This is a genomic window from Methylovulum sp., assembly GCF_028687615.1.
Classification (GTDB): domain Bacteria; phylum Pseudomonadota; class Gammaproteobacteria; order Methylococcales; family Methylomonadaceae; genus Methylovulum.
Genome location: NZ_JAQTZU010000007.1, coordinates 1 through 57671 on the forward strand (window position 1 = coordinate 1; position 57671 = coordinate 57671).

The window sequence follows — 57671 nt, forward strand, 5'->3', positions numbered from 1 at the left end:
TGATGATGCCGCTGGCGTGAGCGAAGCGATTGCCACCATGCGGGTGCGCGGTGCGCCGGCGATTGGCATTGCGGCGGCTTATGGCGTGGTGTTGTCGGCGTACCGGCACTATCCCGCCAGCCCCGATGTTTGGCGGGATAAGGTGGCTGAAGATATGGCGATGTTGGCAAAATCGCGGCCTACCGCAGTGAATTTGTTCACCGCCTTGGCAACGATGGAAGCCGCTTTGGATAGGATTTCCGAACAACCTTTGGTGGATTTGCTGGCCTGTGCCGAGCGGCTCCACGCCGATGATGTTGCGGCAAACCATCGCATGGGCGAGTTGGGTGCGGATCTGATCGGCCAGGCGCGGGGCATTTTGACGCATTGCAACACCGGCGCGTTGGCGACGGGCGGTTATGGCACGGCTTTAGGTGTGATCCGTAGCGTCACAGGGCGACAAGCGGTGGCGGTGTATGCGGGTGAGACACGTCCGTGGTTGCAAGGTGCGCGGCTGACGGTCTGGGAATTGGCGCAAGAAGGCATTCAGGTGACCTTGATTGCCGATTCGGCGGCGGCGTGGTTGATGAAATCGGGTGCGGTTGATTGGGTGGTGGTTGGAGCCGACCGTATTGCGGCGAATGGCGACACGGCGAATAAAATCGGCACTTACGCGCTGGCGGTGTTGGCGCGGCAACATGGGGTAAAATTCATGGTGGTCGCGCCGACCACGACGATAGATTGGAGCATCCAGTCCGGGGAACAGATTGAAATTGAACAACGCGATGCGCGGGAATTATTGCCCGCTTGTTACCACACGCCGGAATCTTTGGTGAGTGCGTGGAATCCGGTGTTTGATGTGACGCCAGCGGAATTGATCACGGCGATTGTGACCGAACTGGGCGTGGTGATGAATCCAACCGAAGCGAATATGGGGAAATTAAAATGAATGTTTCTAAAAAATTGAATAATCCGTTGGTGGCTACAGGCTATTTTTTTACCGGTTTGGGCTGGTTGATGCGGCCTGAATTGCGTCCGTTTGTATTGATGCCTTTGCTGATTAATTTTTTGCTTTATGCGCTGGCTTTGGTGCTGGGTTACCACTACATCAATGCGCTGATAGCCCAATTCATTCCCGATTGGTTAAATTGGTTAAGCTGGGTGTTGTGGCCTTTGTTTTTTATCTGTTTTTTTATCGCCGGATTTTTCACGTTTACCGTGATGGCGAATCTACTTGCCGCACCTTTTTATGGCAAATTGGCGGCGAAAACGGCGGCCTTGCTGAATGGAAACGATGCCGTGACGATGGCGGAGCAGCCAATTTCCAAGGTGATGGCGGCAGAATTTAAGCGCGTTTTGTATTTGGCCACCCGTGCCGTACCTTTGTTGGTGTTGTTTGTGATTCCCGGCCTGAATGTCGCCGCACCGTTTTTGTGGGCTTTGTTTGGTGCCTGGGGCATGGCTTTGGAATATCTGGCGTTTCCGTTGGAAAATGCAGGCGTGTTGTTTCCCGAACAAAAACAACTGGCAAAAGACATGCGCTTGGGTTCGCTGAGTTTTGGTGGTGTGACCATGCTGGGTTTGACGCTACCCGTTTTGAACATTATCGTTGCACCGGCGGCGGTGATTGCGGCAACTATCTATGTCCATGCCGTCCAGGAAAATCAATCGGCGAATTGAATTGGTCGAAGATTGGGGTATATTGCAGGTAAGTGCGTGTTTTAAAAGCCTCGATGTAGTGAAAATCGGTCAAATTTAACCGGGTTGTCTGAACATAACAAAGGAAAGTTGGATGAAATCACCTTGTTTCAAGATAAATTTTATCTAAAAAAATCTTTGTTTTTACCGCCACCAGACTTTTAAAACACGCACTAAGGAATGTGCATGGAATAAATTCGCGGATCAAGACCTGTCAGGTTTTCAAAACCTGACAGGTCTGACGAGCCGGTGCGGAAATTATTTCATACACATTCCTAAGCAATAAACAGCCATGAAGATCTGGAAGATGCAAAACGGGTAAAATCTTCAGATCCATTGTGATGCCTAACGGCCTGAACCCCAATATCGGAGTTTTCCACAGATGAAATTCGGCTATGCCCTAATTCGCACTGCTTGCCGTAACCGCAGAAATTTACGCTCCAAAACTAAACCTTGGGGAGGTTTGTCCCTTATCCTCGTTGTCGGCGGGACGCTTGTTGAACCTTGCATCCCGGTTGCTTCATGAAAAAAGCCATTGAAAATACAGTCTTTTCGCTCAGCCCGTCCAAACGCTTGCAAATGTGCGCCAGAATCATGCACTTGCTGGCTTTGTACGCCTGCCTTGCCAATGCCCTGCCGTTAATGGTGCAATGTGGGGTGGCTATTGTTGTGATGGTGCATTATCGCTTGGCTTCGACGCGCTGCAAATTTGAGTGGCAAACACTGAGATATACTGAGGCTTTCGGTTGGGAAATGGCAAAATCTGGAGAGTTTGTCGCAGTACGTCTATTGCCCGATACGGTGATAACGGCTTTTGCATTGTTTTTGCATGTTGAAATTTTGGATAGCCGTACCCATATCAAGCGTTCGAGTATCTTTGGCTACAACCAAACCCAAAATAAGCCGGCTTTGCTGATATTGCCTGACAGCTTGGCTCAGGATGGTTTTCGCGCCCTTGTCGTGAAACTGAAAACCACCTATAAAATTAAAAGCAAGTCATCGAATCTATTGGTAAAATCTGGTTAAGCGGCAAAGCATGAGGTTTTGTCCGCCAGATTATGATTGTATGAGCGTCCCATCAGTTCGCACACAGTAAGCTCATCCTACTGTGTGCGAACTGATGGGACGCTCACTCATACATACAATCAATAAGTTATTAATTATTTCATAAGTAATCGCCGGAACAATTTTGAAATTTAAGGTGCGATTACTTATGAAACAGTTAATATTGACTGATTATTGCAGTTATCTTAACCAGCATTTCTATAAAAATAAGGAGAAATCGGATGTCAAAAGGCCAAAATTTGCAGGACAATTTTTTAAACACACTCAGAAAAGAACATACGCCAGTGTCCATTTTTCTTGTCAATGGCATCAAGCTGCAAGGTAAGGTCGATTCTTTTGATCAGTATGTCATTATGCTGAAAAATACCGTCAGCCAGATGGTATATAAACACGCCATTTCCACGATAGTGCCCAGCAAAGCGGTCAAAATGATGCGCGAAGGTGATGAAAGCGTTGAAGAATAACGCCTTGCTTGCTACCCAAAACGGTCATAACATCTTTTCTTTTGATTTAATTAATGAGGCACTAATTGTTTGACCGTCCCGATTCAGGTGAACGGGCCGTACTGGTTCATCTGACCTTTCACGCCGGACAGGAAGATCTTGCAGAACTGAAAGAACTGGCTAAATCCGCCGGAACAGACCCTGTCCATGTTGTCACCGGTAGCCGAAAACGTCCCGACGCCAAATATTTTATGGGCATCGGCAAGCTCGAAGAGCTGAAAACGGCGGTGCAAACCTATTCCGCCGATGTCGTCTTAGTCAATCATCCACTTTCACCCAGCCAAGAGCGCAATCTGGAAAAATATCTGGAGGTGCGTGTCGTTGACAGGAATGGACTAATCCTTGATATTTTTGCCCAACGTGCCCAATCCTTTGAAGGTAAGTTGCAAGTCGAGTTGGCACAGCTCAAGCATTTGTCCACCCGTTTGGTGCGGGGATGGACACATTTGGAGCGGCAAAAAGGCGGTATCGGTTTGCGCGGCCCGGGCGAGACCCAGCTCGAAACTGACCGTCGGTTACTGGCCGTGCGTATCAAGCAAATCCAGCAACGTCTCGATAAAGTCGAAAAACAACGCCATCAGGGACGCAGCCAACGTAAAAAAGCCGAAATCCCCACCGTGTCCTTAGTCGGTTATACCAACGCCGGCAAATCGACCTTGTTCAACCAGTTGACCGGAGCGGACATTTACGCCGCCGACCAATTGTTTGCGACTTTAGACCCCACCTTGCGCAGCGTGCGGCTTGCCAACCATAGCGAAATCGTCCTTGCCGATACGGTCGGTTTTATCCGCCATTTACCGCATGAGCTGGTCGCCGCATTCAAATCGACGTTACAGGAAGCCAGCGAAGCGGATTTGCTGCTGCATGTCATCGACGCGAACAGTGATGACCGCGATACGATAATCAGCCAAGTCAACCAGGTTTTAACTGACATCCAGGCCGATAAGGTTAAACAAATCGAAGTGTTCAATAAAATTGACCTGCTTGAAGGTATAGTTCCGCATATTGACCGGGACGATGCAGGCAACCCGATACGGATATGGTTGTCGGCGGAAACTGGCGCCGGTCTTGACTTGTTAGTGCAGGTTTTAGTTGAGTTGTTTGCCAGTAGCAAAGTGACCCGTCGTTGCTTCCTGACTCCGCAACAAGGCGATGTCAGGGCCAAATTATTTACTTGCGCAAAAATAATTGAAGAGCATATTGATGGCCTGGGTGCCAGCGAGTTGCTTGTCGAAATAGATGTAAAGCACTTGGGTTTGTTGAAAGAAGTTAAAACTGAAGATTGTAATCCTTAAAAGCATGGTGGCAATAAGGCAAAACCGGTTGCCGCCATGCTTTTCGTGTTTTCAAGTATTTACGTTAGAATACCCTGACAAGCGCTAGGCAAGAAGCAAGCAATTTATAGCAAAATGTCTTACGGGATAATAGCCAGATATGCTGGATCATTAGTTTCTGGGTTGGACAAAATCATTAGGTTGATTGAAGCCTGTTAAAAGTTGCCAATATCCTGCTGGATGGCACAAAGTATTAATACATCCAATCAATAAGTTATGTGTGTTTCATAAGTCATCGCAAGACCAATTTTGAAATTTATGGTGCGATTACTTATGAAACAATTAATACAATAATCAATACGGAGCATAAAGATGTCGTGGAACGAACCTGGTGGCGATAAAAAAGACCCGTGGAGCGGGCGGGGAGACCAGAATGGCCCTCCCGACCTTGACGAAGCCATACGCGCACTACAAGAAAAATTAGGTAAGATTTTTGGTGGCGGTGGCGGCGATGGCGGCGACCGTTCCTCGGCAGATTCTGGCAGGCCAATGAAAAACCTAGGGTTTATTGTCGCGGGTGCGGCAGTTTTTTTATGGGGTGTTAGTGGTTTTTACGTTGTTGATGAAGGTAACCACGGTGTTGAAACCCGTTTCGGCAAATATATCGGCATCACCCAGTCCGGTTTGCATTGGCATATCCCCGCCCCCATCGAACAAGTCAATATTGTCAACGTCAAAGAACAGCGTTTTATCGAAGTCGGTTACCGCAGTATGGGCGGCGAACAAATGGCAGGATCGATTCCCAAGGTAGAGGAGGCATTGATGCTGACCAAAGACGAAAACTACGTCGATGTGCGCCTCGCGGTGCAGTACCAAGTCAAAGATGCCAAAGATTTTATTTTCAATATCGTCAATCCCGCTGCAACCTTGAAGCAAGTCACCGAAAGTGCCCAACGTGGCGTCATCGGCGGTAGCACAATGGATTTTGTCCTGACCGAAGGCCGTAGCGAAATCGTCACCCAGATCAAAAAAGAAATTCAGGATGTCATGGACAGCTATAAATCGGGTGTCCAAATCACTAGCGTCAACCTGCAAGACGCCCAGCCGCCCGAACAAGTGCAAAATGCCTTTGCCGATGCGATTAAAGCCCGCGAAGACGAACAGCGATTGATCAATGAAGCAGAAGCCTATTCCAATGATGTGGTGCCAAAAGCGCGTGGCGCGGCAGCGAGAAAAATGCAGGAAGCCGAAGGTTACAAAGAGCAGGTCATCGCCCAGGCGGAAGGTGAAACCAGCCGTTTTTCCAAATTATATGCAGAATACAGCAAAGCCCCTGATATTACCCGCAAACGTCTTTACATCGAGTCCATGGAAGCCGTTTTCTCTGAAACCAATACGGTTATGATTGATGTTAAAGGTGGCAATAACATGGTTTATCTGCCCTTGGATAAAATGATGCAACATAAGGCGCCAAACCAAGCCACACAAAATAATCCGGTGCAAACCAGCAATGAACCCACCGCCATGCCCTCACAATCGCCTGCAATGGCTATCGATGAACATGGTGTTGACCGGGCAGCCAGTCGTGGTCGTGATGCAAGAGGTCGTCAATGATGCAAAATAAAATAGCCGCCGGTGTTGCGGGTTTGTTGTTGATCGCTGGCATGATGAGCATGTTCACGGTCAAAGAAACCGAAAAAGCCATTAAATTCCGTTTCGGTGAGATCATCGAAAGCAACTATGAACCGGGCTTGCATTTTCGGATGCCGATCATCAACACCGTCAAGCTTTTCGATGCCCGCATCCAGACGATGGATTCCAGGCCGGAACGCTTCCTGACCGCCGAAAAGAAAAATGTCATTGTCGATTCTTTCGTGAAATGGCGCATCGGTGATGTCACCAAGTTTTACACCGTGGTCGCCGGCGACATAGACCAAGCCAATTTGCGTTTGGATCAAATCATCAAAGACGCGTTTCGTGGCGAATTCAGCAAACGCAACATCAGGCAATTGGTTTCCACGGACCGTAGCGCGATACGCGAGATTCTAATCAATAATTCCAAACTGATTGCCGCCAATCTGGGCATGGAAATTATTGATGTGCAGGTCATGCGTATCGACTTGCCCGAAGAAGTCAGCGCATCCGTTTTCAGCCGGATGGAAGCCGAACGTGAGCGGGTCGCGCGGGAGTTCCGTTCGCAAGGTGCGGAAGCGGCGGAACGCATACGCGCAGATGCTGACCGGCAACGTGTCGTGACGCTGGCGAACGCCTACCGTGAAGCCGAAAAATTGCGCGGTGAAGGCGATGCCAGATCAGCAGAAATTTACGCGCAGGCTTACGGTCAGGATGCGGAGTTCTTCACTTTCTACCGCAGCTTGAATGCGTATAAAAAAACCTTCTCAAATTCCAGCATGATGGTGCTGGATCCCGACTCTGATTTCTTCCAATATTTTAAGAAACAGACAAAATGAAGTAAGCTATCCACTCTAGCGAATTGTCAAAACACCAAGACGCTCCGCCTATGCGGGGCGTTTTGTTTGAGTGGGACTTAAAAAAACATGCAACAAAAAGATTCGTGGCTATTGCCCGAAGGCATAGAAGAAACCTTGCCGACTGAAGCAAAACATCTGGAAGCCTTGCGAAACAAGCTGTTAGGGATGTTTTCCTGTTGGGGTTATGAACTCGTCATACCGCCTTTTATCGACTTCCTCGATTCCCTGTTGACCGGTTCCGGTCATGACTTGGATTTGCAAACCTTTAAGCTGACCGACCAAATCAGTGGTGAAATGCTAGGCATACGCGCCGATATGACGCCGCAAGTCGCCAGGATCGATGCCCATAATCTTAAACACGCTTGGCCGACCCGCCTATGTTATGCAGGTACGGTGCTGCACACGCGTGGCGATCCTCTGGAAAAAACCCGCAGCCCCATGCAAATCGGCGCGGAATTATACGGACATGCGGGCAAGGAAAGCGACCTTGAAGTGATTTGTTTGATGCTGGAAATGTTGGCTATAACCGGGCTGCAAAACGTGCATCTGGATTTGGGCCATGTCGGCATTTACCGGGCTTTGGCAGAACAGGCGGGTTTGTCGGACGTGCAGGAAAGCGAATTGTTCGACATTTTGCAACGCAAAGCCCGGCCGGAATTAGCTGAACTGATGGATGGCTACGCCATTGATGGTGCGCTTAAGCAACTATTTTTGAAACTGCCTGAATTAAATGGCGACCAAGCCATCCTCGAAAAAGCCAACGCGGTACTGGCAAATGCGCATGATCCTGTCAAACAGGCTTTGGCTGAATTAATCGCTATCGCCCAGCAACTGGCCCAACGTTTTCCAAGCCTGGCCATCAGTTTCGATTTAGCCGAATTGCGTGGCTACCATTATCATACCGGCATAGTCTTCGCGGCGTTTGTACCTTCGGTGGGCAAAGAAATCGCCCGTGGCGGACGTTACGACAATATTGGCGCGGTGTTTGGCAGGGCGCGTCCGGCGACGGGTTTCAGTGCCGATTTAAAAGTATTGTCAGCCCTGGGCAAACACAGTTTCCAAGCACCGAAGAGGGAGTTGATTTTCGCACCGTCCCTCGATGACGCCGCCCTTACTGAAGCCATCAGGGACTTGCGCGCCCGGCAACGGGCGGTCATCCAACAATTGCCCGGACAAACAGGCGGGGCCGCCGAATACGGTTGTACGGCGATTTTAGAACAAGAACAGCAACATTGGGTTGTCAAACCTCTTAACTAATCTGAAACATCATCGGAAATATCATGGGAAAAAATGTCATTGTCATCGGCACTCAATGGGGTGACGAAGGAAAAGGGAAACTGGTCGATTTATTGACCGAACAAGCCCAGGCTGTCGTGCGTTTTCAAGGTGGGCATAACGCCGGGCACACCTTGGTCATCAAAGGCGAGAAAACGGTGTTGCATCTAATCCCCTCCGGCATATTGCGCGAAAATGTGCAATGTATGATTGGTAATGGGGTGGTTTTGTCCCCTAATGCGTTGATGGAAGAAATTGAGTTTTTGGAAAAGGCCGGTATTTCGGTCAGAAACCGTTTGTTAATCAGCGAAGCCTGCACCTTGATTTTGCCTGTGCATATCGCCATTGACCAAGCCCGTGAAAAAGCCCGTGGCAGCAAAGCCATCGGCACGACGGGCCGCGGTATCGGCCCCGCTTACGAAGACAAGGCTGGACGCCGGGGCTTACGCGCTGGCGATTTCAAAAATCCTCAAAGTTTCGCCGAAAAATTTAAAGAGCTGGTGGAATATCACAATTTCATGCTCACAAATTATTATCATGTGGATGCTATCGATTACCAGCAAACCTTGGATGAAGCCTTGGCATTAGGTGGGCAAATCAAGCCGATGCTGTGTGATGTCAGTGAAAAACTTTACCGTCATCAAGAGGCGGGCAGCAATCTGTTGTTTGAAGGGGCGCAAGGCGCGTTGCTTGATGTGGATCACGGCACTTTCCCGTATGTGACCTCATCGAGCACCACGGCAGGCGGCGCGGCAACCGGTAGTGGAGTCGGCTTGTTGGATTTTGATTATGTGCTGGGCATCACCAAAGCCTATTCAACACGCGTGGGCAATGGCCCGTTCCCTAGCGAGCTGCATGATGCCAATGGCGAGCATCTGAGCGTCAAGGGGTTTGAAGTCGGCGCCACCACCGGACGTAAACGCCGCACTGGCTGGTTTGATGCGGTGGCGATGCGTAAATCGGCGAAACTGAACAGTTTAAGCGGTATCTGTTTGACCAAACTGGATGTGCTGGACGGTTTGGAAAAAGTTGGCATTTGTACGGCTTACCGTCTGGATGGTTCGGTCACCGACACCGCGCCTTTGGGTGCGGAAGCCTATCAGGAATGCCATGCCATTATCGAAGAAATGCCTGGTTGGAGCGGCACGACTGCAGGCGTGACCGATTTTGACGCCTTGCCCGACAATGCCAAAGCGTATGTCAGGCGTATTGAAGAACTCGTAGGCATTAAGGTTACGATTCTGTCAACAGGGCCTGATCGTGATGAAACGATTATCCTGGAACATCCATTTGCTTAAATCTTAGCTTATCCATCCTATCTAGGCGTCAAAGGTAATTATGGCAGACCTTAGGGTAAAATACTCGAAGGTCTGCATTGGCTACTTTACTTGGCACTTTCCCCCAAACTACCTATAGCCGGCCTTTTTTCTTGAACATGGGTGCATTGGGCGTCGGCTATTTTAACGACAGATTCCCCGTGGCGGCTCTTATGTTCTTTATAAACTTCCAATAAAAAACCAGCTATTTTTCACCTTAATTCAAATTGTCCGAAATGTCATTTACAAGCCATAGCCAAGATTTGCTGTCTCGTTGGGGGAATTGGAGCGTAAAAAATCCTTTGCTGGTGTTGCTCATCGTTAGTGTGGGCGTCATCTTGGCGTATTTCTATACCGCCAAGCATCTGAGCATCAACACGGATACCACTGAGCTGGTCGCCCCGGATGCCCCGTTTCAGCAAAACAGCCGTAAATTTGAAAAAGCCTTCCCCCAGGACATGCGCACCTTGTTGCTGGTGGTGGAGTCCGCCACCCCGGAACTGGCGAAGTCGGCAACCCAGCGTTTGGGTCGTTTGTTGGAGGCTGACAAAGCCCACTTCGAATCGGTTTATACGCCTAACGACAATGGGTTTTTTCGGAAAAACGGCTTGCTTTTCCTTGATATCGCGGACTTGCAAGACTTGTCTTCGACCATGTCCGAAGCGCAGCCGTTCATCGGCAGGATTTCGCAGGAAACGCATTTGTCAGGTTTTTTCTCGATACTTGATGACGCGTTTGTTTCTTCTGATGAAAATGGCAAATTACCGGTGGATTTACCGGCCTTAATCAGCAAAGTGTCCCTGGTTTTGCATCAAACGATGAATGGCGGCACGGCCTTGTTGTCTTGGGAAGAATTGATCACCAGCAGCAAAAAAATCACCACCAAGAATGGCTTTATCGTGGTCCGGCCTAAATTTGATTATGCCCAGATCCGTCCGGCGGAAGAGGCCATCAATGCCGTGCATAAAGCCGTTGCAGGGATCCAGGAAGCCGATTTACCTGAAGTCAAGGTCTGGTTAAGCGGCGAAGTGGGGCTGGAAGATGATGAATTGGCGGGCATGAGCACCGGCACGTTCAATGCCAGCTTGTTTTCGGTGGTGGTGGTCTTAGGTATTTTGCTGGTGGCCTACCGCTCCGTATTTTTAACGATAGCAACTTTAGTCACCTTGGCTTTAGGCATGGTGTTCTGCGGAGCCTTCGCGGCGGCGGCGGTCGGGGAGCTGAATTTGATTTCGGTGGCTTTTGCGGTCTCGAACATCGGTTTAGGGGTGGAATATGCGATACATTTTTGTCTGCGTTACCGTGACAACCTTGCCCGTCATATCGGCAAAGACCGGGCTATTATCGGCACCTTAACATCGACCAGCCCGTCGCTGTTGCTGTGTGCCGGAACGACGGCGATAGGTCTGTATGCGTTTATCCCCACCGATTATCAAGGGGTTTCTGAGTTAGGATTGCTGGCCGGCACCAGTTTGTTTATTTGTTTGTTGGTGACGTTGACCGTATTGCCGGTGATGGTCAAGCTAATGCCATTAAAAACGGCTGATAAGCCCGATGCAAGGCAAGTTTTACAAATTGAGCATTTGCCTGAGAAATTGGCCTTACTGACCCTACATCATGCCAAGCCCATTGCCTTGATGGTCGCGCTTCTGGCGGTAGTTTCGCTATTTTTGATGCCGCAGGTAGAAACCGATTTTAACCCCATCAATCTGCGCGACCCTAACACCGAATCGGTGATTGCTTTTAAGGCCCTGACCCAGGATAAAGAAACGACTCCGATGACCTTGACGGTGTTAGTCAAAGATGCTGAAAAAGCCAAAGCCTTGCAGCAAAGGCTAGGCAAATTGGCAAGTGTTGACAAAACCATTAGTCTGTTTGATTTTCAACCTGGCGATCAGGAAGAAAAATTGGCATTGATTGAAGAAATGGATTTGACTATGGGTATGCAGACGCGTGAATTTCCAGCCTTGAACATGGACAACAACCCCATTCCGGCAATCCAGCATTTGCTGAAAACATTGGACATTATTTTGCCGAAGACCAGCAACCCTCATGAGTTGGACGTTTTTTCGGCGTTTAAAAGTGAATTGCAGGGCTTGTTGAGGGAGCATGAAGCACGGTTGCAGCCTTATCGCCACTCGTTTTTGGCTAAGGTGCAAACGGCCTTGTTAGGGACTTTGCCGCAAGCGATGAATGGTATGTTGGCCAGTTTTGACGCGGCTGAAATCACCCTTGATGACATCCCGCCTGATATTAAAGAGCGTTGGTTGAGCAAAGAAGGATGGTATCGTATCCAGATATTTCCCCGCCAAGATTTGAACGATTTGGATAACCTTGAACACTTCATCACCGATGTGCAAACCCTGGAACCCGACGCCACCGACTTGCCGATACTGTATTGGGAATCCATGAAAGCGGTGGTCGGGGCTTTTGAAGAAGCGATCACTATTGCCTTGGTCACCATCGCACTGGTATTGTTCAGCATCCGCCGTAATTTGACCGATACCTTGCTGATTATGACGCCGTTGGTGTTGGCGGGATTGTTTACGATGGCGAGCACGGTGCTGACCCATACGCCCATCAATTTTGCCAATATTATCGCGCTGCCGCTGTTATTGGGCTTTGGTGTTGACAACGGCATACACATGGTCGAAAAATTGCGGCATTCGGTTGCCGAAGAACAGAATATGTATCAATCCAGTACCGCCAGGGCGATGTTTTATGGGGCGTTGACCACCAGCTCCAGCTTTGCCGGCTTGGCGTTTTCTTCGCATCAGGGCATTGCCAGCATGGGTTTGGTGATTACGATAGGTATTTTCTGGATTATGGTCAGCACCTTCATCATTTTGCCGGCATTCAGCAAATTGGTTTTAAAAAACAACAAGGTCAATGTATAAAAATGGGGCAGGCCCGGGCATCGGTTTTATGTGTTGTGCGTTAGCCGCAAATCCACAATCTGTGTAGTTGGGCAGGTCGGGTGGCTCCATCCATTCCGTTAGTTTGCTATAGGTTAATCTAAAAATATGAAATATAAGATACCTTTATGCTTATCAGTATTTGGCTTGGCAAATTTCTGCTATTTGATTCTGGCAAACTTTGTGCTGGAGGATTATTGGGTTCACCAAGACCAACTGGCGGATGGTTTGTTGGCCTTAAATGGTTTGTTCCTTACCTATTTGCTGTTTGAAAATATTCGGCAACAGCAACGCTACTACCTTAGTTTCGATGACGAACCGGCGGATAAACCGCTAGTCGAAATGCCGGTCATTTCCCCGCAAAATCAGGATTATTTAAGGATTATCGAATACATACCCGATTTCCTTTGCCTCAAAGACCATCATGGGCACTGGTTGTGTGCCAGTAGTGCTTATTTGTTCAGCTTTAATTTGCAGGATGTAGATTATATCGGCAAGACCGATGAAGAACTGATCAGCAATTCCAACTGTAATGCCCGTGCTTTGCGGCTTAGTATCATCCAGGATAAAAGTGCCTGGCATCTTCGGCACAAGGTCAAGGAAACCCGGATTATTTCGCGTCTGGACAATAAGAACGAAATTCTTGAAATTAGCAGGACACCGATTTTTGATGTCCAACAAAACCGTTCGCATTTGATCATTACCGGACACTTCGTTGACCAGACTGAAAAAACCCAACTGGAGCAGGTGGAGAAAGCCTTTCAAGTCTGTCATTTATGTTTTATTTTTTTAGACAACCAGTTCAGGATTAGCCGCGTCAATCCTGCCTTTACCGAATTGACTGGTTACCTGTTTGATGAAATCGAACATCGGCAATTATCAGTGATTATCGACGACCAGCTTGAGTTGATCCGCGCGGATTTTTTTAATAACGAGCGGGAAGTGTTATGGTCTGGCGAAATGCATTGCCGCCACAAAAACGGCACACTTTTTCCGGTCAAGCTTGACATCATCGCTATCGCCAGGGAAGGCATGGATGTCAGTTATTTTGCCACGCTGTTTGACATAACTTTACAGAAGAAATCCGAACAACGGGTTATGCAGATTGCCCATTACGATGATTTGACCGGGCTGGTGAACAGGGTCGTGTTTTTTGACCGGTTGAACGAGTTTTTAACATCGGCCAAATTTCAACATTATTATGCGGTGGTTTTCTTTGTTGACCTGGATCGCTTTAAAACGGTAAACGATTCGCTGGGGCATGACGCCGGCAATATGTTGTTGAAAGAAACCGGGGCCAGATTGTTGTCGATTATGCAGCATGACGATGTGGTGGCCCGTTTGAGCGGGGATGAGTTTGCCCTGTTAAGGCTCAACCAAACCGCCCATGAGCAAGCAATCTACACGGCTTCCATGATTGCCGGTGAAATCATCCATAAAATGTCAGAAGTGTTTTATATCCAAACCCGCGAAGTCTTCATCGGTGCCAGTGTCGGCATTTCCATTTATCCTGAAGACGGCTTGACCACTGAAGTGTTGCTCAAACATGCCGATATAGCCATGTATGAGGCTAAAAGGCAGGGGCGTAACAATTACCAGTTTTACAAAAAGGATTATACAACGGCCACCCAAGATCGCCTGCTCATGGAGTTGAATTTACGCAAGGCCATTGAAAAAAATGAATTGCAGTTGTATTACCAGCCCCAGTATTACGCCGCCACCCGCAAGATTTTTGGTGCCGAAGTGCTGATCCGCTGGTTTCAGGGAACCGCCGGCCAGACCAAAATCATACCACCGGACAAATTTATCACGATTGCCGAGGAAACCGGTCTGATTGTCGAGATTGGCGAATGGATCATGCAAACCGCCTGTCTGCAAATGAAACAATGGCTGTTGGCGGATTATCCCTTGCAGCAGGTTTCCGTGAATGTGTCGGCACGGCAATTTACCGATAATAACTTCCTCAAATCAGTAGAAGATGCGCTGGCAAAAGCAGAATTGGATGCCAAGCATTTGGAATTGGAAATCACCGAATCCATGCTGGTCGGTGATGTAAAACAAATTGAATTACAATTAAACCGGCTGAAAAAAATGGGCATCAAAATCGCGTTGGATGATTTTGGTACGGGCTATTCTTCACTCTCGTATCTGAAAAGTTTCCCCATTGATGTGCTAAAAATCGACCAATCGTTTATTCGGGAAATGACGATTGAATCCAAAGATGCCCGTTTGGCTTCGGCGATTATTGAGATGGGGCATTCTTTGGGGCAAAAAATCATTGCCGAAGGTGTGGAAACGGAACATCAACTCGAATATCTGACCCATCGCGGCTGCGATATTATCCAGGGCTATTTTTTCAGCAAACCCTTGCCGGTGCAGGACATGAGCATTTTGCTGGCTAAAGAGGCGCAATTGCTGGTCAATAGCAGCCAAAGAAGGGCCTTGCCAACGGCGCCGTTCGACAAAGATATTTTTGATAAAGAACTTTTCTGATTTGGCCAATTTTCTATCTGAATAGCCAAAATGATTAAAACGGGTGCATTGCCAAGCTCCATTTGTATATACTATGCAGCACTAGCAGCATAATTTTCTTAACAGGCTTTGTCGCCTAAGACCGGTCTCACCAGCCCATTTCCAGTAATGACATTCATTGAGCAATTTGCAAGCGTCCCCCGCCTGTCCAGTCCAGATATAAAAAATCAAAACCAGAGGGTCAGCAAGGCCAGGCATTGCCAGATGGCATTGGTGTTTTTTACCCAAATCAAATAAGTCACCGTCCGTTATTAACCACGGTTAAGTCATACGCTTCGCTATATGATCAACCCATAGGATCAAACCCAACAGGATTACCCCATGAAGAATAGCCTAATTTCAGAAATTACCGGACAAAACGATATTGATCCGGCAGAAACCCGGGAATGGATTGAGGCTTTGCAGGCCGTACTGGAGCAAGATGGCAGTGAACGGGCGCATTTTTTGATTGAACAACTGGTGGCAGTCACCCGCCATTCAGGATTTGACATCCCGTTTAGTGCCAATACCGCGTATCTCAATACCATACCGGTTGAACGGCAAGCACAGTTTCCTGGTGACGCGACCATAGAACAACGGATCCGTTCTTATGTGCGCTGGAACGCGATGATGATGGTGTTGCGGGCGAACAAACACACCAATGTCGGCGGACATATCGCCAGTTTTGCCTCGGCGGCGACGCTTTATGATGTGGGTTACAACCATTTTTGGCACGCCGCTTCCGAACAGCATGGCGGCGATTTGATTTACACCCAGGGCCATTTGACACCAGGTGATTATGCCCGCGCGTTTTTGTTGGGCCGCTTCACCCAAGCGCAAATGGATAACTTCCGTCAAGAAGTGCATGGCGATGGCTTGTCGTCATATCCCCATCCTTGGCTGATGCAGGATTTTTGGCAATTCCCGACCGTATCTATGGGCTTGGGTCCGATTATGGCGATTTACCAAGCACGCTTCATGCGTTATTTGCAAGACCGTGGTTTCGCCGATACCGCAAACCGTAAAGTCTGGAGTTTCCTAGGCGATGGTGAGACGGACGAACCGGAATCGCTGGGCGCGATAGGCATGGCCGGTCGTGAAAAACTGGACAACCTGATTTTCGTCGTCAACTGTAACCTGCAACGGTTGGATGGCCCGGTACGCGGCAATGGCAAAATCATCCAGGAGCTGGAAAGCGAATTCCGTGGTGCGGGTTGGAATGTCATTAAAGTGGTTTGGGGGCAGCGTTGGGATATTCTCTTGGCGCGTGACAAACAGGGCTTGTTGATCAAACGTATGATGGAGTGCGTGGACGGTGATTTCCAAACCTTCAAGGCCAAAGATGGCGCGTATGTCCGTGAGCATTTCTTTAACAGCCCGGAACTGAAAGCGATGGTCGCCGACTGGTCTGACCGCGATATTTGGGAGCTGAACCGTGGCGGACATGATCCTGCCAAAGTTTATGCGGCATTCCACGCCGCCGTGAACCACCAAGGCCAGCCCACCGTGATTTTGGCGAAAACCATCAAAGGTTACGGCATGGGCGAATCAGGCCAAGCACAAAACATCACCCACCAACAGAAAAAAATGAGCCCCAGCTCGCTGACGCATTTCCGTGACCGTTACGAATTGCCGGTGACCGACGATGAATTGCATGAACTGCCTTACCTGACCTTCCTCGAAGGTTCCAAAGAACTGGAATACATGCGTAAACGCCGCACCGAATTAGGTGGCAATCTGCCGTCACGCCGCAGCAAATCTTACGCGCTGGACGTGCCGGTATTGAGCGATTTCAAACCCCTGTTGGAAGCCAGTGGCGAAGGCCGCGAAATTTCGACGACGATGGCGTTCGTGCGCTTGATCAACATTTTGACCAAAGACAAAAACATCGGCAAACGTATCGTGCCTATCGTGCCGGATGAATCCCGCACTTTCGGCATGGAAGGCATGTTCCGGCAATTGGGGATATGGTCGCAAGTGGGCCAGCTTTATACGCCACAAGATGCCAAAGAATTGATGTTCTACAAAGAAGACAAGCACGGGCAGATTTTGCAGGAAGGGATTAACGAAGCGGGCGGTTTGTGTGATTGGATTGCCGCTGGTACGTCTTACTCCACGCACAACGTGCCGATGATCCCGTTCTTTATTTATTACTCGATGTTTGGTTTCCAACGCGTCGGCGATTTGATCTGGGCGGCGGCAGACCAACGTACCCGTGGCTTCCTGATGGGCGGCACGGCGGGACGTACCACGCTGAACGGCGAAGGCTTGCAGCATGAAGACGGGCATAGCCATATCATGGCGGCGACCGTGCCCAATTGCGTCTCTTACGATCCGACCTACTCCTACGAATTGGCGGTGATTGTCCAAGACGGCTTGCGGCGCATGTATGTCGAGCAAGAAGATGTGTTTTATTACATCACCGTGATGAACGAAAACTACGAACATCCGGCCCTGCCCAAAGGGGAAGAACAAAACATCCTTAAAGGGATGTACAGTTTCCGTAAAGGGGCGGATAACAAAACCCCGCGTGTGCAATTGTTAGGCTCTGGCACGATTTTCCGCGAAGTTGAATTCGCCGCCGATTTGTTGCGTGATGATTGGGGCGTTGAAGCGGATTTGTGGAGTTGCCCAAGTTTCACCGAATTGGCCCGCGATGGGCAACTTTGCCAGCGTTGGAACCGCCTGCACCCGACCGAACCGCCTAAACAAGCCCATGTTGCGCATTGTTTGACAAACGCTGTCGGTCCTATCGTTGCCGCGACTGATTACACCCGTGCCTTTGCCGAGCAAATCCGCTTTTTGATTGCAGCCCCTTATACGGTGTTGGGGACTGATGGTTTTGGGCGTTCCGACACCCGCGAAAACTTGCGCCGATTCTTTGAAGTGGACCGTTACCATGTGACCGTCGCTGCATTGAAGGCCTTGGCGGACTTAGGCCAATTTGAGCCTGCCAAAGTTGAGGTGGCGATTGCCAAATACGGCTTGGCGGCAGATGTTAAAGCACCGTGGCTAATCTAATCCAAGGATAAGAATATGACCGATAATAATAAAATAACTGGTTTGTGCGAAATTAAGGTTCCTGATGTCGGCAACGTCCCGTCCATTGACGTTGTTGAAGTGCTGATTAAAGTCGGTGATGTCATAGCTTTGGAACAAACAGTTGCCACTTTGGAGACCGACAAAGCCACGATGGAATTGCCATCCAGCGCGTCTGGCACGGTCAAGGAAGTGTTCATCAAAGCGGGTGATAAAGTCACGGAAGGAACCCTGATTGCCACCGTGTTGACGGAAGATGCAGGGCTGGGCTGCGCCGGTTCCCTACCGGCTGGCGGCATTGCCACCGTCCCTGGCGGTCATAGTGCGGCGAAACCGGCAGAAGTGCCCGCTCTTGAAGTTGCCGCGCCGCCAGTGCTTGCAGCAAGCCCGGTGCCAGTTGCCGGACCAGCCACCGCACCGATACCCAAAACCGTTGCGGTAGCCGCAGAACCATCTGCGCATATCACGGGCGTAAAGGCCCATGCCTCGCCATCAGTGCGTCTGTTCGCGCGGGAATTGGGTGTGGACATCGGTAAAGTCACGGTCGGTAGTGGACGCAAAGGCCGTATCCTGAAAGAAGATGTGAAGCTGTTTGTCAAAAAAGTCATGGCGGCAGGTTTGCCAAGCACAGGCGGTGCGGGCATTCCCGCCATCCCTGCTGTCGATTTTACCCAGTTCGGCGGGATTGAAATGCTGAAACTCAGCAAAATCAAACGCCTGACCGGACAGAATATGACCCGCGTCTGGCTGAATTTGCCGATGGTGACTTACCACGACGAAGCCGACATCACCGATCTGGAAGCTTTCCGCACCGTGTTGAACGGCGAAAAAGGCAAGGACGACATTAAAATTACCCCGTTGTTGTTCGTCATCAAGGCTTTGGTTGCCGGAATGCAGCAATTCCCCCATTTCAACGCCTCGCTGTCCAGTGACGGTGAAAGCCTGATCCTGAAAAAATATTGCCACATTGGCATTGCCGTCGATACCCCGAATGGTTTGGTCGTCCCCGTCCTGCGAGATGTCGATAAAAAATCCATCAACCAATTGGCGGTCGAACTGGCGGAAAAGAGTGCGAAAGCACGGCAGGGTAAATTGATGCCTGCCGATATGCAAGGCGGTTGCATGACCATTTCCAGTTTGGGCGGCATCGGCGGCACGGCGTTTACACCTATTGTCAACGCGCCGGAAGTGGCGATTTTGGGCATTACCCGCCACAAAATGCAGCCGGTTTGGAACGGTAAAGAATTCGTCCCACGTCTGATGTTGCCATTGGATTTGACCTACGATCACCGCGTCATCGACGGTGCCGAAGGGGCGCGTTTTATGAACGTGATCAAACAAAACCTGAGCGACATCCGCCGCTTGTTGCTTTAACTGGTAGCTTGGGGTGAGGGTACGAACCCCAACGGCGTACCATGAATTGATTGTTGGGGAGTCTTTCGTCTCCCCAACCTACGTTATAAATTCAAGGAAATTATCATGACAGAAACAGTTTTGAATGCAGAAGTCGTCGTCTTGGGCGGCGGCCCAGGCGGTTACAGTGCCGCGTTCCGTGCGGCGGATTTGGGCAAGCAAGTGGTCTTGGTCGAGCGCGAACCCGTGCTGGGCGGAGTTTGTTTGAATGTCGGTTGCATTCCGTCAAAAGCCTTGTTGCACACCGCCTTGATTATCCACGAGACGCAAGAAATGGCGGAACACGGCATTAGCTTCACTAAGCCGGAACTGGATTTGGACAAAATCCGCTCTTGGAAAGAAAGCGTCACCAAAACCTTGAACGGTGGCCTGTCCGGCCTTGCCAAACAACGCCAAGTCACCGTGCTGCATGGCGTTGGGCAATTTACTTCTGCCAATAGCTTGTCGGTGCAAGGGGAAACGGAAACCACCGTGGTCAACTTCCAAAACGCGATCATCGCCGCCGGTTCCCAACCCACCAAGATTCCGACTTTTCCGAACGACGACCCGCGCTTGTGGGATTCCACCGACGCGCTGGCCTTAAGCCAAATCCCGAAAAAATTGCTCATTGTCGGTGGCGGTATTATCGGCTTGGAAATGGCGACGGTTTACCATGCCTTCGGTTCAGAAATCAGCGTCGTGGAATTGATGGACCAAATCATTCCCGGTTGTGACAAGGATTTGATCACTCCGCTGTTCCGCCGTATCAAAAAACAGTACAAAGATATATGGCTGGAAACCCGCGTCACCGCGATTGAAGCGCAAGAGGATGGCTTGAAGGTTTCCTTTGACCGCGCCGATTCCCTATCGGCTGGCGGCATTCCCACCGTCCCTGGTGGTCAAGGTAAAGGCGCGCCGGAATCGGAATTATTTGATGCCGTGCTAGTTGCCGTAGGCCGCCGACCCAACGGCAAGCTGATTGCCGCCGACCTGGCGGGTGTCAACGTCAACGAACAGGGCTTTATCCCCGTTGACAAGCAACAACGGACTAATGTGCCGCATATCTTCGCCATTGGCGATATTGTTGGCAACCCGATGCTGGCGCATAAAGCAGTTCATGAAGGTAAAGTCGCCGCCGAAGTCATCGCCGGGCATAAAGCCGGATTTGATGCGTTGACCATCCCGTCGGTCGCTTACACCGACCCTGAAATTGCTTGGATGGGCTTGACTGAAACCTGCGCCAAACAGCAAGGCATAGCCTATGACAAAGCCGCGTTCCCGTGGGCGGCTAGTGGCCGTTCCTTAAGCATGGGCCGTAAAGAAGGCATCACCAAGATCCTGTGTGAGAAAGAAACCGGCAGGATTCTGGGGGCGGGCATGGTCGGCCCGAATGCGGGCGAGTTGATTGCTGAAGCGGTGTTGGCCTTGGAAATGGGCGCGGACGCGGAAGACATCAGCTTGACTATCCATCCGCATCCGACTTTATCTGAAACTTTTGCGTTCGCGGCGGAGATGATTACCGGCACGATTACTGATCTTTACATCAAGAAATAACCGTTACGGAACATTTTTTTAAACAATGAAGCGCAAACTTATCGCCTTTGATTGGGCCATCAAACGTCTGTTACGCAGCAAAGCTAATTTTGGCATTCTCGAAGGCTTTTTAAGTGAATTGCTAAAAGAAGACATTTTTATTTTGGAGGTGTTGGAAAGCGAAAGCAATCAAGATTATCAACGCGACAAGTTCAGCCGCGTTGATCTCAAAGTTCGCAACAGCAACGGCGAAACCATCATTATCGAAATCCAGTACGATAGGGAGTTTGACTATCTGCAACGCATTTTCTACGCGGCTTCCAAAGCCGCGCTGGAATCGATGCAGGCGGGTAGCGAGTATGCCGACATCACCAAAGTCATTTCCGTCAACATCCTCTATTTTGATTTGGGGATAGGCAAAGATTATCTCTATAAAGGCAGCCCCCGCTTCATTGGTGTGCATGGGCATGACTTGCTCCAATTGAACGACAAACAAAAAAAGTTGTTCCAAAAAAACACCGTCGAGGCTCTGTATCCCGAATATTATTTGATTAAAATAAATAGTTTCAATGATATTGCCAAAGACACCTTGGATGAATGGATTTATTTCCTGAAAAATGAAGAAATAAAGCCGGATTTCACCGCCAAGGGCTTAAAAGAGGCGGAAGAAAAACTTAGCCTCATGAAATTGCCGCCAGAAGAACAGGCCGCGTATGAGCGTTATCAGGACGATTTGCATTATCAGGCCAGCATGTTCCAATCCACGTTTGTTGACGGCTATCTCGAAGCCACCCAAGATATAGCTTTGAACTTGTTGAAAAAAGGTACGTCCATTGGGGTTGTGTCAGAAGTGACGGGCTGGTCTGCAACCGAACTGAATGCTCTCGCCCTTAAGCCTGCCGACCAGTGATAAATACCTCAATCTAAATGTTATCCACATCAAAATTTGCTGGCATGGCCGATATTGCCCAAGCTTTTCAATGCACCCGCATTATTGTTTTTATGGCGTTCAGCGATGTCAAGGCCCGCTATAAGCGCAGTGTTTTAGGTCCGTTATGGCTAACATTAGGTACGGCGGGCGGTTCGGCGGGTTTGGGATTTATTTGGAGCGAACTGTTCCATGTGGATGCCACTACGTTTGTCCCTACACTGACTGCCGGACTGATTTTGTGGCAATTCATTTCCGGCATCATCACTGAATCCACCGTGCTGTTCAGCCGCCAAGCTTCGATTATCCGCAACCTTAATTTGCCGCTGGCAATCCATCCGGCGCAGTTGTTACTAAGGCACTTGATTAATCTGGCACATAATGCGCCGGTTTTTTTTATAGTGGCCTTGGGTCTGGGGCATCCCATAACTTTAACTGCTTGGCTGGCCTTGCCCGGCCTTATCCTGCTTGCCTTAAACCTGCTTTGGCTGGCTTTGTTCATTGGCTTGGTCGGCGCGCGGTTTCGGGATATTGAATATCTCACGACGATGGTCATGCCGTTACTTATGCTGGTTAGCCCCGTATTTTACCGCCCCAACTATCTGCCATTCAGTGAGCATATTATATGGTTCAACCCGTTTTCGCATTTTATCGAAATTGTCCGCTATCCTTTATTAGGCTCGCCGCCGCCGATTTTTGTGGTTGAAACCCATTTGGTCATGCTGGTTGTTGGCTGGGGCGTAACGCTGTGGCTATTTAACCGCCAGCATCATCGCGTCGCATTTTGGGTGTAAGCATGGCTATTCTTAAATTCGATAAAGTGACGGTGCAATACCCCATTTACAACAGCCGCAGCATGTCCTTGCGTAACCAATTGGTGCGTATCAGCACGGGCGGGCGTATTGAAAGTGAAGCCGGGCATATCCAAGTCGTCACTGCCCTCAATGAGGTCAGTTTCGGGTTGAAAGATGGCGATTCGGTGGGGTTGATAGGGCATAACGGGGCGGGTAAAAGCACGTTATTGCGCACAATGGCAGGTGTTTACCATCCGATCAGCGGCAGTGTTGTCCGGCAAGGGCGGGTCGCCACGGTGTTGGAACTGGGCGCGGGCATGGACCCTGAATTATCCGGTTACGAAAACATTATCCGCATGGGTATTTTAATGGGCTTGTCCATGGCGGAAATTCTCAGCAAAACGAAAGAAATCGAAGACTTTACCCAGTTGGGCGATTTTTTGCAGTTGCCAGTACGTACTTATTCGTCCGGTATGGCAACTCGGCTGATGTTCGCCGTCGCCACTTCCACAGCGCCGGATATTCTGCTGGTCGATGAAGTGTTTGGCACGGGCGACGCGGAATTTCAGGTTAAGGCTAAAGAACGTATGGAGGCGTTAATCAAATCAGTGGGGATTTTTGTGTTTGCTTCGCATAACCATGAGTTAGTCCGCCAGTATTGCAATCGGGTGTTTAGGTTAGAGCATGGGTGTTTGCTAGAAGTTGATATAAATGCTATTTGATAATCGATAAACTTGATAAAACTTGAATTAACTTATTGTTTTAATTAAAAAATATGAAAATTGCTATTGATGGGTTTAATCTTGGTTTTGCGCAAGGGACGGGAATTGCTACATACGCCCGCGAATTGTCAAAAATATTGGCTGCAAATAATCACGAAATTTATACCTGTTATGGTTTAAACGGAGTGGGTCAAAATCCTGAATTGGTTTGGTCGCACTTTATTCAAAGTTTGACCATCTATGGGGAAGCCAGCCGTCATGATGTTTCCAGATGGGCTGTATATAGTGGTCGCTACTTATTAAAGCATTTATTAAGGCAGCCAATACAGGCTAAGACTATTCCTGTAAATGCCCTGATTGATATATCTGCACTTAGGGAACGATTACCTCCTGCTGAGATATTGAATATCCCCTCTGTATTTAGGGTATCGCAATTCTATTCATTTATCCTAAATCGACCACTTGAAATAAGTTTTCCCAAAGACCAAAAAGTGGATATATTCCATGCGACGTGTCCTTTGCCAATTTCAATGAAAAATGTGGCAAATGTTGTTACTTTCCACGATATCATTCCTTTGGTTTTGCCTCAAAGCACAGAGGTTAATCTACGGCATTATCAACGTATCCTTAAACTTTCGATTAAGAACGCTGACATGATTTTTACGGTATCTGAACATAGCCGCCGCGACCTTATATCGTATTTTGATATTCCAGAAGACAAAGTTTATGTCACTTATCAAGCCGTTGATATTCCGAACCGTTATCGGGAGTTAGATGATGAGTCAGTGTCATTGTTTTTAGAACGTAATTTTGGTTTGAAACGAAACAAATATTTTCTTTTTTTTGGCGCAGTCGAACCTAAAAAAAATATTGCCCGTATTATAGAAGCTATGACTATCGCCAAGACAGATTATCCAATCATTATTGTCGGTAAAGATGGTTGGCTCTATGATGATGTGAAACGCTTGATAGCCCAGCTTCATATACGATCTGCTGGAAAAAGGCGGTTTCGGCGTATTGAGTATTTACCATTCCGGCAGCTCATGTATCTTTTGAAAGGGGCATGCGGACTTGTCTTCCCATCACTTTATGAGGGTTTTGGTTTGCCGGTTTTGGAAGCAATGACAATGAAATGCCCCGTTATCACTTCAAATGTCAGCTCTTTACCTGAAGTGGGCGGTGATGCCGTGATGTATGTTAATCCTCTTGATGTTGGAGAAATTGCTGCTGCTATAGATCGTCTGGCGAGTGACAATGCGTTGCGTACTGAACTGATAGCACGGGGCTTAAAACAAGCTGAAAAATTTTCCCCTGCCAATCATTTGCAGCGGCTTGAGATGGGTTATCAGCTCGCCATGAGATAACTATGAAAGTTCTGCATGTCTACAGAACCTACTTCCCAGACCCCCCGGGTGGTTTGCAAGAAGCCATACGGCAGATTGCCCTTGCGTCAAAAGCATTAGGTATTGAATCGAGGGTATTTACCTTATCACCCACCCCCGTTCCCAGTGAAATTGATTTGCCCGAAGCTAAAGTGATCCGTTGCCGCTCACTTGCTGCACCGGCTTCTTGTAATGTGGGGGGGATAGATGCGGCCATTAAATTTCGGGAGCTAGAGAATTGGGCCGATATTGTCCATTATCATTTTCCTTGGCCTTTTGCCGACATTTTGCGTTTATTCGGTCCGCACAGTAAGCCCGCAGTGATGACCTACCATTCTGATATTATAAGGCAGCGTTATTTGGGGTATCTCTATGCGCCATTAATGCGCACAACTTTACAGTCGATGGCAAGGGTCATAGCAACATCGCCTACTTATGCAGCAACCAGTCGTGTTTTGCAGAATGTAGTATCCAGCGAGAAACTGCAAGTGATCCCTTTGGGGATTGCGGATTATCGGGATGAAGCTTTAGGCGACGATAGCGACTATTTGAAAACATTGTTGGTAGATAATGACCAGCCTTTTATACTGGCTTTGGGGGTTTTGCGTTATTACAAAGGTCTGCATGTATTGCTTGAGGCGGCGGCGGATATCAAAGCGAAGATCGTTATTGCCGGTTCTGGTCCAGAAGAAGGTTATTTGAGGGCGTTACTGGCCCGAAAAAAAATAACCAATGTTGTTTTTGCTGGTCAAGTTTCCAATGGGCAAAAACAAATCTTATTAGCAAGATGTTACGCTTTTGTTTTAACATCCCATCTTCGCTCCGAAGCTTTTGGAATGGTGTTGGTCGAAGCGTCTATGTTTGCTAAGCCAATGGTGTCCTGTGAATTAGGTACAGGGACATCGTTTGTGAATATTAATGGTGAAACGGGCTGGGTTGTGCCGCCGGAATCTCCCAAGCAATTAGCCCAGGCATTAAATAGTTTAATTGACGATGTGTCGTTAGCGTTGCGTATGGGAATTGCTGCACGGTGGCGCTATGAACGGTTATTTTCCAGCGAGGCATTAGGTGAAGCTTACGCAGAACTTTACAAGTCAGTAAATTGAGGCAATTTTGACGTTTAAGCAAGGTTCTGAACAAATATATCATGGTAGTAGGATAATGATGAAGGTTAATTTGATTAAATAGGAGGGTTTATGTTTTTTAAAAAGTTTAAAAATTTGTATAAATATCTGGTTTCGTGCAAACAGGTATCGGTTGATATTGAACGAATAAACGAGCTTGCTTTTTATATTAATATGATTAAAAACGGTATGTCTGTTTATTTAGGAGATAATTTGGCAATAACTCGGTTATTTACCGGACAAAAAATGTATGTCGATACCCGCGACGTATCGCTTGCCCCGCATATTTTATTAGAAGGTGAATGGGAACCACAGATAACATCAATATTTAGAAAATATGTTGAAGAGGTATCTACGGTTTTTGATATTGGTGCCAACTTTGGATTTTTTTCCTTAATGGCTGGGACTTCAAACCATAAAGGTTCTATTCATATTTTTGAAGCCAACCCAGACCTTATTCACATAATTATTAAAAACGTTTCTGTTAATGGCTTGACTAACAGATCAAAGGTCAATCATTTTGCCGTCACTAACAAAAGCAATGAAAAAGTGACAATTAATATCTTTAAAGATTTATGGGGAAGTGCAACTCTCCATGATGTTAATGATAAGAGCTTGATTGATAATTCTTACGAGGTTGAGTCCATAACAATTGACGATTACTGTAAAAAACAATTAATACAAAATATCGATATTATCAAGCTAGATATTGAAGGTTTTGAAGATAAAGCGTACGAAGGTATGCGAGAGATTATTGCTGCAAGTGATAACTTAAAGATGTTTATCGAATTCACTTTTTATGCATATGCTGAACCTGAAAAATTTTTGGAAAAAATATTTGAAGATTTTGATTTTGTTTATGCAATCAATGAAAATACCGGAGAAAAATCTAGGCTTGAAACCGTTAAACAAATGTTGCTGATGGGTTTAAACGATTGGATTATGTTGCTTTGCGCTAAAGTCCAATTAGATTAAGCTTCGATCAACGGGAAGCCTATATGTATAGCTCCTTCTGTATTGTATCAATGAATAGCGAAGTAACGGTTACGGATTTTGCCAAAATATCCAGTTCATCCTTATTTAACAGCCTGGGCAGATTTTCTTGATGGTGATTCATAAATTTTACCTATGGGCTATCTGAATCCAGTATAGTGGACTCCAAAAAAAACAGACAGTAGTTTAACACGACCGAATATAATTATTTGTCTGACGAAAGGACTATTGATAGCTGGCCAACGGTGTTGTTTCTACGCGAGCATTTTAAAGGGCTATGTTACCGTTAATTATGGAAATAAAAATCACTTATAAATTAGTGTGTTTTATGTAATTTCTAGCATGTCTATGTCTGATAAATTAAAAGCTTCAACAATGAAATGTATTTTTCCTATTGATAAGCCTAGAAATAACATAATGCCATGATATTTATAAATTTATATTTCAACAATTAACGGTAACATAGCCTTTTAAAGAGCTGGCACAATATCTTGCAAGTAAAGGACACCAAATGCTTGGGCCTGATTTTGATGTTGGCAAAGGTGTCTTAGATAAGTTTATAGATGTTCCTCCGTACGCTTTGGGTGAAGGTTGGCTTTCACAAGATCAATGGTCTGATAACAATCAGGCTGCACATTTAAAATTAGCTATTGATGGTTTTGCTTGTACATGTTAGGGAATAATTGTTAGGAAAGCATCCTAACAACATTAGGATTTCTTACACTCTTGTTGTAGCGTATAACGTTTACTGCATAAAGGGTTTCATATAGTTATCAATGGCATTGAGACAATTTTATCGTTTCGCCAGCTTTTGGATATAAGCCGCCACATCATCAATGATTTTTAACAGCAACCCGCTGTAATCCAACAGGGGTTTAAAAATGCTGGTTATATCGTCCAGGCAGTATTCATGGGCAATATCGTTCCTGAGTTTTCTGATCGCATATAAATCATCCGCGTTTTCCACTAGCCCCATTTTTTCAGACAAATTGCAGCGGTCGATAAAAAACTTGGCATCTTCTTGAAGCAGGATAAACAGTGTTTTTAATACTTTTTGTGTCAAAATGTCGCTGCTTCTGGCAAAGCGTCCGCTTAAGGATTCAAACTCGCTCAACTCTGGCATAGTGTAAGTGTTTTTTAAACCGATATGCTGGCATTGGGTAAATGAATAGCGAAGTACGGTCACGGATTTTGCCAGTAACTCCAGTTCCTTATTTAACAGCTTGAACAGATTTTCTTGATGGTTATTCATAATTCTATGGCTTCGTTGAGGGCGATGTCTTTAAACACATCATTTGAGGAAAATTCAAAGCTGACCAAATCCAGTTTCTGTTCGCCAAATGCCCTGAAAAATTCGCGTTCAATCGTTGCTTTTTCTAAAAAATCCAGTGTCCTCTCCCCTAAAATCAACAGGTCAATGTCGCCACCTTTTTTCGTGTCATCCACTCGGCTGCCGAACAGATATATTTTGGCAGTGGGCATAATCGCTTTGATTGCTGTTTTTAGGTGGTCAATTTTATTGCTGGCAAGTCTCATGGCCTGTTCTCGTTGGGGTGCTGGATGTCTTGTTTACCATATTGCTTTCATTGGGTTGCCGGTTCGTATTATAACGCATAACAATAACCGCATGTTTGCTACAGATTGGGTGGCTTAGGTTATGGATAATGTGCTGGTGACGGGGGCGGCGGGTTTCGTTGGCAAAGCCTTATGTGTTGAACTAATCGCCAAAAACTTTAATGTCACGGAGGTTACCCGTTTATCCGGGGTGCTTGATTGCCAGGTGGGCAGGATCGGTATTGAGGGCATTGACGGTCACACCGATTGGCATACGGCACTAAAAAATATTGAGGTGGTTGTCCATCTTGCGGCGCGTGTCCATGTTTTGCATGAAACGGCGGTTGATGCGCTGGCGGAGTTCCGCAAGGTCAATGTTGAGGGAACGTTAAACCTTGCCAGGCAAGCCGCCGACGCAGGTGTCAAACGCTTTGTTTTTATCAGCACAATCAAGGTCAATGGTGAGAATACCCTGCCCGGACACGCTTTTACGGCAGATGATGAACCTAACCCCGTTGATTTCTATGCAATTTCCAAGCGGGAGGCTGAAGATGGTTTACGCCAACTGGCTTTAGTTTCGGATATGGAAGTGGTGGTTATCCGTCCGCCTTTGGTGTACGGGGCGGGAGTCAAAGCTAATTTTCAGGCCATGATGCAGTATTTGGACAAAGGTTTGCCATTGCCGTTGGGCTTGCTTGCAAATAAGCGCAGCTTGGTCGCGTTGGATAATCTGGTCGATGTTATTATGCTTTGCATGACGCATCCGGCGGCGGCTAACCAGACGTTTTTGGTCAGTGACGGTGAAGATTTGTCCACTACCGAATTATTGCACCGTCTCGCTTATGCTATGGGTAAAAAAGCACGGTTGTTGCCGGTTCCGGTAAATTTATTGAAGGGTGCTTTGTTTTTATGGGGTAAAGGGGCAATGGTCCAGCGTTTATGCGGCAATTTGCAAGTTGATGATGCTAAAACCCGTCAGCTTTTGGCGTGGGCTCCACGGGTGGATGTTGACCTGGCCTTGTCCCAAACCGTACAGCATTATTTGGCGTCACATTGATGATTATGCTGATGTTGTTGTTGTCCGCTTTTTTTATAGCGGTGGTTTTGACGGGTATTTTGCGCCGTTACGCCCTTGCCAGCTCCCTGCTTGATATTCCCAATGACCGTAGTTCGCATCATATCCCTACGCCGCGTGGTGGTGGCTTGGCGATTGTCGGCGTTTTTCTTGCCAGTGCGCCGGTATTTTTTGGCCTGGATATATTGACCTTAAATGAGCTGTGGGCTTTTTTAGGGGCTGGTGCATTGGTTGCCTTGGTGGGTTTTATCGATGACCGCCAACATGTCCCTGTCCATCTGCGTTTATTGGCGCATCTGTTTGCTTCCGCTTGGGCTTTGTTTTGGTTAGGTGTGCCTCCTATCCCTTTATTTGATTCGCCGCTGAGCTCAGGAATCGCCAGCTTGCTGGGTATTTTTTATCTGGTTTGGCTGTTGAATCTTTATAATTTTATGGACGGAATTGATGGTTTTGCGGGTATTGAAGCTATCTGTGTTTGTTTCGGTGGCGGTTTATTGTACGGGTTGGTGCTTGACGGTAACGGGCATTATTGGCCGCTGTTTTTGCTGGCAATGGCGGTGGCGGGTTTTTTGTGCTGGAATTTTCCTCCTGCCAAAATATTTCTGGGTGATGGCGGCAGTGGTTTTTTAGGGATAGTATTAGGCATTTTTTCTCTTCAAGCCGCGTGGTGTTCCCCGCAATTTTTCTGGAGTTGGTTGATTTTGTTAGGTGTATTTATTGTGGATGCGACATGGACTTTGTTGCACCGTCTATATCAAGGGGAAAAAGTTTATCAAGCACATCGCAGCCATGCTTACCAGAAGGCTGCCCGCCGCTACGGGGCGCATAAACCGGTAAGTTTGGCGGTGGCGATGATCAATGTATTTTGGTTGTTACCGATGGCTTTATGGGTAGGAATGGGTGGGATTAATGGCCTGTTTGGAATGCTGTTGTCTTATGTTCCGCTGTTTATTTTGGCTGTAATTTTTAAAGCCGGTGCTAAGGAAGTGGCAGAGTGAAAACGCGGTTGGCGCATTGGTTTACGGAACTTTCCAGACCTAAAAAAATAGGTATCCTCATCGCTACCGATGTGCTGTTTTCTGTGTTGGCTTTGTGGCTGGCATTTTCATTGCGCTGGGGGGTTTGGTATGCGCCCCGTGGTGAAGAATGGTATTTGTTTGTTGCCGCACCTTTTATCGCCGTGCCTATTTTTATTCGATTGGGCTTGTATCGCGCCATCGTCCGTTACATCGAGATGCGTGCCTTATGGACAATTTTTCAGGCGACAACGCTATATGCGCTCGTTTTTGCATTTGTCATTTACCAATCCAGCATCCCGGTCATTCCACGGACAGTAGCACCGTTAAATGGTTTGTTAATGATGTTACTGGTCGGTAGCAGTCGTTTTTTTGCAAGATGGTGGTTATCCGATAATTATTCCAGCTTGTCTGGAACGCGTAATACCGCTTTGTGCAGTAAAAAGAATGTCATTATTTATGGTGCGGGAAGTGCCGGGATACAGTTGGCGGCGGCTTTAACGCATGGTCGGGAATACAATCCCGTCGCTTTCATTGATGACAACCATCTGTTGCATAAACAAAAAATTAATGGCGTTAAGATTTATTCGCTCAGCTTGCTTGCTTACGTCATAAAGCGTTATCAAATTTCCGATATTCTTCTGGCGATGCCTTCAGTAAGCCGGTCGCGGCGAAGTGAAATTATCCGTTTGCTTGAACCCTATGCCGTCCACGTCAGATCGATGCCGGGATTGGCTGATATAGCCCAGGGCAAGGTGACTTTTGATACCTTGCAAGAAGTGGATATTGCCGATCTTTTGGGGCGGTATTGCATTGATCCTGATCCTTCGCTGATCCAGTCTACGATTAACGGTAAAGTGGTCATGGTGACTGGTGCCGGCGGTTCAATAGGCTCCGAACTCTGCCGACAAATTATCCGTCTACAACCCACGTCATTGATATTGTTTGAAATATGTGAGTTTGCTCTGTACACCATAGAAAAAGAATTGCAACACTTGCTTTCTAAAATGGCCGGGTCAACAACGTTTGAACTGGTTGCTGTGCTAGGTTCAGTCCTTGACTTTGAGCGGGTGGAAAAAATTTGCCAGACTTTTAAAGTACAGACGTTTTACCATACCGCAAGCTATAAACATGTGCCTATCGTGGAAAGGAATCCGGGTGAAGCGGTTTGGAACAATATTTTCGGAACCTTGCATACCGCCCAGGCCGCCATTGCCGCCCAAGTAGAAAAATTCGTGTTGATTTCCACCGACAAAGCGGTCAGGCCGACCAACACGATGGGGGCGACCAAACGTTTTGCCGAATTGATTTTGCAGGCGCTCAGCGTCAATCAGGAAGATACCCAGCAAACGTGTTTTACTATGGTGCGTTTTGGCAATGTCTTGGACTCGTCAGGTTCCGTAGTCCCCTTGTTCAGGGAGCAAATTGCCCGTGGCGGGCCGGTTACGGTGACCGATCCCCGTGTCATCCGTTATTTTATGACCATACCCGAAGCGGCGCAGTTAGTGATACAGGCGGCGGCGATGGGGCAGGGCGGCGATGTGTTTGTATTGGATATGGGCGAGCCTATCCGTATCCTTGATTTGGCCAAGCGGATGATCCATTTAAGTGGCTTGGAAGTAAAAAATGAAGACCATCCCGATGGCGAGATTGAAATCAGTTTTATAGGTTTGAGACCGGGCGAGAAGCTTTTTGAGGAATTATTGATTGGCGACCATGTTTCGGAAACCAGCCATCCTAGAATAATGCGGGCAAAAGAGCCGGTTATTTCTTGGGCAGAGTTGCAAATCATGCTCAAGCATTTGAAGGCGGCCACTGAGAATGACGATTATGTCCAGATTAGGAGTATTTTGACGAGTGCGGTGGCCGGCTTTGTGCCACAGTGTGGAATTAGTGATGTGTTGTGGGAAAAAAATCTGCGGAAAGATTAGCCGGAAGTTTTAGGCAAAAAAAAACCTCCCAAGGTTTTGCACGATGGAAGGCCGAAGTCCAAGCAGAGTATTATGAGGAGTAACTGCTTGAGGTATAACACCAGGAGGGTTGTTAAATGGTTTGAACTCAACTTTTCAGTTGGGTTCTCATCACAATGTTGCTATAAATAGCCGCAGTTGCAAATAATACGGTTGAGAAAATAAATTGACCGGAAATAAAACTCCAAATACCGGCAATAAACAGTAAACCAATCAATATGTCTTTCTTAAAGTCGTTCATTGTCTTATTCCTGTAAAGTAATTAAAAATCTTCAAACAGCGTTGGCAGTTGATAAATTTTGCTTTTTCACTAACTTGATGCTTACTATACAGAGATAAATTTTGGATACAATACGCCAAATAATAAATTGATTGACTGCATTTAAGAAACAATTAAAATGTCAACATTTTATTGATAGAATGGTTACAGATTATGTAGCTAATTGAACAGATTTCATGAAAATGACCAAGAAAAGTTGTAAAAGGGTTTATTGGACGTTTTTGAGGTTGTTTTCAGGATATTGAGGAAATGAAGTGGACAAGTTAACCAGTATGAATGTTTTCGTTCGTGTCGCCAGGGCGGGAAGCTTTGCGGGCGGTGCGCGTGAACTCGGAATTTCGAGGGCTATGGCAACCAAGCACATTATGCAGCTTGAAGGGAGCTTGGGAACTCGGCTATTTAACCGGACCACCCGCAGTTTAAGCCTTACCGATGTCGGTGCGTCCTATCTTGAGCGTTGCCAACAGGTATTGCTCGATGTTGAAGAAATGGAATCAGCGGTCACCCATTTGCAAACCGAACCGCGCGGTGTGCTAAAAATCAGTGCCCCGCCAGTCATTGGCGCAAGCCATATCACCCGTGCAATTTCGCAATTTTTGAAAATACACCAAGACTTGACTGTGGATTTGATTTTGCAAAGCAGTCCTGGTGATTTGATTGATGAAGGCATAGACGTTGCGATTTACTTGGGTGCGCTGGACGACACCAGCATGGTGGCAAGAAAATTGGCAAGTTCCTCTATGATTGTTTGTGGATCGCCCGATTATCTGGCCCGTTACGGTATACCACAAACGCCTGAGGATTTAATTGGACATAGCTGTTTGGTCAACTGGGCCAGTTCTCCAAGAAATAAATGGCAGTTTAAAAGCGAGTCCGGCCACACAGTGGTTACCGTTTCTGGACGTATGCAGGCCAATGTTGCCGATGCGAATCGGGTTGCCGCGATAGATGGTTTAGGCTTGGTGATGCTGGCTTCTTATGTGGTCGCCAGGGATATTGAAAAAGGTAAGTTAAAAGCCGTATTGGAAAATTACACGCTGCCGCCTTTAGATATCCATGCCGTGTACCCACACCGGAAATATTTATCCGCCAAGGTAAGGCGTTTTTTGGATTTTTTACAGGAATGGTTGGGCCCACAAGTTACCATGCCAGGCTCCGAATAATCAGCAACAATGTTTTTTTAACGACCCAAAACCATCTTTACTGTCGGTTTTATCAGTAGATTTCTTGACCATGACTGTTTGGATGCGATAATAGGCGGACTTTGTCACCGACAATTCAGCGCATTGGCCATTCAGTATTGGCTGAAAGCCTTCCTATCTTGATAAATTGTAAGAATAAATCCAATTGAGCGGTCAATGATAATAAACCTATCCCCACTTCAGGCTTGGGAATTAATGCAGCAACAGCCTGATGCCGTATTGATTGATGTCAGGACAAAATTTGAGCATAGCTTTATTGGGCACCCTGTGGGGGCGGTCCATGTCGCGTGGAAAGAACTTCCCGACTGGTTGTTAAATCCAGATTTTGTCCCCTTCGTCATCGAGTCCGTGCCAGGCCGCGACACGCCAATTTTGTTATTGTGCCGTAGTGGACAGCGTTCGTTGGAAGCCGCCAACGCTTTGCAGCAGGTTGGCTATACCCAGCTTATTAACATTGAAGGCGGTTTTGAAGGGCCATTGGATGATGATAAACATCGCAACTCCTTAGGCGGTTGGCGTTTTCATGGCTTACCGTGGCAACAAAACTAAAGCCTCGCCAGTATCCACTATCCGTTCCTGATGGCGAACCGCCATCTTATTATCGAATCCAAGCCAGATTAAGCTGTTATCGGGCAAACCTGTTTATTTAACTTCTAGAGTACATCCAAAGTGATTGAAAAATTAAGAAATATCGCCATTATTGCCCACGTTGACCACGGTAAGACGACCTTGGTTGACAAATTGCTCCAACAATCCGGCACCTTCGCCGCACACACTAAAGTGACCGAACGGATGATGGATTCCAACGATATTGAAAAAGAACGCGGCATCACCATCCTGGCAAAAAACACCGCCTTGGATTGGAACGGCTACCATATCAACATCGTCGACACCCCAGGCCATGCTGACTTTGGTGGCGAAGTCGAGCGTGTGTTGTCGATGGTCGATTCGGTTTTGTTGTTAGTCGATGCCGTTGACGGCCCCATGCCACAAACCCGATTTGTCACCCAAAAAGCCTTTGCCCTAGGTTTGAAACCGATAGTCGTCATCAATAAAATTGACCGTCCGGGCGCACGGCCTGACTGGGTTGTCGATCAAACTTTTGATTTGTTTGACCGCTTGGGCGCAACTGATGAGCAGCTCGATTTTCCTATCGTTTTTGCCTCGGCAATCAATGGTTACGCCGGTTTGGAACACACGATCACCGAAGGCGACATGACACCGTTGTTTGAAACCATCGTGTCCAAAGTGAATCCGCCGCCGGTTGATATTGACGGCCCCTTCCAAATGCAGGTTTCCAGCCTCGATTACAACACTTATGTCGGCGTGATTGGTGTAGGCCGTATCCAACGGGGCACTATCAAACCCAACCAACCTTTGGTTATTGTCAACCGCGAAGGCGTGGAACGTAAGGGCCGTATGTTGCAGATTTACGGCTTTCACGGCCTAGAGCGCGTAGAAGTCAGCGAAGCGCGTGCGGGCGATATTATTGCTTTCGCCGGGATCGAAAAACTGGAAATTTCAGACACCATCTGTAACCCCGAAGCCGTTGAAATCATGAAACCGCTCACCGTGGATGAGCCGACCGTGACCATGACCTTCCAAGTCAACAACTCACCGTTTGCTGGCAGGGAAGGCAAGTTTGTCACCACTAGGCAAATCCGTGACCGTCTTGAAAAAGAACTGCAACACAACGTCGCGTTAAAAGTTGAAGACACTGGCGACCCGGACAAATTTAAAGTATCAGGCCGTGGCGAATTGCATTTGTCGGTCCTGATCGAAAACATGCGCCGCGAAGGTTTTGAAATGGGCGTGTCGCGTCCAGAAGTTATCATCAAAGAAATTGACGGTAAAAAATGCGAACCCTTTGAAATGGTCACTATCGAAGTGGAAGAAGAACACCAAGGTACGATCATGGAAAAATTGGGCGACCGTAAAGGCGATTTGACCAATATGGTGCCCGACGGCAAAGGCCGCATCCGTTTGGAATACATGATGCCGTCACGCGGACTGATCGGCTTCCAAACCGAATTTATGACCGCAACCTCAGGTTCCGGCTTGCTCTACCATGTCTTCGACCATTACGGCCCGATGAAAGCAGGTGAAGTTGGTAGCCGTCTGCGTGGCGTAATGATTTCCATGGTGGCAGGCAAAGCCGTGACTTATTCCTTGCATCCCTTACAAGAACGCGGCGAATTGCTGTTGGTCAATGGTGATGAAATCTACGAAGGCATGTTGGTCGGCTTGCATTCCCGCAGCAATGACTTATGCGTCAACCCTTGCAAACCGAAACAATTGACCAACGTCCGCGCTTCCGGTACGGATGAGAGTTTGGTGCTGGCGCGTATCCAAAAAATGACTTTGGAACAAGCGTTGGAATTTATTGCGGAAGACGAGTTGGTGGAAGTCACGCCTAAATCTATACGTCTGCGTAAGAAATTGTTGACGGAAAATGAGCGCAAACGCGCGGCGAAAAGCTAACGTTATTTAGTAAGCAAGTGTGGGCGTTTTTCGCCCACACCAAGAGGTAATAACCATGAATGAAATTATCTTCTTAGTTGAAGATGCGCCCGAAGGCGGATTTATCGCTAAAGCTTTAGGCGCATCCATTTTCACCCAAGCTGATGATATCAATGACTTGCATCATCAGCTCCGCGAAGCCGTAGATTGCCATTTTGAGCCAATAGACAAACCTAAAATTATCCGATTGCATTTTGTCCGTGAAGAAGTGATTGCGGCATGAAATTGCCCCGTGATATTTCTGGATTGGAGTCGGCTAATAAACTCGCTGTCTTAGGTTATGGGATTACGCGCCAGAACGGTAGCCATATCCGTTTAACGACTCAGCAAAAGGGTGAACACCATATTACTGTTCCGCAACACGATCCGTTAAAAGTTGGGACGTTTTCGGCTATTTTGAGTGATGTTGCTAAACACTTTTCAATCAGTCGTGAAGATTTAATAAAGTGGCTGTTTTAAGATTAAGAGATGGTAATTTTCGAATGTTAGGTTTCCACTATTGCTCCAACCCAAGAGCCATCATTTAACCTACACATAAAATAAATAGAAACACAACCTTAAACAAACAAAATAAAGTATGGCTTCAAAATTTTTAAACTCTCTTGGTGATAAAGAATATGAAGATTTAACTCTTAAACTTTTAAGTATCCAAAACCATTGCTGTTTCATTTGCATTGAGAAGATTGACTTAAAACTCCATACGACAAACATTGACCATATCACACCGCTTGCTAACAAAGGCAGAGACAGTGAAGAAAATTTTGCGGTGACACACGAGAGTTGTAATAAATCAAAGCAAGATGCAGATTTAAAAATTGCAAGAATCCTTTTCAAGTTGAAAAAGATACAAGAAGAAACTCTTATCAAAGAAAATAAATCAGCTTCACTTAAACAGGTTTTGAGATATTACAACGGTTCAAAGTTTGACTTCAAATACTCAGTTGACGGCAATAAATTAAAGTACAGTTTTTCCGACATTGGTGACAATGGTATTTATGAAACTGAAATACAAACCGACTATCTTTCAAAAGAACAAACTTGTTTCATTTCTCTGCCACTTGAATACATTTTTCACGATGAGTTAATAAACCCAAGAGGAATAAACAGCAGTATTAGCAAGCTTGTAAAAGAGTTTGAAAAGAAAAATCCTCAATTGCATTTGAGTTTGGGAAGAATTGAAGAAAATACAATCAAAATATTTGACGGGCAACATAAAGCCGTAGCACAAATACTTTTAGGAACTAAAAAGCTATTAATACGAGTTTTTCTTTCGCCAGACATTGATAGATTAGTAGAAACAAATACAAATGCAGGAAGCGTTTTAAGCCAAATTGCCTTTGACAAATCAGTAATGAGGCAACTGAATAACACACTCTACTATGAAAGAATTAAAAAGTATCAAGACGACCACAATTTAAAAGCAGATGATTTTTCTTTTTCAGAGCAAAAGTTAGTGGAGTATTTCAAAGGCGACAATGCAAATATTAAGAAGTACATCATCGACAGTATCAAACATTCAATAACTGAAGCTAATGAAAATAAATTGAAAGATTACATTGATAGGGAAGGGAAAGCTAAAGAGGTTCCCATATCGTACAGTGCATTTGATAAATCATTTCTCACCATTTTTATTGACAGCAAACTATTGCTCCCGTCCCCTATTAACTTCAATTCTGATGAAGGGCTCAACCCAAGAGAGTTAGAAATAAGTCAGATAATTACTTTGCTCAATATTATTGCGGAAGAAATTTACATCAATAAATTCCTTCCTGAAATTGGAGTGGGGAAAATTGAAAATAAAATTATGGCTGGCAAGGACAATGATATTACAGACGACCATTTGATTGCTTTTCGTATGAGTAAAGAAGAAATTATGTTTAACTGGCTGGGCTATATCTAAAGATGTCATCGTAAATTATTTCAGTAATACAGGAAAGAAATTCAACAACAATTCTTTGTTTCAACAGAAATTTGACGATCAACTTTGGAGCAACATTAGAAACTTTGTAATAAATTTAAAAATGCTTCCATTATGGAAAGACCGGGCAATAGCTAATACAACTTTTTCAGGAAAGAAAAATTATGACTATTGGAAAACAATTTTTGATACTGGAAAAAGTTTAGATAATGTTCCTGTTTTAACAAAGCCATTAAACTATGTTGAAATGATAAAGCTAAACCAAACCGATTGATCAAGTGACTGCAAACCTTGGCCGACATATTCAATATTGCCGTAGATTGGGTTAGAGGTGGCGTACTAATAGTGGGCTTTTAGGCGGCTCAACATTTTGAGTTTCGATATGTTGGGTTATTACTGCATCGCATAATCCAACCTAAAAGTCTCTTATCCGAAGAGGTTTCATAATGAGCAATTATCAAAAAGACTTTTACGGTTGGACGTGCGAACAAGCTGAGTTGCTTAGGGCTGGGCGGTTTAACGAGTTGGACGTGTTAAACCTTGTTGAGGAAATAGAAACAATGGGTAGAAGCGAAAAACGTGAGTTCGAAAGCCGCCTTACCGTTTTACTGGTGCATCTTTTAAAATGGCAGTACCAGCCGACTCGCCGTGGCCGTAGTTGGCAATTGACAATTCAAGAACAGCGTCTTGAGTTTTTTGATGTGCTAAACGACAATCCAGGATTAAAACCGCAATTACAGGCACTACTAACGCATTCCTATCGGAAGGCTAAAATCAGGGCATCGAAAGAAACAGGCTTGGATATGGATGTTTTTCCAATGGCTTGCCCTTGGGAATTTCCCCAACTTATGGACGATGCTTTTTTGCCTGATTAACCGCTCCTGAAATGGCTTCATTTTATTTAAAATTATGACCCAAAGAATCGCCACCATCGAGCGCAACACGCTCGAAACCCAAATCAAAATTTCCATTAACGTGGATGGCACAGGCCAAGCCAGTTTTACTACAGGCGTGCCGTTCCTAGACCACATGCTAGACCAAATGGCCCGGCATGGTTTGATCGACATGGACATCGTCGCCCACGGCGATTTGCAAATTGACGCGCACCACACCGTGGAAGATGTCGGCATTACGCTAGGGCTAGCGGTGGCGAAAGCCATTGGTGATAAAAAAGGCATCGTCCGTTATGGACATTCATACATTCCGCTGGATGAAGCCTTGTCGCGGGTGGTGGTGGATTTTTCCGGTCGTTCTGGCTTGTTTTACAATGTCACGTTTCCGCGTGGCATGATCGGCTCGTTTGATGTCGATTTGTTCCGCGAATTTTTCCAAGGCTTTGTCAACCATGCGGGCGTGACTTTGCATATTGACAACCTCAAAGGTGTCAACGCGCACCATATTGCCGAAACGGTTTTCAAGGCGTTTGGACGCGCTTTGCGGATGGCGATGACAGCCGACGAACGTATGGCGGGCATTATGCCTTCCACTAAAGGCACACTTTAATCTATACCGTTTATTGTCCACGAAAAACACGAAAGGCACGAAAGGCACGGAATTAATCCGTTTTAAGTATTTACATACCTGTTGGTGTAGGATTAACCTCAAGCAATCCTATTATTTTGCAAATTACTTTTTCGTGCTTTTCGTGTCGCCTAATGCGCCTACTGTTGGCTTTCGTGGACAAAAATGATTTATAACATCATCTTTACTGAATTTTTATGTCTTCTGTTGCTGTAATTGATTATGGAATGGGCAATTTGCATTCGATTGCCAAAGCCTTGCAACATGCCGCGTCTGATATGGTCGTGTGCGTCACCGCCGATGCCCGGACGATCTTGCAAGCCGACCGCGTGGTGTTTCCAGGCGTTGGGGCGATACGCGATTGTATGCACGCTTTACATGAGTCCGGTTTGGCGGAGGTGGTTTTGCAAGTCGCCAAAACTAAACCCATGCTGGGCATTTGTTTGGGAATGCAGGCACTGTTGACTGATAGTGCAGAAAACGGTTTGACCTGTGGATTGAACGTTTTTTCCGGTCACGTTGTACGTTTTGCCGATGACCTCGCTGATGCTGATGGTACGCGTCTGAAAATCCCCCACATGGGGTGGAATCAGGTCCGGCAACAGCCGCATCCTTTATGGCAAGGCATTCCCCAGGACAGCCGTTTTTATTTCGTCCATAGCTATTACGCTCAGCCTGATGAGGCGTCCATCGTTGCGGCGACCACCGATTATCCAACCCCGTTTGCCTGTGCATTGGCGCAAGACAATGTCTTTGCCGTACAATTTCACCCCGAAAAAAGCCAGGCCGTAGGCTTGCAATTGCTGAACAATTTTTTGCACTGGGATGTGTAGGGCCGTGAGAGGCGCGTCACCTAATTCCGGTCATGTCTTTATTGAGTTGAGGAACCACTTGTTATGCTGTTAATCCCCGCTATCGATTTAAAAGAAGGGTTGTGTGTGCGCTTGCGCCAAGGCCGCATGGAAGATGATACGGTGTTTTCCGATGACCCGGTGGCGGTGGCGGGGCGTTGGGTGGCTGCGGGGGCAAAGCGTCTACATTTGGTTGATTTGGACGGGGCGTTTGCGGGCAAGCCCAGAAACGCCGAGGTAATCCACGCGATAGTCGAAGCCTACCCTGATTTGATCATCCAAATCGGCGGCGGCATCCGTGACGAAGAAACGGTTGAAGCGTACCTGAATGCAGGTGTCGAGTATGTGATTATCGGCACCAAAGCGGTGAACGAACCGCATTTTGTCCGTGATGTGGCGATGGAATATCCGCGCCGTATTATCGTCGGCTTGGATGCCAAAGATGGCAGGGTTGCCGTGGATGGCTGGTCGAAACTGTCCAAACACGATGTCATTGATCTGGCCCGGCATTTTGAAGCCGATGGCGTGGAAGCGATTATTTACACGGATATTGCCCGCGATGGCATGATGCAGGGTGTCAACGTCGATGCCACCGCACGCTTGGCACGGGCAATTACAATTCCGGTGATTGCTTCGGGCGGCATCACCAATCTTGACGATATTAGGGCATTGGGTGCTTTTGCCCATGAAGGCATTATGGGTGCGATTACCGGACGCGCCATTTATGAAGGCACGTTGGATTTTGCTGAAGGGCAAAAAATTGCGGAATGTTATTCATGAACAGTGCTGCTGAAATAAAACAGTTGGCTGATGTACGATTAGAAGAAGCGGAAATATTGTGTGTGGCGGGTAAATATGATGGCGCATTTTACTTGGCGGGATATAGTGTCGAACTTATGTTAAAGGCTAAAATTTGTGAAAATTTTGGTATTGATGCTTTATTTGACGAAAGCTTACAAACGCCTTACGGCATTAGAGCCGTCAGGGACTCAGTCAAAAAACATGATATTAGGGTATTGTTCATTTACAGCGGGTTGTTAGCTAAGTTTCAAAAAGCAAAAGCATATAAACAAAAGCTAATGACAGCTTATAGTTATTTGATTAAGGCATCAGGGAAAGACACAAAAGAAGATACATTATGGAGCGAACAGGTTAGGTATCTGCCCATCGGCTCTAAAAAACAGCAAGAAGTGCAAGAGCTTATTGAATTGCTAAAAGATAATGAAGGGTTATTGAAATGGATAAGAGACAATTAGAGTCAGAGCTGGAAACTTTCAAACAAGCGTGTATTGCTGAAGGCTGTATCCGTGCAGATAATGAATATGGCTTTGAGTTTGAAGAAACCTATCCAGGGATATTCATTATTAATGTCAATGCTACAAAAAACTGGTTAAATGACAAATATCATGTTTCCGCATTAAATGATCTGATCGGGTTGCTTTATAGGACAACCGAACTTGAAACACGAGAAAGCATTCTTACCCTCCGGCTTTGCCAAGAAGATGAATTTAACCGAGTTTCCTACGATACCTTGCCTCCCCAAAAAGCCGCATGACCCTAGCCAAACGCATCATCCCCTGCCTAGACGTTGACAATGGCCGCGTCGTTAAAGGCGTAAAATTTGTCGATATCCGTGATGCAGGCGATCCGGTCGAAATCGCCCGCCGTTATGACCGCGAAGGCGCGGACGAAATCACCTTCCTCGACATCACCGCCACCCATGACAACCGCGACACCATTGTCCATGTCGTTGAGCAAGTCGCCAGCGAAGTGTTTATTCCGTTGACTGTAGGCGGAGGCATCCGCACCTTGGATGATATTCGCCGGATGCTTAACGCCGGAGCGGACAAGGTCGGTATCAATAGCGCGGCGGTGTTCCGCCCTGAATTTGTCCAAGAAGCGGCGGAGCGGTTCGGTTCGCAATGTATCGTCGTCGCCATTGATGCGAAAAAAACCAGCCAAGACGGTGCAGCGGCACGATGGGAAATTTTTACCCACGGTGGGCGTAAAGCCACAGGTATAGACGCAATCGAATGGGCGAAGAAAATGGTCGCTTACGGGGCAGGGGAGATACTGCTGACCAGCATGGATCGGGATGGAACCCGCGAAGGTTTTGATTTGCCTTTGACCCGCGCGATTAGCGAAGCCGTTGCCGTGCCAGTGATTGCTTCCGGTGGTGTTGGTTTGTTGGATCATCTGGCGGATGGTGTCATACAAGGCAAAGCCGATGCGGTGTTGGCGGCGAGCATTTTCCATTTTGCCGAATATACGGTGCAGCAGGCCAAAGAACACATGCGCACCCGTGGCATTGAGGTGCGCTTATGAACTGGTTAGATGAAATTCGCTGGACAGCAGATGGTTTAATTCCCGTCATCGCCCAACAATCCGCTAATGGCAGGGTGGTGATGTTCGCGTGGATGAACCGTGAATCCCTGGTTTTGACCGCCCAAGAAGGCTATGCCGTGTATTGGTCGCGTTCACGCAATAGGTTATGGCGTAAAGGCGAAGAATCAGGGCATCGGCAAAAAGTCATCAGCATCCAACTGGATTGTGACGAAGACGTGATTTTGCTGGAGATTGAACAAGAAGGCGGCATCGCTTGTCACACTGGGCGCGAAAGTTGTTTTTATCGGCAGTTGCGTGATGGGCAATGGCAAGTGATTGATCCGGTTATCAAAGATCCTGAAAGCATTTATAAAAAGCTATGAACGACACCTTAAGCCAACTCGCCCAGGTCTTGGAAGAACGCAAACAACAATCTGCCGACAAATCCTATGTCGCCAGTTTGTATGCAAAAGGTTTGGACACCATTTTGAAAAAAATTGGCGAGGAAGCGACAGAAACCGTGATCGCGGCGAAGAACGGCGATAAACAACAAATGGTTTATGAAACCGCTGATTTATGGTTTCATTGTATGGTGATGCTTGCCGATCAGGGCCTGCATCCTAATGATGTCTTAACAGAATTACAACGGCGTTTTGGTTTGTCCGGGCTTGAAGAAAAAGCCCTGCGTCATAATAAATAAACAAATAACCATAGTGGAGTTTGAAAATGGGTTTTAGTATTCCTCATTTGTTAGTTGTGTTGGCGATTGTCATGGTTGTTTTTGGGACAAAACGCTTGCGCAATCTAGGTACGGATCTGGGCGGTGCGATTAAAGGTTTCCGTACCGCGATTAAAGACGGAGAAGACGGCAAAAAGCTTGATGATGACGAAGACCAGGCCATTGATGGCGAAGTGACAGCCAAAAAAACCGATAAGGTTTAGCCAAGCCATGTTTGAAGTAGGATTTTCCGAGCTGTGCATGATAGCCCTGGTCGCTTTACTGGTGATCGGGCCGGAACGCTTGCCCAAGTTTGCACGTCTGGCAGGGTTTTGGATAGGCAAAACCCGCAATATGGTGGCGAACGTCAAGTCCGAAATCCATGCCGAGCTACAGGCCGAAGAAATGCGGCAGTTGCTGAAATCGCAATCCGGTTTGGATGAGCTGCAACAACTTCAAGATGAGTTTTCCCATACCATCCATTCTGTCAAATTATCTTCTGAAGTTTTGGAAGACAGTAGCAAACAAAGCAATCCAGATGAATAACGGTGATTTTGAAGAATCGGTAGGACAGTCATTTATCAGCCACCTTGTTGAATTGCGTGACCGTTTGCTCAAGGTGATTTTGTGTGTGCTGTTGATCTTTATAGGCTTGGCATACTATGCCAATGAAATTTATAGTATTTTAGCAGGGCCTTTGCTACAGCATCTGCCCAAAAATAGCACCATGATCGCCATCGAAGTGGCGTCGCCTTTTTTCACGCCGTTTAAGCTGGCATTTATTGCCGCGATTTTTATCTCGGTCCCCGTCATACTTTACCAATTTTGGGCATTTGTCGCCCCTGGCCTGTACAAGCACGAACAACGCTTGGTGTTTCCATTGCTAATCGCCAGCACACTGCTGTTTTATACTGGCGTCGCCTTCGCTTATTTTGTTGTGTTTCCGCTGATTTTCAGATTTTTGACCGCCGCCGCGCCAGTGGGCGTTACGGTTATGACCGATATTTCCCAATATCTGGATTTTGTCCTGGCAATATTTTTCGCGTTCGGCGTGTGTTTTGAAATCCCGATATTCACCATTGTGTTGGTCTGGACCGGCTTCATTTCCTCGGACGATTTGGCGGAAAAACGCCCTTATGTCATTGTCGGTGTGTTTGTCGTCGCCATGTTTTTAACGCCGCCTGACGCGCTGTCACAAACGTTGCTGGCGATACCTATGTGGATGTTGTTCGAGATAGGGTTGTTATGTTCACGGCTGTTTGTGCATAAAACCGAAGAAGATGACGATAACCTGCCGGTCAGGTTGGACGCTGTCCATAAACACGAAGAGTAGGGTAGAAAAGTATGGAAAACTACAAACAAAGCAAAAAAGCCAGATATGCTGCGTCGGTCATTTATTTGATGGTCCTGGCGTTCCTGGTCATAGGTACGCTTTTATCCAAAGACAACAAACTAGAAGCATCGTCACAACAAGAAAAACAGGCTGTGATTAAATAATCGTCGTGTGTCACTGCGAAAAAAGTGTAAATGACTTGACTAAACAGCCGTAATCGGGTCTAATAGCCGTCTTTTGTAGCTTCGCCTAGGTAGCTCAGTCGGTAGAGCAGAGGACTGAAAATCCTCGTGTCGGCAGTTCGATTCTGCCCCTGGGCACCACTACAAAAACTGGCAATTCCCACATCGGAATTGTTTACCGAATATCAAGCCTAGGTAGCTCAGTCGGTAGAGCAGAGGACTGAAAATCCTCGTGTCGGCAGTTCGATTCTGCCCCTGGGCACCATGATTATTAAAAAAACCGGCTTTTGCCGGTTTTTTTATGCCTGATGGTTTGGAATGTGTCAGGAATTCTGTGTAGGTGGCGGCGCATTGGATGCGCCGCCCCCCGTAATCAGCTTAGTTGAAGGATTTGCCAGGTGTGCCAGGCAGCGCTGGCATGGCTTGTTTGGGGAACTCGCCCGTCAAGGCATTCAAGAAGGCAACAATGTCGGCAATTTCTTCTTTAGCCAACTCTTTGCCTAGTTGTGCTTGCCCCATGATCATGACCGCTTGGTCAAGTGTTTTTACCGAGCCATTATGAAAATAGGGGGCAGTTAAAGCGATATTGCGTAAGGTCGGCACTTTCCACAGGTTTTCGTCAGCCGGATTTTTGCTGACTTCGGCAAGGCCTTTGTCTTTTTTGAAATGATATTGCGCTTCAAAATACGCATTGGGTATGACTGGAAACTTTTGGAACATGCCCGGGCCATTGAATGCGGGGCCACTATGGCAAGCCGTACATCCGAGTTCGCCAATTTTCTCCATGCCGCGTACTTGTTGGGCGGTCAATGCCGCTTTATCGCCAGCAACATAGTTGTCATAAGGGCTGTTAGGTGTGATTAAAGTCCGTTCGTAAGCGGCTATGGCTTTGGTGGCGGTTTCTTTCGAAATGGAATCCTTACCAAACGCTTTTTCGAAAGCCTGTTGGTAACCTTCTATGGTTTTTAAACGGGCGACGACATCATCCCAGCTCTTCATGCCCATTTCGATAGGGTTGGTGACCGGGCCGGCGGCTTGTTCTTCCAGGCTGGCGGCACGGCCATCCCAAAACTGGACTTTGTTGAATGCCGAGTTCCACACGGTCGGCGCACTACGACCGCCTGTTTGTCCATTTACCCCCATTGAGTTGGGGCGGTTGTCTTCACCGCCTAACATGGTGTTGTGGCAAGATGAACAGGACACGGTACCGGTGGAAGATAAGCGCGGGTCATGGTAAAGCATTTGTCCGAGGGAGACTTTTTCTGCTGTAGTGGGGTTGTCTGAGGGTGCCGGTGCTTCTGTGGGCAGGGATTCCCAAGCGTAAGCGACAGACATTGAGCCAACTAAAGCCAGTGCGGAAACCAATAAGCGAGTTTTAAACATACCATCCTCCAATATTATTTTTATAGATTGACGTAAGGGCGATTAATGCCTTTACAAGAAAAACATAAGGTATAAACCGCCCGCGAAGCTTATTATACCTGTTTGAATTGTAGAATATTACCTGTGCAACGTACAATCAAATTACGGTTAAACTCTAAAGTTAGCCAACCACAAAGAACAGGAGTTTTTTAGGTTCATGTCTTTGTGAATTTTAAGCCTGGCTGGTTTAAGCTAGAAATGATTGTTTTGCGAGCGATGGTTTTAGTGCTGATTTCTGGTTTTCATTGTTCAGCATCCAGCATATTTAACATTTCGTCGTGGATTTGTTGTTGCCGGTACGGATCGGTAATGGGCTGGTTTTGCTGGTCGGTCACATAAAACATATCCTCCGCCCGACTGCCAATGGTGGTGATTTTCGCGCTGTGCAAGTTAATGTTTTGCCTGATAAAGGCTTGGCCGATTTGCGAGAGCAAACCGGCGCGGTCGGTGGTGACCAGTTCAATAATGGTATGGCGGCCCAGTGGGTCGTCGTGGAACTGGATGCTGGTCGGTATCGGGAAATGCCTGGCTTGCCGGGACTGGCGATGAATGTTTTTGTGGCTTTTGATCTGTTGCTGGCGCAAATTGTTTTGCAAGGCGGCGCGGATATGGTCTTCCCGGCAATGGTCAAGAATCGGCTCGCCTGATTGCTCAAGCACCTGGAAACTATTAAGGATGTAGTCGTTCAACGTGGTCATGATGCGGGCATCGAGAATGGTCAATCCCAATTGGTCAAAAGTTGCGGTGCAGAGCGAAAAAATAGGGCCGATGTTTCTGGTGTAGACAAAAACTTCCGCACTGCCGCGTTGGGTTTGTGGTTCCAGGAGCACCAAAGGCAGGTCGTCGTCGGTCGAGGTCGCAATCGTCCGGGTGTGCCAGGCTATTTCATCGGCGGCATAGCGCAAAAAATAATCGTCGCTTAAATTTTGCCAGGTGGCATCAATCGTGTTTTCGCAAAACCCCGCGTGCAACAATTCTTCTCTGGCTTCCTTTTTATTTTCCAGTAGGCGTTCTGTTAAAGTGACCGGATTTTGTAGGCCCTTGCGTAACACGCTATGGGTTTTGTTGTAGAGATCCTTCAGTAGCACGTCTTTCCAGGAATTCCATAGTTCCGGGTTGGTGGCACGGATGTCGGCGACGGTCAACAGATAGAGATAATTCAGGTATTCGACAGAACCGACCCCTTGCGCAAATTCGTGGATGACATCGGCATCGCTGATGTCTTTGCGCTGTGCGGTCATCGACATAATTAAATGATTGCGCACTAGCCAGGCGATTAATCGGCTGTCATGGTTGGAAAGTTTGTGTTGGGCACAAAATTGCAAGGCGATTTCTTCGCCGACGGCGGAATGGTCGCCGTTGCGCCCTTTGGCGATGTCGTGGAACAGTGCGGCGAGATACAGCAGTTCCGGTTTGGGGATCAGCAAAAAGACGTTATGGCAAAACGGCAGTTCATCGTAATGCTCGTCAATGGAAAAGCGGCGCAAATTACGGATGACGAACAGCGTGTGTTCATCGACGGTGTAGATATGGAACAGATCATACTGCATCCGTGCAACAATATTGGCAAATGCGGGCAGGTAGGCGGCGAGTACGCCGTAGCGGTTCATGCGCCGCAGTTGTGTGGTGATGCCGCGTGGTTGCCGTAACAAATCAATAAACAAATGGTTGGCGGCGTTGTTCCTGCGGAAGCTATCGTCCATCAAATGCAGGTTTTTGCGGATCAGCCGGATCGTGGTTGCACGTATGCCTTTGAGGGTGGTATTTTTTTGTAGGATGATAAAAATTTCGATAAGTAATAATGGGTTGCGGGTGAACACTTCTTCGTCTACCGCTTCCAGATAGCCGTTGATGGCGACAAAGTCATCGCTGATGTCGATGGGTTTGCAGCCTGTTTCACCACAGATAAAACGTTCGTTAAAGAGCTGCAACAGCATTTCATTGAGCCGCTCCAGCCCTTGCACCGTTTTGTAATAAAACTGCATGAACCGTTCAACATCCTGGTTATATTGCCGGTCTTCGCCGCTAAATCCGAATTGTTGGGCGAGGTCACGCTGGTAATCGAAAATCAGGCGGTCTTCGCCACGTTGGGTCAGCAAATGCAGGGCGTAACGGATACGCCACAGCACTTCGCGGGCCGCCATCAGTTCGTTGTATTCGGATTCGGGCATGAAGCCGTATTTGATCAGTTCCTTGAGCGTTGACGAGTGGTAGTGGCGTTTGAAGACCCAGGCGATCACCTGCATATCCCGTAAGCCACCAGGGCCTTCCTTGATATTCGGTTCCAGATTGTAGGCGGTATGATGGGCCTTGGCGTGCCGTTGCCGCTGTTCAATCATCTTGGCTTGAAAAAACAAATCCGAAGGCCAGATATGGTCGGGCGAAGTCTGTCTTTTCAGGGTTTCAAAAAGGTCGGGGCAGCCCGTGATCAAACGGATTTCCATCAAGCTGGTCATGATGGTTTGGTCTTTGCCCGCTTCTTCGACGCACTCGGCTATGGTGCGTACGCTTTGCCCGGGTTTCAGGCCTATATCCCATAAAAACGTGAAGAAGTCCGCCAAGGTTTCTTGATACGCAGAAGTCTCGTTGGAATCCAGCAACACGACAATGTCTATGTCCGAATAGGGGAACAGTTCGCGCCGTCCATAACCGCCTACTGCGATCAAGCTGAGTTGCGGTGCGTAATTGCCTAGAAAATGTTGCCAGCCGCAACCCAAGAGCTCGTCAATAAAATCAGAACGTTCTTTAATCAGCGGGTAGACGGAGCTTTGCGGGTCAAATTTTTGTTTGAGATCGGCGTCTTTCTGCTTCAACAGGAGCTTGAATTGTTGCAGGCTGTCGGCTGTGTCGAATAGTTCGGAGTACAAGGCCATCAGCGTTCTTCTTGGCGTAACGTCAGAATTTCATAGCCGCCTGGGGTGACCAGCACGGTATGTTCCCATTGGGCAGACAAGCTATGGTCTTTGGTGACCGCCGTCCAGCCGTCAGCGAGGACTTTGACATGGTGTTTGCCCAGATTGATCATCGGTTCGATAGTGATGATCATGCCGGCGTCCAGCACTTCGCCGGTGCCGGTTTTGCCGTAATGCAAAACTTGCGGTTCTTCATGGAATTTTTTACCTATGCCGTGCCCGCAAAACTCCCTGACCACCGAATAGCGGTTGGATTCGGCGTGTTTTTGGATGGCATGGCCTATGTCACCCAGCCGTGCGCCGGGCTTGACTTGTTCGATTCCCCGGTACATGGCTTCCTGGGTGACTTTCACAAGCCGTTTGGCAAAGGGTGAAACGTCTCCGACACAGAACATTTTGCTGGTGTCGCCGTGGTAATTGTCTTTGATCACGGTAATGTCAACATTGACTATATCGCCTGGTTTCAATTTTTTGTCGTTAGGAATGCCGTGGCAAATCTGTTGGTTCACGGAGGTGCAAATGGATTTTGGAAAGCCTTTGTAATTGAGCGGGGCGGGGATGGCGTTTTGCACATTGACAATAAAATCGTGGCATATCCGATCCAGCTCGTTAGTGGTGACACCAGGTACAACATGGGGTCCAAGCATTTCTAGCACATCGGCGGCGAGTTGTCCGGCAACGCGCATTTTTTCGATTTCACTTTCAGTTTTTATAATGATGCTCATAGTTAGGGTAGAAACGCTTGCGCTAGAAAGGCAATATTTTAGCTTGCAAAAGGTAAAAGAACTGAAGAGTTTAACAGAGTTCGGCTTGTTGTAGAAAGCTTATTGTGGTATAAAGATAAGTTCATTTTTGTATCAATACTCACATTTATCGTCACGTTTGGAAGGGTGCTGGTTTGTCTTGTGCAGGCTGGTTTTCAGGCGGGGTAAGTGGAGGCGCAACCCACTCGGAACGGGTGTTCCGACAATTAAATCTTAGGAGAAATAAATGGCAGCAGTATCTATGCGTCAAATGCTTGAAGCGGGCGTTCACTTTGGACACCAAACCCGTTACTGGAACCCCAAAATGGCTAACTACCTGTTTGGTTCACGTAACAAAATCCATATCATCGATTTGGAAAAAACGCTTCCATTGTTTAATGACGCTATGAACTATCTTGGTCAAATGGCGGCGAACAAGGGCACTATCCTGTTTGTCGGCACTAAAAAAGCCGCGCGTAAAGTGGTTGCTGAAGAAGCGGCACGTTGCGGTATGCCTTATGTCAACCATCGTTGGTTGGGCGGCATGATGACCAACTTCAAAACGATCAAAAAATCAATCAACCGCCTGAAAGAATTGGAAGCGATGAAAGCGGACGGTACGCTTTACCAACGTTTCGGCAAAAAAGAAGCTTTAGGGATGGAGCGCGAGCTGGAAAAACTGGAACGCAGCTTAGGCGGTATCAAGGACATGAAAGGCGTACCTGATGTGATTTTCATCTTGGATGTCGGCTACGAGAAAAATGCCATTAGCGAAGCCAAAAAATTGGGCATTCCAGTGGTCGGTGTGGTTGATTCCAACAATTCACCGGAAAAAGTGGATTACATCATTCCTGGTAATGATGATTCAATCCGCGCCGTCAAACTTTACTGCGAAAGCGTGTGCGCGGCGGTATTGGAAGCTAAAACAGCAACCTTGGGCTTGTCAGCAAAAGCCGATGACTTTGTTGAAGAAGCCCCGATGCTGGAGGAATAAATAAACCCCTGTCTTTACAGCATAAACTGTAAAAATGTAGGGATTAAGTCCGATAACGCCTCCTTAACGGGGGCGTTTTTATAGTGGCAATACTATTTTTTAAGCAAACAGGCGAGGAATCAAATAATGACTATCAATATTAGTGCGGGTATGGTTAAAGAGCTGCGTGAGCGCACCAGCTCCGGCATGATGGAATGCAAAAAAGCCTTGGTCGAAGCCAATGGCGATATGGAATTGGCGATTGAAAACATGCGCAAGGCCGGTTTGGCTAAAGCCGACAAGAAATCGGGCCGTATTGCCGCCGAAGGGATTATTGGTGTGCAGGTCAGTGAAGACGGCAGGGCTGTCGCCATTGTCGATATCAACTGCGAAACGGACTTTGTTGCCAAAGCCGATGATTTTGTCAGCTTTGTCAAAAGTGTCACCGTTGCCTTGTTGAATGCGGATGGTATCGAAACTGAAGAACAATTGCTGGCGATGCCGCTTGAAGACGGCGTCACTGTTGATGAAATGCGCCGTGGCCTGATTTCCAAATTGGGCGAAAATATCACCGTCAGACGTTTTGAAAGATTCAAAACTGCAGAAGGTGGTACAGCCTGTTACCTGCATGGCAGCAAAATCGGTGTTATCGTTGAATTGGCCGCCGCCGACGCGGAATTGGGCAAGGATATTGCTATGCACATTGCCGCAAGCAAACCCATGTGTGTTTCTGAAGAGCAAGTGGCGGCGGAAACTATTGCCAAAGAAAAAGAAATTTTCATGGCCCAAGCGGCAGAAAGCGGTAAGCCTATCGAAATTATCGAAAAAATGGTGGTTGGACGGATCAGCAAGTTTTTGGCGGAAGTCACCTTGTTGGGCCAACCTTTCATTAAAGACGATAAAGTCACCGTCGGTAAATTAGCCGTATCAAAAGGCAACAACGTCATCCGTTTCAGCCGTTTTGAAGTGGGCGAAGGTATCGAGAAAAAAGAAGAAAACTTTGCCGAAGAAGTGATGGCACAAGTACGCGGCCATTAATGCGTTTGCCCCAATATACGAGTATTGGGGCATTTTGCTATCTATAATGTTGTAATCCTAAAGCCTACCCTCGAAAAATTATGACTAAACTGATTTGCCAAAGAATCTTGCTGAAATTAAGCGGTGAAGCCTTAATGAGTGAAACGGGCGGCAGTATTGATGCCAACATAGTTCATCGACTGGCGACCGAAATTAAAGAATTGTGTGACTGCGGTGTTCAGGTGGGGCTTGTTATCGGGGGCGGCAATATCTTGCGCGGTGCGGAAAAAGCTTCCCAAGGCTTGGATCGCGTCACTGGCGACCAAATGGGCATGTTGGCGACCGTGATCAATGCCTTGGCTATGCAGGACGCCATCGAGCATTTAGGCCAGCCGGTGCGGGTGATGTCCGCACTAAAAATAAACCAGGTTTGTGAAGATTATATCCGCCGTCGTGCAGTCCGGCATCTGGAGAAAGGCCGGGTGGTCATCTTTGCCGCCGGTACCGGCAACCCGTTTTTTACCACCGATTCGGCAGCCAGTTTGAGGGCTATCGAAATTAACGCCGAATTGATGATCAAGGCGACTAAAGTGAAAGGCGTTTATTCCGCTGATCCAGAAAAAGACAAAAACGCCGTGTTTTATTCCCGTTTAAGTTATGACGAAGCTTTGGACCAGCGTCTTAATGTCATGGACACCACCGCGCTTGTGTTGTGCAAGGAAAATAACATGCCGATGCGGGTCATGAACATTTTTGAGCAGGGAGCGGTTATGAGGCTGATGATGGGCGAAGAGATAGGCTCACTTATTCAATGAGGAACAAGAAATGATTAACGATATTCAACAAGATGCGGCAACTCGTATGGGCAAAAGCATAGATGCGCTGAAACATGAATTCTCCAAAATCCGCACAGGCAGGGCGCATCCTAGTCTGCTGGATCAAGTGACGGTATCTTATTACGGCACTGATTCATCCGTTTCCCAAGTGGCTAATGTGGCGGTTGAAGATGCCCGCACCTTAACCATTACGCCTTGGGAAAAAGGCATGGTGCAGGCCATTGAAAAAGCCATTTTAAAATCCGATTTGGGCTTGAATCCTAGCACTAACGGCATGGTCATCCGGGTTCCGCTACCGTCTTTGACGGAAGAACGCCGTCGCAGCCTGGTGAAGGTCGTCAAGCATGAAGCGGAAAATGGTCGTGTCGCGATCAGGAACATCCGCCGTGACGCTAACTCCGAAATTCAAAAGGCTTTGAAAGAAAAGTTGATTTCTGAAGATGAAGCGCGCTCAGGTGAAGACAAAATCCAAAAACTCACCGACCAGTTTGTTAAAGATGTAGAAAAGTTACTGGAAGCAAAAGAAGCCGATTTGCTGTCCCTTTAAATTGAGATTGAAGTTATGTCCTATGATGACCTTAACCCGTCAGGGGCGGCTAATCCCCGCCATATCGCCATTATCATGGATGGTAATGGGCGATGGGCGCAACAACGTTTTATGCCCCGCGCCTTCGGTCATCAAGCAGGTGTCAAAGCCGTCAGAAAAATTGTTGAATATTGTGCACAGCAAAAAGTTGAAGTGTTGACCTTGTTCGCTTTTAGCAGTGAAAATTGGCGGCGGCCGGAAGACGAAGTGTCGATGTTGATGGGCTTGTTTTTGGCAACGCTCCAAAGCGAAATCAACAAGCTGGACCGCAACAATATCCGCTTGCGATTTATTGGCAATAGAAGCCAATTTTCCGAAAGCCTGCAAAAAAAAATGGCGGAAGGTGAAGCGCAAACCCAAGGCAATGATGCCCTGACTTTGGTGATTGCCGCCAATTATGGTGGTCGCTGGGATATGTGCCAAGCTTTCCAGCAAGTATTGGATAAAATGGCGGCAGGGCGGTTGCCACGGCAAAACATTACCGAGCAGTTGGTCAACCAGCATCTTAGCACCACCGATATACCCGAACCCGATTTGTTCATCCGCACCGGCGGGGAGCAGCGGGTCAGCAATTTTATGCTCTGGCAACTCGCTTACACGGAAATGTATTTTACCCCTACGCTTTGGCCTGATTTTGACGAACAATCGCTGGAAACGGCAATTACCAGCTTTAAAGGCCGGCAACGGCGGTTTGGCCATACTGGCGAGCAAATCCTCAATAAATTAGTCACCTTATAACTTGTCTACCTAACTTATTTACATACCCACAACATGTTACTTACGCGAATTATCACAGCATCCGTTCTGGCTTCCCTGATTGCTTTGGCTGTATTCCAGTTGCCAAGCGATTTTTTTTCCTTGATTTTGGCTATTATCGCACTCTTGGCTGGCTGGGAATGGAGCAATCTGGTCGGGGTCAATTCGCTGGTAAAGCGCGGATTGTTCCTGGTGTTGATGGTCATCCCGATGTTGGGCATTCATTTTTGGACGCAATTGCTGGAATTGACAGCGACTGTTTTTGATTTCACCGATATCAGGTCTTATTCCGGCGCGTTGGAGTGGCTAGTGATTGCCCCGGTGCTGTTCTGGATTATGATGATGGTCATGATCCGCAACGCACCAGGCGGGGTGTTGAAATTACAGATGAAAACGCGCTACAAACTTTTTGTGGGCTGGTTTGTACTGGTGGCGGCCTGGATGTTCCTGTCAAGATTAAGGGCGTTTTATGATTCGGAAATGACCATGTATTTTCTGTTGCTCATTTGGACGGCTGATGTGGCGGCCTATTTTGTCGGCAAGAAATTTGGGACGGTCAAATTATCACCTGACATCAGTCCGGGTAAAACCGTCCAGGGCATGTATGGTGCGTTAATTTCAGGTGCGGTTTGCGGAGTCATTTTAAGCCTGATTTTTAAGTTTCCGATGATGATAGCCTCCGATTTTGTCTTGTTATCCGCGTTGACCGTGTTGGTTTCGATTTATGGCGATTTGTTTTTCAGTGTCGTCAAACGCCAGCGTGGTGTCAAAGATAGCGGTTCCTTGCTGCCAGGACACGGCGGTATTTTGGATAGGATAGACAGCGTGGTTGCCGCCGCCCCGTTCTTTTATGCGGGGGTTTATTTGATTTACCGGAGCATATCATGAAGGGCATTTGCATACTCGGCGCCACCGGTTCAATCGGCGTCAGCACTCTGGATGTGGTGGCGAGGCATCCCGATTTATACCGTGTCGTCGCCTTAACCGCCAACACCAATACCGATGCCTTATTCGAACAATGTTTGGAGCATCATCCCGAATATGCCGTGGTGGTCGATGAAAAACGGGTGCAAGGCTTCAGGGAAAAGATTAAAGCCTCCATCGTGGCGGATATTAAAATCTTGTCGGGTGTAAAAGCGTTGGAACAAGTGGCGGCATTGCCGAATGTTGACTCGGTCATGGCGGCGATAGTCGGGGCGGCCGGGTTAATGCCAACCCTGGCGGCCGCCAAATCCGGCAAGACGGTCTTGTTGGCCAACAAAGAAGCCTTGGTGATGTCCGGCGACATTTTTATGCAGACAGTCGCAGAATCAGGCGCACAATTGTTGCCTATCGACAGCGAACACAACGCGATTTTCCAGTGTATGCCCGCCGCCTATAAAACCGGTATGCGCAGCCAACAAGTTAGACGCATTTTATTGACTGCTTCCGGCGGGCCTTTCCGTACCACGCCACTGGCAGAGCTGCCCAATGTCACCCCCGCGCAAGCGGTGGCCCATCCCAACTGGGACATGGGCAAAAAAATCTCCGTCGATTCGGCGACCATGATGAACAAAGGTTTGGAAATGATCGAAGCCTGTTTATTGTTCAGTATGAAGCCGGAGCAAATCCAAATTGTCATCCATCCGCAAAGCGTGATCCATTCGATGGTCGATTATGTCGATGGCACGGTGTTGGCGCAAATGGGTAATCCCGACATGCGCATCCCGATAGCCCATGCCCTCGCCGCCCCTGAGCGGTTTGAATCAGGTGCCGGGCCCTTGGATATTTTTAAAGTCGCGCGTATGGATTTTGAAGCCCCCGATTTCCAACGCTTCCCGTGTTTGCGCCTTGCCTACGAAGCGATTAACGCAGGTGGTATCATGCCCACGGTCTTAAACGCCGCCAATGAAATCGCTGTGGAAGCCTTCTTGGACGGACAACTCCGTTTTACCGACATCGCGCGGGTCATCGAACGCTGCATGGACGCCATTGCCGTCCGTCCGGCAAACACCTTGGAATTTATCCTTGACGCTGACCAACAGGCCAGAAGTGTTTCCAAACAATTGATCACTGAGCTGGACGGCTAATGGACACCTTGCATACGCTGTTTTACTTTATTGTTGCCATCGGGCTGTTAGTGTCCATCCATGAATTTGGGCATTTTTGGGTGGCCCGTAAGGTCGGTGTTAAGGTGTTGCGGTTTTCGGTTGGTTTCGGCAAAATCTTATGGTCTTACCAAAAATCACCTGAAGACACCGAATATGCCTTGTCGGCGATACCCTTCGGCGGCTATGTGAAAATGGTCGATGAGCGTGAGGGCGAAGTCAAAGCTGAAGATTTGCCGTTTGCCTTTAACCGTCAGCCGGTGTGGGCAAGGACTGTCATTGTCGCAGCAGGGCCCATTTTTAATCTGGTGCTGGCGATGGCCTTATTTTGGTCAGTGCTGGTGATTGGTGAAGAGGACATCAAACCGATACTCGGTGTTGCCGAACAAGGCACCTTGGCCGCGCAGTCAGGTTTTGTTGAAGGTGATGTCATCCTCTCAGTCAACGGCAAAACCACGCCGACATGGACGGAAGCCATGAGTGTGCTCATGGCGGCCGCTTTGGATGGCGAACAAGCCATCAGCGTCGCTGTAAAAGGCCAAGATGATGAATCGCTGGAAAGAATTATCCATCTAGCGGAAGGTGATGCACAAAATCCCGAAAAACTTTTCCAACATGTGGGGTTTAAACCCTGGTCGCCTAAATTAAAACCGATTATCGGCAATGTCCTGCCCGACAGTGCCGCTTTGGAAGCCGGTCTCAAAAAAGGTGATTTAATTGTCAGTGCCGATGATGTTGCCATCAAGGACTGGATGCAATGGGTGGACATTGTCAAAAAGCATCCAGGCAAGCCCATCAAATTAAGCCTGGAGCGTGATGGCTTGCCGCTGGTCTTGACGATTATCCCCAAAGCGACGCCAATCACTGGCAGCGGGCAAAAAGAAGGCAAAATTGGCGCATCAGTTTATGTGCCTGGGGATCTGCTCAAATCCATTAAGG

58 protein-coding genes and 2 tRNA genes (1 of these 60 running past the window's edge) are annotated in these 57671 nt (G+C 47.3%); 54 read left to right on the forward strand and 6 right to left on the reverse strand.

Annotation, left to right across the window (positions count from 1 at the left end):
* The 21 genes from mtnA to PHH59_RS05555 all read left to right on the forward strand — a co-directional run.
* The coding region (gene mtnA / locus PHH59_RS05455; RefSeq protein ID WP_300012408.1) for an S-methyl-5-thioribose-1-phosphate isomerase at positions 1-928 on the forward strand (928 nt) is incomplete at its 5' end.
* Positions 925-1659, forward strand: a complete 735-nt coding sequence (cysZ, locus tag PHH59_RS05460; RefSeq protein WP_300012411.1) for a sulfate transporter CysZ — start codon at positions 925-927, stop codon at positions 1657-1659. The genes mtnA and cysZ, both read left to right, overlap by 4 nt.
* A 540-nt stretch (positions 1660-2199) precedes the next feature.
* Positions 2200-2703: a protein YgfX gene (locus tag PHH59_RS05465; protein WP_300012414.1), complete on the forward strand. Its 504-nt coding sequence runs from the start codon at positions 2200-2202 to the stop codon at positions 2701-2703.
* A 260-nt stretch (positions 2704-2963) separates the two neighbouring features.
* Positions 2964-3206: an RNA chaperone Hfq gene (gene hfq / locus PHH59_RS05470; RefSeq protein ID WP_300012417.1), complete on the forward strand. Its 243-nt coding sequence runs from the start codon at positions 2964-2966 to the stop codon at positions 3204-3206.
* A 65-nt stretch (positions 3207-3271) separates the two neighbouring features.
* Positions 3272-4540: a ribosome rescue GTPase HflX gene (gene hflX / locus PHH59_RS05475; protein WP_300012420.1), complete on the forward strand. Its 1269-nt coding sequence runs from the start codon at positions 3272-3274 to the stop codon at positions 4538-4540.
* A 351-nt stretch (positions 4541-4891) separates the two neighbouring features.
* Complete coding sequence (gene hflK / locus PHH59_RS05480; RefSeq protein WP_300012422.1) at positions 4892-6133, forward strand: FtsH protease activity modulator HflK; 1242 nt, start codon at positions 4892-4894, stop codon at positions 6131-6133.
* The gene (hflC, locus tag PHH59_RS05485) at positions 6130-6990 is read left to right on the forward strand and encodes a protease modulator HflC (protein WP_300012425.1); all 861 of its coding nucleotides are present in this window, start codon (positions 6130-6132) and stop codon (positions 6988-6990) included. The genes hflK and hflC overlap by 4 nt, the downstream gene beginning before the upstream one ends.
* Positions 6991-7077: 87 nt before the next feature.
* The gene (locus PHH59_RS05490; protein WP_300012427.1) at positions 7078-8268 is read left to right on the forward strand and encodes an ATP phosphoribosyltransferase regulatory subunit; all 1191 of its coding nucleotides are present in this window, start codon (positions 7078-7080) and stop codon (positions 8266-8268) included.
* A 23-nt stretch (positions 8269-8291) separates the two neighbouring features.
* Entirely contained in the window at positions 8292-9584 is a 1293-nt protein-coding gene (locus tag PHH59_RS05495; RefSeq protein WP_300012430.1) for an adenylosuccinate synthase, read from the forward strand.
* Between the two features lie 254 nt (positions 9585-9838).
* Positions 9839-12499 carry an MMPL family transporter gene (locus PHH59_RS05500; RefSeq protein ID WP_300012433.1) on the forward strand — a complete coding sequence of 887 codons (2661 nt, stop codon included), beginning with the start codon at positions 9839-9841 and terminating at the stop codon, positions 12497-12499.
* A gap of 126 nt (positions 12500-12625) precedes the next feature.
* Entirely contained in the window at positions 12626-15010 is a 2385-nt protein-coding gene (locus PHH59_RS05505) for a GGDEF domain-containing phosphodiesterase (protein WP_300012436.1), read from the forward strand.
* A 360-nt stretch (positions 15011-15370) separates the two neighbouring features.
* On the forward strand, positions 15371-18049 hold the full coding sequence (gene aceE, locus PHH59_RS05510) for a pyruvate dehydrogenase (acetyl-transferring), homodimeric type (RefSeq protein ID WP_300012439.1): 2679 nt from the start codon (positions 15371-15373) through the stop codon (positions 18047-18049).
* Positions 18050-18064: 15 nt separating this feature from the next.
* Positions 18065-19441, forward strand: a complete 1377-nt coding sequence (locus PHH59_RS05515) for a 2-oxo acid dehydrogenase subunit E2 (RefSeq protein WP_300012442.1) — start codon at positions 18065-18067, stop codon at positions 19439-19441.
* 105 nt (positions 19442-19546) lie between these two features.
* A complete protein-coding gene (lpdA, locus tag PHH59_RS05520) occupies positions 19547-21013 on the forward strand; it encodes a dihydrolipoyl dehydrogenase (protein WP_300012445.1) in 1467 nt (488 codons plus the stop codon).
* Between the two features lie 25 nt (positions 21014-21038).
* A complete protein-coding gene (locus PHH59_RS05525) occupies positions 21039-21902 on the forward strand; it encodes an Rpn family recombination-promoting nuclease/putative transposase (RefSeq protein ID WP_300012448.1) in 864 nt (287 codons plus the stop codon).
* Between the two features lie 17 nt (positions 21903-21919).
* A complete protein-coding gene (locus PHH59_RS05530) occupies positions 21920-22714 on the forward strand; it encodes an ABC transporter permease (protein WP_300012451.1) in 795 nt (264 codons plus the stop codon).
* Between the two features lie 2 nt (positions 22715-22716).
* Positions 22717-23436 (forward strand): ABC transporter ATP-binding protein, encoded by a 720-nt coding sequence (locus PHH59_RS05535; RefSeq protein ID WP_300012454.1) that lies wholly within the window; start codon positions 22717-22719, stop codon positions 23434-23436.
* Between the two features lie 53 nt (positions 23437-23489).
* Positions 23490-24800: a glycosyltransferase family 1 protein gene (locus PHH59_RS05540; RefSeq protein ID WP_300012457.1), complete on the forward strand. Its 1311-nt coding sequence runs from the start codon at positions 23490-23492 to the stop codon at positions 24798-24800.
* Positions 24801-24802: 2 nt separating this feature from the next.
* Complete coding sequence (locus PHH59_RS05545; RefSeq protein ID WP_300012460.1) at positions 24803-25924, forward strand: glycosyltransferase; 1122 nt, start codon at positions 24803-24805, stop codon at positions 25922-25924.
* A gap of 90 nt (positions 25925-26014) precedes the next feature.
* Positions 26015-26917, forward strand: a complete 903-nt coding sequence (locus PHH59_RS05550; RefSeq protein ID WP_300012464.1) for an FkbM family methyltransferase — start codon at positions 26015-26017, stop codon at positions 26915-26917.
* A 529-nt stretch (positions 26918-27446) separates the two neighbouring features.
* Positions 27447-27611, forward strand: coding sequence for a hypothetical protein (locus PHH59_RS05555; protein ID WP_300012467.1), 165 nt, complete (start codon positions 27447-27449; stop codon positions 27609-27611).
* Positions 27612-27728: 117 nt separating this feature from the next.
* Here the strand turns inward: PHH59_RS05555 and PHH59_RS05560 are convergent, their stop codons facing one another.
* Both PHH59_RS05560 and PHH59_RS05565 read right to left on the reverse strand, forming a co-directional pair.
* Positions 27729-28187, reverse strand: coding sequence for a hypothetical protein (locus PHH59_RS05560; protein ID WP_300012470.1), 459 nt, complete (start codon positions 28185-28187; stop codon positions 27729-27731).
* Positions 28184-28471, reverse strand: coding sequence for a nucleotidyltransferase domain-containing protein (locus tag PHH59_RS05565; protein WP_300012474.1), 288 nt, complete (start codon positions 28469-28471; stop codon positions 28184-28186). The genes PHH59_RS05560 and PHH59_RS05565 overlap by 4 nt, the downstream gene beginning before the upstream one ends.
* A gap of 121 nt (positions 28472-28592) precedes the next feature.
* On the opposite strand from PHH59_RS05565, the gene PHH59_RS05570 reads away from it, so the two are divergent.
* Genes PHH59_RS05570 through PHH59_RS05580 form a run of 3 tightly spaced genes read left to right on the forward strand, consistent with a single transcriptional unit; the run spans position 28593 to position 32511 of the window.
* Positions 28593-29546 carry an SDR family oxidoreductase gene (locus PHH59_RS05570; RefSeq protein ID WP_300012476.1) on the forward strand — a complete coding sequence of 318 codons (954 nt, stop codon included), beginning with the start codon at positions 28593-28595 and terminating at the stop codon, positions 29544-29546.
* Positions 29546-30562 carry a glycosyltransferase family 4 protein gene (locus PHH59_RS05575; RefSeq protein WP_300012479.1) on the forward strand — a complete coding sequence of 339 codons (1017 nt, stop codon included), beginning with the start codon at positions 29546-29548 and terminating at the stop codon, positions 30560-30562. Before PHH59_RS05570 ends, PHH59_RS05575 begins: the two co-directional genes overlap by 1 nt.
* Positions 30559-32511 (forward strand): nucleoside-diphosphate sugar epimerase/dehydratase, encoded by a 1953-nt coding sequence (locus PHH59_RS05580; protein WP_300012482.1) that lies wholly within the window; start codon positions 30559-30561, stop codon positions 32509-32511. The genes PHH59_RS05575 and PHH59_RS05580 overlap by 4 nt, the downstream gene beginning before the upstream one ends.
* 127 nt (positions 32512-32638) lie before the next feature.
* Here PHH59_RS05580 and PHH59_RS05585 read toward each other — a convergent pair whose 3' ends face one another.
* Positions 32639-32791, reverse strand: a complete 153-nt coding sequence (locus tag PHH59_RS05585) for a hypothetical protein (protein WP_300012485.1) — start codon at positions 32789-32791, stop codon at positions 32639-32641.
* 293 nt (positions 32792-33084) lie between these two features.
* On the opposite strand from PHH59_RS05585, the gene PHH59_RS05590 reads away from it, so the two are divergent.
* The 22 genes from PHH59_RS05590 (at position 33085) to PHH59_RS05695 (ending at position 45665) form a co-directional block, all read left to right on the forward strand.
* Positions 33085-33993: a LysR family transcriptional regulator gene (locus PHH59_RS05590; protein WP_300012488.1), complete on the forward strand. Its 909-nt coding sequence runs from the start codon at positions 33085-33087 to the stop codon at positions 33991-33993.
* 195 nt (positions 33994-34188) lie between these two features.
* The gene (locus PHH59_RS05595; protein ID WP_300012490.1) at positions 34189-34581 is read left to right on the forward strand and encodes a rhodanese-like domain-containing protein; all 393 of its coding nucleotides are present in this window, start codon (positions 34189-34191) and stop codon (positions 34579-34581) included.
* Between the two features lie 120 nt (positions 34582-34701).
* The gene (typA, locus tag PHH59_RS05600; protein WP_300012493.1) at positions 34702-36513 is read left to right on the forward strand and encodes a translational GTPase TypA; all 1812 of its coding nucleotides are present in this window, start codon (positions 34702-34704) and stop codon (positions 36511-36513) included.
* A gap of 55 nt (positions 36514-36568) precedes the next feature.
* Positions 36569-36775, forward strand: a complete 207-nt coding sequence (locus PHH59_RS05605) for a 2-oxoisovalerate dehydrogenase (protein WP_300012495.1) — start codon at positions 36569-36571, stop codon at positions 36773-36775.
* A complete protein-coding gene (locus tag PHH59_RS05610; RefSeq protein ID WP_300012498.1) occupies positions 36772-37011 on the forward strand; it encodes a type II toxin-antitoxin system HicA family toxin in 240 nt (79 codons plus the stop codon). The genes PHH59_RS05605 and PHH59_RS05610 overlap by 4 nt, the downstream gene beginning before the upstream one ends.
* 118 nt (positions 37012-37129) lie before the next feature.
* Positions 37130-38452, forward strand: a complete 1323-nt coding sequence (locus PHH59_RS05615) for an HNH endonuclease (protein ID WP_300012501.1) — start codon at positions 37130-37132, stop codon at positions 38450-38452.
* 121 nt (positions 38453-38573) lie between these two features.
* Entirely contained in the window at positions 38574-38744 is a 171-nt protein-coding gene (locus PHH59_RS05620) for a hypothetical protein (protein WP_300012504.1), read from the forward strand.
* 172 nt (positions 38745-38916) lie between these two features.
* Entirely contained in the window at positions 38917-39345 is a 429-nt protein-coding gene (locus tag PHH59_RS05625) for a DUF29 domain-containing protein (RefSeq protein WP_300012507.1), read from the forward strand.
* Between the two features lie 34 nt (positions 39346-39379).
* Complete coding sequence (gene hisB / locus PHH59_RS05630) at positions 39380-39973, forward strand: imidazoleglycerol-phosphate dehydratase HisB (protein ID WP_300012510.1); 594 nt, start codon at positions 39380-39382, stop codon at positions 39971-39973.
* A 215-nt stretch (positions 39974-40188) separates the two neighbouring features.
* Positions 40189-40824 (forward strand): imidazole glycerol phosphate synthase subunit HisH, encoded by a 636-nt coding sequence (hisH, locus tag PHH59_RS05635; protein ID WP_300012513.1) that lies wholly within the window; start codon positions 40189-40191, stop codon positions 40822-40824.
* Between the two features lie 63 nt (positions 40825-40887).
* A complete protein-coding gene (gene hisA, locus PHH59_RS05640) occupies positions 40888-41622 on the forward strand; it encodes a 1-(5-phosphoribosyl)-5-[(5-phosphoribosylamino)methylideneamino]imidazole-4-carboxamide isomerase (protein ID WP_300012516.1) in 735 nt (244 codons plus the stop codon).
* Positions 41619-42098, forward strand: coding sequence for a hypothetical protein (locus PHH59_RS05645; protein ID WP_300012519.1), 480 nt, complete (start codon positions 41619-41621; stop codon positions 42096-42098). The genes hisA and PHH59_RS05645 overlap by 4 nt, the downstream gene beginning before the upstream one ends.
* On the forward strand, positions 42080-42397 hold the full coding sequence (locus tag PHH59_RS05650) for a hypothetical protein (RefSeq protein ID WP_300012522.1): 318 nt from the start codon (positions 42080-42082) through the stop codon (positions 42395-42397). Before PHH59_RS05645 ends, PHH59_RS05650 begins: the two co-directional genes overlap by 19 nt.
* On the forward strand, positions 42394-43167 hold the full coding sequence (hisF, locus tag PHH59_RS05655; protein WP_300012525.1) for an imidazole glycerol phosphate synthase subunit HisF: 774 nt from the start codon (positions 42394-42396) through the stop codon (positions 43165-43167). The genes PHH59_RS05650 and hisF overlap by 4 nt, the downstream gene beginning before the upstream one ends.
* Positions 43164-43550, forward strand: a complete 387-nt coding sequence (gene hisI / locus PHH59_RS05660; RefSeq protein ID WP_300012528.1) for a phosphoribosyl-AMP cyclohydrolase — start codon at positions 43164-43166, stop codon at positions 43548-43550. The genes hisF and hisI overlap by 4 nt, the downstream gene beginning before the upstream one ends.
* Positions 43547-43867 (forward strand): phosphoribosyl-ATP diphosphatase, encoded by a 321-nt coding sequence (locus tag PHH59_RS05665; RefSeq protein WP_300012531.1) that lies wholly within the window; start codon positions 43547-43549, stop codon positions 43865-43867. The genes hisI and PHH59_RS05665 overlap by 4 nt, the downstream gene beginning before the upstream one ends.
* A gap of 26 nt (positions 43868-43893) precedes the next feature.
* Positions 43894-44109: a Sec-independent protein translocase subunit TatA gene (gene tatA / locus PHH59_RS05670; RefSeq protein WP_300012534.1), complete on the forward strand. Its 216-nt coding sequence runs from the start codon at positions 43894-43896 to the stop codon at positions 44107-44109.
* A 7-nt stretch (positions 44110-44116) separates the two neighbouring features.
* The gene (gene tatB, locus PHH59_RS05675; protein ID WP_300012537.1) at positions 44117-44431 is read left to right on the forward strand and encodes a Sec-independent protein translocase protein TatB; all 315 of its coding nucleotides are present in this window, start codon (positions 44117-44119) and stop codon (positions 44429-44431) included.
* On the forward strand, positions 44424-45218 hold the full coding sequence (gene tatC, locus PHH59_RS05680; RefSeq protein WP_300012540.1) for a twin-arginine translocase subunit TatC: 795 nt from the start codon (positions 44424-44426) through the stop codon (positions 45216-45218). The genes tatB and tatC overlap by 8 nt, the downstream gene beginning before the upstream one ends.
* Positions 45219-45229: 11 nt before the next feature.
* A complete protein-coding gene (locus PHH59_RS05685; RefSeq protein ID WP_300012543.1) occupies positions 45230-45382 on the forward strand; it encodes a hypothetical protein in 153 nt (50 codons plus the stop codon).
* An 83-nt stretch (positions 45383-45465) separates the two neighbouring features.
* A tRNA-Phe gene (locus tag PHH59_RS05690) sits at positions 45466-45541 on the forward strand.
* Between the two features lie 48 nt (positions 45542-45589).
* Positions 45590-45665, forward strand: a tRNA-Phe gene (locus PHH59_RS05695).
* A gap of 113 nt (positions 45666-45778) precedes the next feature.
* On the opposite strand, the gene PHH59_RS05700 is transcribed toward PHH59_RS05695, so the two are convergent.
* The 3 genes from PHH59_RS05700 to map form a co-directional block, all read right to left on the reverse strand.
* On the reverse strand, positions 45779-46783 hold the full coding sequence (locus PHH59_RS05700) for a cytochrome-c peroxidase (RefSeq protein WP_300012546.1): 1005 nt from the start codon (positions 46781-46783) through the stop codon (positions 45779-45781).
* Positions 46784-47064: 281 nt separating this feature from the next.
* Positions 47065-49695 (reverse strand): [protein-PII] uridylyltransferase, encoded by a 2631-nt coding sequence (gene glnD / locus PHH59_RS05705; protein WP_300012550.1) that lies wholly within the window; start codon positions 49693-49695, stop codon positions 47065-47067.
* Complete coding sequence (gene map, locus PHH59_RS05710; protein ID WP_300012554.1) at positions 49695-50459, reverse strand: type I methionyl aminopeptidase; 765 nt, start codon at positions 50457-50459, stop codon at positions 49695-49697. The genes glnD and map overlap by 1 nt, the downstream gene beginning before the upstream one ends.
* A 265-nt stretch (positions 50460-50724) precedes the next feature.
* Here map and rpsB point away from each other — a divergent pair, with 265 nt between their 5' ends.
* The 8 genes from rpsB to rseP form a co-directional block, all read left to right on the forward strand.
* Positions 50725-51471 (forward strand): 30S ribosomal protein S2, encoded by a 747-nt coding sequence (gene rpsB / locus PHH59_RS05715; protein WP_300012557.1) that lies wholly within the window; start codon positions 50725-50727, stop codon positions 51469-51471.
* 126 nt (positions 51472-51597) lie between these two features.
* Positions 51598-52488, forward strand: a complete 891-nt coding sequence (gene tsf, locus PHH59_RS05720; RefSeq protein ID WP_300012560.1) for a translation elongation factor Ts — start codon at positions 51598-51600, stop codon at positions 52486-52488.
* An 80-nt stretch (positions 52489-52568) separates the two neighbouring features.
* Positions 52569-53282, forward strand: a complete 714-nt coding sequence (gene pyrH / locus PHH59_RS05725) for a UMP kinase (RefSeq protein ID WP_300012564.1) — start codon at positions 52569-52571, stop codon at positions 53280-53282.
* Positions 53283-53292: 10 nt separating this feature from the next.
* Complete coding sequence (gene frr / locus PHH59_RS05730; RefSeq protein ID WP_300012567.1) at positions 53293-53850, forward strand: ribosome recycling factor; 558 nt, start codon at positions 53293-53295, stop codon at positions 53848-53850.
* 15 nt (positions 53851-53865) lie between these two features.
* Complete coding sequence (gene uppS / locus PHH59_RS05735; RefSeq protein WP_300012570.1) at positions 53866-54627, forward strand: polyprenyl diphosphate synthase; 762 nt, start codon at positions 53866-53868, stop codon at positions 54625-54627.
* A 33-nt stretch (positions 54628-54660) separates the two neighbouring features.
* Positions 54661-55533, forward strand: a complete 873-nt coding sequence (locus PHH59_RS05740; RefSeq protein ID WP_300012573.1) for a phosphatidate cytidylyltransferase — start codon at positions 54661-54663, stop codon at positions 55531-55533.
* A complete protein-coding gene (ispC, locus tag PHH59_RS05745) occupies positions 55530-56714 on the forward strand; it encodes a 1-deoxy-D-xylulose-5-phosphate reductoisomerase (protein WP_300012576.1) in 1185 nt (394 codons plus the stop codon). Before PHH59_RS05740 ends, ispC begins: the two co-directional genes overlap by 4 nt.
* On the forward strand, positions 56714-57671 hold the 5' portion of the coding sequence (gene rseP, locus PHH59_RS05750; RefSeq protein WP_300012579.1) for an RIP metalloprotease RseP. It continues 410 nt past the right edge of the window; 958 of the gene's 1368 nt are visible here — the first part of the coding sequence; its start codon is at positions 56714-56716; the stop codon falls past the right edge of the window. The genes ispC and rseP overlap by 1 nt, the downstream gene beginning before the upstream one ends.

What these genes read in the sequence shown, in the direction of transcription:
- cysZ (WP_300012411.1), top strand. Translation starts at nt 925, where the DNA reads ATGAATGTTTCTAAAAAATTGAATAATCCGTTGGTGGCTACAGGCTAT.
- PHH59_RS05465 (WP_300012414.1), top strand. Translation starts at nt 2,200, where the DNA reads ATGAAAAAAGCCATTGAAAATACAGTCTTTTCGCTCAGCCCGTCCAAA.
- hfq (WP_300012417.1), top strand. Translation starts at nt 2,964, where the DNA reads ATGTCAAAAGGCCAAAATTTGCAGGACAATTTTTTAAACACACTCAGA.
- hflK (WP_300012422.1), top strand. Translation starts at nt 4,892, where the DNA reads ATGTCGTGGAACGAACCTGGTGGCGATAAAAAAGACCCGTGGAGCGGG.
- hflC (WP_300012425.1), top strand. Translation starts at nt 6,130, where the DNA reads ATGATGCAAAATAAAATAGCCGCCGGTGTTGCGGGTTTGTTGTTGATC.
- PHH59_RS05490 (WP_300012427.1), top strand. Translation starts at nt 7,078, where the DNA reads ATGCAACAAAAAGATTCGTGGCTATTGCCCGAAGGCATAGAAGAAACC.
- PHH59_RS05495 (WP_300012430.1), top strand. Translation starts at nt 8,292, where the DNA reads ATGGGAAAAAATGTCATTGTCATCGGCACTCAATGGGGTGACGAAGGA.
- PHH59_RS05500 (WP_300012433.1), top strand. Translation starts at nt 9,839, where the DNA reads ATGTCATTTACAAGCCATAGCCAAGATTTGCTGTCTCGTTGGGGGAAT.
- PHH59_RS05505 (WP_300012436.1), top strand. Translation starts at nt 12,626, where the DNA reads ATGAAATATAAGATACCTTTATGCTTATCAGTATTTGGCTTGGCAAAT.
- aceE (WP_300012439.1), top strand. Translation starts at nt 15,371, where the DNA reads ATGAAGAATAGCCTAATTTCAGAAATTACCGGACAAAACGATATTGAT.
- PHH59_RS05515 (WP_300012442.1), top strand. Translation starts at nt 18,065, where the DNA reads ATGACCGATAATAATAAAATAACTGGTTTGTGCGAAATTAAGGTTCCT.
- lpdA (WP_300012445.1), top strand. Translation starts at nt 19,547, where the DNA reads ATGACAGAAACAGTTTTGAATGCAGAAGTCGTCGTCTTGGGCGGCGGC.
- PHH59_RS05525 (WP_300012448.1), top strand. Translation starts at nt 21,039, where the DNA reads ATGAAGCGCAAACTTATCGCCTTTGATTGGGCCATCAAACGTCTGTTA.
- PHH59_RS05530 (WP_300012451.1), top strand. Translation starts at nt 21,920, where the DNA reads ATGTTATCCACATCAAAATTTGCTGGCATGGCCGATATTGCCCAAGCT.
- PHH59_RS05535 (WP_300012454.1), top strand. Translation starts at nt 22,717, where the DNA reads ATGGCTATTCTTAAATTCGATAAAGTGACGGTGCAATACCCCATTTAC.
- PHH59_RS05540 (WP_300012457.1), top strand. Translation starts at nt 23,490, where the DNA reads ATGAAAATTGCTATTGATGGGTTTAATCTTGGTTTTGCGCAAGGGACG.
- PHH59_RS05545 (WP_300012460.1), top strand. Translation starts at nt 24,803, where the DNA reads ATGAAAGTTCTGCATGTCTACAGAACCTACTTCCCAGACCCCCCGGGT.
- PHH59_RS05550 (WP_300012464.1), top strand. Translation starts at nt 26,015, where the DNA reads ATGTTTTTTAAAAAGTTTAAAAATTTGTATAAATATCTGGTTTCGTGC.
- PHH59_RS05555 (WP_300012467.1), top strand. Translation starts at nt 27,447, where the DNA reads ATGCTTGGGCCTGATTTTGATGTTGGCAAAGGTGTCTTAGATAAGTTT.
- PHH59_RS05560 (WP_300012470.1), bottom strand. Translation starts at nt 28,187, where the DNA reads ATGAATAACCATCAAGAAAATCTGTTCAAGCTGTTAAATAAGGAACTG.
- PHH59_RS05565 (WP_300012474.1), bottom strand. Translation starts at nt 28,471, where the DNA reads ATGAGACTTGCCAGCAATAAAATTGACCACCTAAAAACAGCAATCAAA.
- PHH59_RS05570 (WP_300012476.1), top strand. Translation starts at nt 28,593, where the DNA reads ATGGATAATGTGCTGGTGACGGGGGCGGCGGGTTTCGTTGGCAAAGCC.
- PHH59_RS05575 (WP_300012479.1), top strand. Translation starts at nt 29,546, where the DNA reads ATGATTATGCTGATGTTGTTGTTGTCCGCTTTTTTTATAGCGGTGGTT.
- PHH59_RS05585 (WP_300012485.1), bottom strand. Translation starts at nt 32,791, where the DNA reads ATGAACGACTTTAAGAAAGACATATTGATTGGTTTACTGTTTATTGCC.
- PHH59_RS05595 (WP_300012490.1), top strand. Translation starts at nt 34,189, where the DNA reads ATGATAATAAACCTATCCCCACTTCAGGCTTGGGAATTAATGCAGCAA.
- PHH59_RS05605 (WP_300012495.1), top strand. Translation starts at nt 36,569, where the DNA reads ATGAATGAAATTATCTTCTTAGTTGAAGATGCGCCCGAAGGCGGATTT.
- PHH59_RS05610 (WP_300012498.1), top strand. Translation starts at nt 36,772, where the DNA reads ATGAAATTGCCCCGTGATATTTCTGGATTGGAGTCGGCTAATAAACTC.
- PHH59_RS05615 (WP_300012501.1), top strand. Translation starts at nt 37,130, where the DNA reads ATGGCTTCAAAATTTTTAAACTCTCTTGGTGATAAAGAATATGAAGAT.
- PHH59_RS05620 (WP_300012504.1), top strand. Translation starts at nt 38,574, where the DNA reads ATGCTTCCATTATGGAAAGACCGGGCAATAGCTAATACAACTTTTTCA.
- PHH59_RS05625 (WP_300012507.1), top strand. Translation starts at nt 38,917, where the DNA reads ATGAGCAATTATCAAAAAGACTTTTACGGTTGGACGTGCGAACAAGCT.
- hisB (WP_300012510.1), top strand. Translation starts at nt 39,380, where the DNA reads ATGACCCAAAGAATCGCCACCATCGAGCGCAACACGCTCGAAACCCAA.
- hisH (WP_300012513.1), top strand. Translation starts at nt 40,189, where the DNA reads ATGTCTTCTGTTGCTGTAATTGATTATGGAATGGGCAATTTGCATTCG.
- hisA (WP_300012516.1), top strand. Translation starts at nt 40,888, where the DNA reads ATGCTGTTAATCCCCGCTATCGATTTAAAAGAAGGGTTGTGTGTGCGC.
- PHH59_RS05645 (WP_300012519.1), top strand. Translation starts at nt 41,619, where the DNA reads ATGAACAGTGCTGCTGAAATAAAACAGTTGGCTGATGTACGATTAGAA.
- PHH59_RS05650 (WP_300012522.1), top strand. Translation starts at nt 42,080, where the DNA reads ATGGATAAGAGACAATTAGAGTCAGAGCTGGAAACTTTCAAACAAGCG.
- hisF (WP_300012525.1), top strand. Translation starts at nt 42,394, where the DNA reads ATGACCCTAGCCAAACGCATCATCCCCTGCCTAGACGTTGACAATGGC.
- hisI (WP_300012528.1), top strand. Translation starts at nt 43,164, where the DNA reads ATGAACTGGTTAGATGAAATTCGCTGGACAGCAGATGGTTTAATTCCC.
- PHH59_RS05665 (WP_300012531.1), top strand. Translation starts at nt 43,547, where the DNA reads ATGAACGACACCTTAAGCCAACTCGCCCAGGTCTTGGAAGAACGCAAA.
- tatA (WP_300012534.1), top strand. Translation starts at nt 43,894, where the DNA reads ATGGGTTTTAGTATTCCTCATTTGTTAGTTGTGTTGGCGATTGTCATG.
- tatB (WP_300012537.1), top strand. Translation starts at nt 44,117, where the DNA reads ATGTTTGAAGTAGGATTTTCCGAGCTGTGCATGATAGCCCTGGTCGCT.
- tatC (WP_300012540.1), top strand. Translation starts at nt 44,424, where the DNA reads ATGAATAACGGTGATTTTGAAGAATCGGTAGGACAGTCATTTATCAGC.
- PHH59_RS05685 (WP_300012543.1), top strand. Translation starts at nt 45,230, where the DNA reads ATGGAAAACTACAAACAAAGCAAAAAAGCCAGATATGCTGCGTCGGTC.
- PHH59_RS05700 (WP_300012546.1), bottom strand. Translation starts at nt 46,783, where the DNA reads ATGTTTAAAACTCGCTTATTGGTTTCCGCACTGGCTTTAGTTGGCTCA.
- glnD (WP_300012550.1), bottom strand. Translation starts at nt 49,695, where the DNA reads ATGGCCTTGTACTCCGAACTATTCGACACAGCCGACAGCCTGCAACAA.
- map (WP_300012554.1), bottom strand. Translation starts at nt 50,459, where the DNA reads ATGAGCATCATTATAAAAACTGAAAGTGAAATCGAAAAAATGCGCGTT.
- rpsB (WP_300012557.1), top strand. Translation starts at nt 50,725, where the DNA reads ATGGCAGCAGTATCTATGCGTCAAATGCTTGAAGCGGGCGTTCACTTT.
- tsf (WP_300012560.1), top strand. Translation starts at nt 51,598, where the DNA reads ATGACTATCAATATTAGTGCGGGTATGGTTAAAGAGCTGCGTGAGCGC.
- pyrH (WP_300012564.1), top strand. Translation starts at nt 52,569, where the DNA reads ATGACTAAACTGATTTGCCAAAGAATCTTGCTGAAATTAAGCGGTGAA.
- frr (WP_300012567.1), top strand. Translation starts at nt 53,293, where the DNA reads ATGATTAACGATATTCAACAAGATGCGGCAACTCGTATGGGCAAAAGC.
- uppS (WP_300012570.1), top strand. Translation starts at nt 53,866, where the DNA reads ATGTCCTATGATGACCTTAACCCGTCAGGGGCGGCTAATCCCCGCCAT.
- PHH59_RS05740 (WP_300012573.1), top strand. Translation starts at nt 54,661, where the DNA reads ATGTTACTTACGCGAATTATCACAGCATCCGTTCTGGCTTCCCTGATT.
- ispC (WP_300012576.1), top strand. Translation starts at nt 55,530, where the DNA reads ATGAAGGGCATTTGCATACTCGGCGCCACCGGTTCAATCGGCGTCAGC.